The 56877-nt window shown below is 62.3% G+C and carries 51 protein-coding genes (2 of these 51 running past the window's edge); 21 read left to right on the top strand and 30 right to left on the bottom strand.

Annotated elements, in window-relative coordinates; all coding sequences use genetic code 11:
• From H5P28_RS12880 to H5P28_RS12840, 9 genes are all read right to left on the bottom strand, one after another.
• Window positions 1–175: the beginning of a thioredoxin-like domain-containing protein gene (locus H5P28_RS12880; protein WP_185676118.1), read on the bottom strand. 527 nt of this gene lie to the left of the window's left edge; 175 of the gene's 702 nt are visible here — the first part of the coding sequence; the start codon lies at window positions 173–175; its stop codon lies off the left edge, out of view.
• A gap of 19 nt (window positions 176–194) precedes the next feature.
• Window positions 195–1610 carry a glucuronate isomerase gene (uxaC, locus tag H5P28_RS12875; protein WP_185676117.1) on the bottom strand — a complete coding sequence of 472 codons (1416 nt, stop codon included), beginning with the start codon at window positions 1608–1610 and terminating at the stop codon, window positions 195–197.
• Between the two features lie 197 nt (window positions 1611–1807).
• Window positions 1808–2587, bottom strand: coding sequence for an SDR family oxidoreductase (locus tag H5P28_RS12870; RefSeq protein WP_185676116.1), 780 nt, complete (start codon window positions 2585–2587; stop codon window positions 1808–1810).
• Window positions 2588–2637: 50 nt separating this feature from the next.
• A complete protein-coding gene (locus tag H5P28_RS12865; RefSeq protein ID WP_185676115.1) occupies window positions 2638–3033 on the bottom strand; it encodes a GxxExxY protein in 396 nt (131 codons plus the stop codon).
• Between the two features lie 51 nt (window positions 3034–3084).
• A complete protein-coding gene (locus tag H5P28_RS12860) occupies window positions 3085–4182 on the bottom strand; it encodes a sugar kinase (RefSeq protein ID WP_185676114.1) in 1098 nt (365 codons plus the stop codon).
• A gap of 79 nt (window positions 4183–4261) precedes the next feature.
• Window positions 4262–4735 carry a hypothetical protein gene (locus tag H5P28_RS12855; RefSeq protein ID WP_185676113.1) on the bottom strand — a complete coding sequence of 158 codons (474 nt, stop codon included), beginning with the start codon at window positions 4733–4735 and terminating at the stop codon, window positions 4262–4264.
• Between the two features lie 134 nt (window positions 4736–4869).
• A complete protein-coding gene (locus H5P28_RS12850; protein ID WP_185676112.1) occupies window positions 4870–5970 on the bottom strand; it encodes an Ldh family oxidoreductase in 1101 nt (366 codons plus the stop codon).
• A 138-nt stretch (window positions 5971–6108) separates the two neighbouring features.
• Window positions 6109–7086 carry a phosphoglycerate dehydrogenase gene (locus tag H5P28_RS12845; RefSeq protein ID WP_185676111.1) on the bottom strand — a complete coding sequence of 326 codons (978 nt, stop codon included), beginning with the start codon at window positions 7084–7086 and terminating at the stop codon, window positions 6109–6111.
• Between the two features lie 161 nt (window positions 7087–7247).
• On the bottom strand, window positions 7248–8291 hold the full coding sequence (locus H5P28_RS12840) for a LacI family DNA-binding transcriptional regulator (RefSeq protein WP_185676110.1): 1044 nt from the start codon (window positions 8289–8291) through the stop codon (window positions 7248–7250).
• 238 nt (window positions 8292–8529) lie between these two features.
• On the opposite strand from H5P28_RS12840, the gene H5P28_RS12835 reads away from it, so the two are divergent.
• The 3 genes from H5P28_RS12835 to H5P28_RS12825 all read left to right on the top strand — a co-directional run bounded on the left by H5P28_RS12835 (window position 8530) and on the right by H5P28_RS12825 (window position 12866).
• A complete protein-coding gene (locus tag H5P28_RS12835; protein WP_185676109.1) occupies window positions 8530–9792 on the top strand; it encodes a tagaturonate epimerase family protein in 1263 nt (420 codons plus the stop codon).
• A 168-nt stretch (window positions 9793–9960) separates the two neighbouring features.
• Entirely contained in the window at window positions 9961–12111 is a 2151-nt protein-coding gene (locus tag H5P28_RS12830) for a right-handed parallel beta-helix repeat-containing protein (RefSeq protein WP_185676108.1), read from the top strand.
• 131 nt (window positions 12112–12242) lie between these two features.
• Window positions 12243–12866: a DUF445 domain-containing protein gene (locus tag H5P28_RS12825; RefSeq protein ID WP_185676107.1), complete on the top strand. Its 624-nt coding sequence runs from the start codon at window positions 12243–12245 to the stop codon at window positions 12864–12866.
• 41 nt (window positions 12867–12907) lie between these two features.
• Here the strand turns inward: H5P28_RS12825 and H5P28_RS12820 are convergent, their stop codons facing one another.
• Window positions 12908–13696, bottom strand: coding sequence for a JAB domain-containing protein (locus H5P28_RS12820; RefSeq protein WP_185676106.1), 789 nt, complete (start codon window positions 13694–13696; stop codon window positions 12908–12910).
• Here H5P28_RS12820 and H5P28_RS12815 point away from each other — a divergent pair.
• Window positions 13695–14588, top strand: a complete 894-nt coding sequence (locus H5P28_RS12815) for a hypothetical protein (RefSeq protein WP_185676105.1) — start codon at window positions 13695–13697, stop codon at window positions 14586–14588. The genes H5P28_RS12820 and H5P28_RS12815 overlap by 2 nt on opposite strands.
• Window positions 14589–14787: 199 nt before the next feature.
• Here H5P28_RS12815 and H5P28_RS12810 read toward each other — a convergent pair whose 3' ends face one another.
• From H5P28_RS12810 to H5P28_RS12770, 9 genes are all read right to left on the bottom strand, one after another.
• Window positions 14788–15717: an RluA family pseudouridine synthase gene (locus H5P28_RS12810; RefSeq protein ID WP_185676104.1), complete on the bottom strand. Its 930-nt coding sequence runs from the start codon at window positions 15715–15717 to the stop codon at window positions 14788–14790.
• Window positions 15710–16750, bottom strand: coding sequence for an adenosine deaminase family protein (locus tag H5P28_RS12805; RefSeq protein ID WP_185676103.1), 1041 nt, complete (start codon window positions 16748–16750; stop codon window positions 15710–15712). Before H5P28_RS12805 ends, H5P28_RS12810 begins: the two co-directional genes overlap by 8 nt.
• A gap of 108 nt (window positions 16751–16858) precedes the next feature.
• The gene (locus tag H5P28_RS12800; RefSeq protein WP_185676102.1) at window positions 16859–17971 is read right to left on the bottom strand and encodes an aminopeptidase; all 1113 of its coding nucleotides are present in this window, start codon (window positions 17969–17971) and stop codon (window positions 16859–16861) included.
• Between the two features lie 302 nt (window positions 17972–18273).
• Entirely contained in the window at window positions 18274–19494 is a 1221-nt protein-coding gene (locus H5P28_RS12795; protein ID WP_185676101.1) for a nucleoside monophosphate kinase, read from the bottom strand.
• 146 nt (window positions 19495–19640) lie between these two features.
• Window positions 19641–20966, bottom strand: a complete 1326-nt coding sequence (gene lpxK / locus H5P28_RS12790; protein WP_185676100.1) for a tetraacyldisaccharide 4'-kinase — start codon at window positions 20964–20966, stop codon at window positions 19641–19643.
• Window positions 20967–21093: 127 nt separating this feature from the next.
• The gene (locus H5P28_RS12785; protein WP_185676099.1) at window positions 21094–21777 is read right to left on the bottom strand and encodes an alpha/beta hydrolase; all 684 of its coding nucleotides are present in this window, start codon (window positions 21775–21777) and stop codon (window positions 21094–21096) included.
• A complete protein-coding gene (locus H5P28_RS12780) occupies window positions 21774–22685 on the bottom strand; it encodes a YiiX/YebB-like N1pC/P60 family cysteine hydrolase (RefSeq protein ID WP_185676098.1) in 912 nt (303 codons plus the stop codon). The genes H5P28_RS12785 and H5P28_RS12780 overlap by 4 nt, the downstream gene beginning before the upstream one ends.
• 194 nt (window positions 22686–22879) lie before the next feature.
• A complete protein-coding gene (locus H5P28_RS12775) occupies window positions 22880–25186 on the bottom strand; it encodes an AMP-binding protein (RefSeq protein ID WP_185676097.1) in 2307 nt (768 codons plus the stop codon).
• Between the two features lie 168 nt (window positions 25187–25354).
• On the bottom strand, window positions 25355–27040 hold the full coding sequence (locus H5P28_RS12770) for a tetratricopeptide repeat protein (RefSeq protein WP_185676096.1): 1686 nt from the start codon (window positions 27038–27040) through the stop codon (window positions 25355–25357).
• A 311-nt stretch (window positions 27041–27351) separates the two neighbouring features.
• Between H5P28_RS12770 and H5P28_RS12765 the strand changes: the two genes are divergently transcribed.
• The 6 genes from H5P28_RS12765 (at window position 27352) to H5P28_RS12740 (ending at window position 31197) form a co-directional block, all read left to right on the top strand.
• Complete coding sequence (locus tag H5P28_RS12765; protein WP_185676095.1) at window positions 27352–28383, top strand: sugar phosphate isomerase/epimerase family protein; 1032 nt, start codon at window positions 27352–27354, stop codon at window positions 28381–28383.
• Between the two features lie 14 nt (window positions 28384–28397).
• On the top strand, window positions 28398–28673 hold the full coding sequence (locus tag H5P28_RS12760; RefSeq protein ID WP_185676094.1) for a hypothetical protein: 276 nt from the start codon (window positions 28398–28400) through the stop codon (window positions 28671–28673).
• A gap of 78 nt (window positions 28674–28751) precedes the next feature.
• Window positions 28752–29834, top strand: a complete 1083-nt coding sequence (locus tag H5P28_RS12755) for a Gfo/Idh/MocA family protein (RefSeq protein ID WP_185676093.1) — start codon at window positions 28752–28754, stop codon at window positions 29832–29834.
• Between the two features lie 342 nt (window positions 29835–30176).
• Window positions 30177–30512 carry an ElaB/YgaM/YqjD family protein gene (locus H5P28_RS12750; protein ID WP_185676092.1) on the top strand — a complete coding sequence of 112 codons (336 nt, stop codon included), beginning with the start codon at window positions 30177–30179 and terminating at the stop codon, window positions 30510–30512.
• A 41-nt stretch (window positions 30513–30553) separates the two neighbouring features.
• Window positions 30554–30931 (top strand): phage holin family protein, encoded by a 378-nt coding sequence (locus H5P28_RS12745; RefSeq protein ID WP_185676091.1) that lies wholly within the window; start codon window positions 30554–30556, stop codon window positions 30929–30931.
• Between the two features lie 2 nt (window positions 30932–30933).
• Window positions 30934–31197 (top strand): hypothetical protein, encoded by a 264-nt coding sequence (locus H5P28_RS12740; protein ID WP_185676090.1) that lies wholly within the window; start codon window positions 30934–30936, stop codon window positions 31195–31197.
• A gap of 272 nt (window positions 31198–31469) precedes the next feature.
• Here H5P28_RS12740 and xseA read toward each other — a convergent pair whose 3' ends face one another.
• Complete coding sequence (gene xseA / locus H5P28_RS12735) at window positions 31470–32819, bottom strand: exodeoxyribonuclease VII large subunit (protein ID WP_185676089.1); 1350 nt, start codon at window positions 32817–32819, stop codon at window positions 31470–31472.
• Window positions 32791–33483 carry a TVP38/TMEM64 family protein gene (locus H5P28_RS12730; RefSeq protein WP_185676088.1) on the bottom strand — a complete coding sequence of 231 codons (693 nt, stop codon included), beginning with the start codon at window positions 33481–33483 and terminating at the stop codon, window positions 32791–32793. The genes xseA and H5P28_RS12730 overlap by 29 nt, the downstream gene beginning before the upstream one ends.
• A 149-nt stretch (window positions 33484–33632) precedes the next feature.
• On the opposite strand from H5P28_RS12730, the gene H5P28_RS12725 reads away from it, so the two are divergent.
• Window positions 33633–34580 carry a glycosyltransferase family 2 protein gene (locus H5P28_RS12725; RefSeq protein ID WP_185676087.1) on the top strand — a complete coding sequence of 316 codons (948 nt, stop codon included), beginning with the start codon at window positions 33633–33635 and terminating at the stop codon, window positions 34578–34580.
• Window positions 34581–34599: 19 nt separating this feature from the next.
• Here H5P28_RS12725 and H5P28_RS12720 read toward each other — a convergent pair whose 3' ends face one another.
• The 6 genes from H5P28_RS12720 to H5P28_RS12695 form a co-directional block, all read right to left on the bottom strand.
• Window positions 34600–35748: a glycosyltransferase gene (locus tag H5P28_RS12720; protein WP_185676086.1), complete on the bottom strand. Its 1149-nt coding sequence runs from the start codon at window positions 35746–35748 to the stop codon at window positions 34600–34602.
• Window positions 35749–35934: 186 nt separating this feature from the next.
• Window positions 35935–37629, bottom strand: coding sequence for a hypothetical protein (locus H5P28_RS12715; RefSeq protein WP_185676085.1), 1695 nt, complete (start codon window positions 37627–37629; stop codon window positions 35935–35937).
• Window positions 37626–39425: a glycosyltransferase family 39 protein gene (locus tag H5P28_RS12710; protein WP_185676084.1), complete on the bottom strand. Its 1800-nt coding sequence runs from the start codon at window positions 39423–39425 to the stop codon at window positions 37626–37628. Before H5P28_RS12710 ends, H5P28_RS12715 begins: the two co-directional genes overlap by 4 nt.
• Before the next feature lie 58 nt (window positions 39426–39483).
• Complete coding sequence (locus tag H5P28_RS12705; RefSeq protein WP_185676083.1) at window positions 39484–39828, bottom strand: type IV pilin protein; 345 nt, start codon at window positions 39826–39828, stop codon at window positions 39484–39486.
• 157 nt (window positions 39829–39985) lie between these two features.
• The gene (locus H5P28_RS12700; protein WP_185676082.1) at window positions 39986–40987 is read right to left on the bottom strand and encodes a PIN/TRAM domain-containing protein; all 1002 of its coding nucleotides are present in this window, start codon (window positions 40985–40987) and stop codon (window positions 39986–39988) included.
• Window positions 40988–41199: 212 nt separating this feature from the next.
• Window positions 41200–42993, bottom strand: coding sequence for a formylglycine-generating enzyme family protein (locus tag H5P28_RS12695; protein WP_185676081.1), 1794 nt, complete (start codon window positions 42991–42993; stop codon window positions 41200–41202).
• Window positions 42994–43132: 139 nt separating this feature from the next.
• On the opposite strand from H5P28_RS12695, the gene H5P28_RS12690 reads away from it, so the two are divergent.
• From H5P28_RS12690 to H5P28_RS12665, 6 genes are all read left to right on the top strand, one after another.
• A complete protein-coding gene (locus tag H5P28_RS12690; protein WP_185676080.1) occupies window positions 43133–43984 on the top strand; it encodes a prephenate dehydrogenase in 852 nt (283 codons plus the stop codon).
• Between the two features lie 8 nt (window positions 43985–43992).
• Complete coding sequence (aroA, locus tag H5P28_RS12685) at window positions 43993–45336, top strand: 3-phosphoshikimate 1-carboxyvinyltransferase (protein ID WP_185676079.1); 1344 nt, start codon at window positions 43993–43995, stop codon at window positions 45334–45336.
• Window positions 45333–46013: a (d)CMP kinase gene (gene cmk / locus H5P28_RS12680; protein ID WP_185676078.1), complete on the top strand. Its 681-nt coding sequence runs from the start codon at window positions 45333–45335 to the stop codon at window positions 46011–46013. The genes aroA and cmk overlap by 4 nt, the downstream gene beginning before the upstream one ends.
• The gene (locus H5P28_RS12675) at window positions 46010–46657 is read left to right on the top strand and encodes a lysophospholipid acyltransferase family protein (protein WP_185676077.1); all 648 of its coding nucleotides are present in this window, start codon (window positions 46010–46012) and stop codon (window positions 46655–46657) included. Before cmk ends, H5P28_RS12675 begins: the two co-directional genes overlap by 4 nt.
• A gap of 221 nt (window positions 46658–46878) precedes the next feature.
• Entirely contained in the window at window positions 46879–47187 is a 309-nt protein-coding gene (locus H5P28_RS12670) for an STAS domain-containing protein (RefSeq protein ID WP_185676076.1), read from the top strand.
• A gap of 267 nt (window positions 47188–47454) precedes the next feature.
• Window positions 47455–49155, top strand: a complete 1701-nt coding sequence (locus tag H5P28_RS12665; protein ID WP_185676075.1) for a SulP family inorganic anion transporter — start codon at window positions 47455–47457, stop codon at window positions 49153–49155.
• A 63-nt stretch (window positions 49156–49218) separates the two neighbouring features.
• On the opposite strand, the gene prmC is transcribed toward H5P28_RS12665, so the two are convergent.
• Entirely contained in the window at window positions 49219–50070 is an 852-nt protein-coding gene (gene prmC / locus H5P28_RS12660) for a peptide chain release factor N(5)-glutamine methyltransferase (RefSeq protein ID WP_185676074.1), read from the bottom strand.
• A 101-nt stretch (window positions 50071–50171) separates the two neighbouring features.
• On the opposite strand from prmC, the gene H5P28_RS12655 reads away from it, so the two are divergent.
• A complete protein-coding gene (locus tag H5P28_RS12655; protein WP_185676073.1) occupies window positions 50172–50444 on the top strand; it encodes a hypothetical protein in 273 nt (90 codons plus the stop codon).
• Window positions 50445–50605: 161 nt separating this feature from the next.
• On the opposite strand, the gene H5P28_RS12650 is transcribed toward H5P28_RS12655, so the two are convergent.
• Together H5P28_RS12650 and H5P28_RS12645 are read right to left on the bottom strand one after the other, a co-directional pair.
• On the bottom strand, window positions 50606–52420 hold the full coding sequence (locus H5P28_RS12650; RefSeq protein ID WP_185676072.1) for a SulP family inorganic anion transporter: 1815 nt from the start codon (window positions 52418–52420) through the stop codon (window positions 50606–50608).
• A 122-nt stretch (window positions 52421–52542) separates the two neighbouring features.
• On the bottom strand, window positions 52543–53412 hold the full coding sequence (locus H5P28_RS12645; RefSeq protein WP_185676071.1) for a carbohydrate kinase family protein: 870 nt from the start codon (window positions 53410–53412) through the stop codon (window positions 52543–52545).
• Window positions 53413–53591: 179 nt separating this feature from the next.
• Between H5P28_RS12645 and H5P28_RS12640 the strand changes: the two genes are divergently transcribed.
• The 3 genes from H5P28_RS12640 to H5P28_RS12630 all read left to right on the top strand — a co-directional run.
• Window positions 53592–54344: a putative 4-mercaptohistidine N1-methyltransferase gene (locus H5P28_RS12640; protein ID WP_185676070.1), complete on the top strand. Its 753-nt coding sequence runs from the start codon at window positions 53592–53594 to the stop codon at window positions 54342–54344.
• Between the two features lie 359 nt (window positions 54345–54703).
• On the top strand, window positions 54704–55303 hold the full coding sequence (locus H5P28_RS12635; RefSeq protein ID WP_185676069.1) for a LemA family protein: 600 nt from the start codon (window positions 54704–54706) through the stop codon (window positions 55301–55303).
• Window positions 55304–55399: 96 nt separating this feature from the next.
• Window positions 55400–56877 carry the 5' portion of a M48 family metallopeptidase gene (locus H5P28_RS12630; RefSeq protein WP_185676068.1) on the top strand. The gene runs 454 nt beyond the window's last position, so the window shows 1478 of its 1932 coding nt (coding positions 1–1478); the start codon lies at window positions 55400–55402; its stop codon lies beyond the right edge, outside the window.

Raw genomic sequence — 56877 nt, 5'->3', positions numbered from 1 at the left:
GTGAAGCCATCGGAAAGGAGTACGTACCCCCATCCGCCTTGCGGAAGGTCACCGTGTCCTCACCGACCGAGACGGCCTCGGCCTCCATCGTGCGCCCCTGACTATCAGTCCAGGTGCGAGCGTGAGCAGGGAACGCTGCCAGTGACAGCAGGAGAAAATAAATAAGACGGCGCATGACGCCGTTATTCGTAGCCTCAGCCGATCCCAAGTTCCAGCCCAAAATACTCCCGGGCATTGGAGAAGCAGATGCGCTTGATCATCCCGCCGACCAGGTCGAGGTCGTCGGGCAGTTCGCCGCGCTCCATTTCGCCGCCGACGAGGTTGCACATCACGCGGCGGAAGTACTCATGACGCGGATAGCTCAGGAAGCTGCGGGAATCCGTCAGCATACCCACAAAGCGCGAGAACAGCCCGAGGTTGCCCAGCGCGTTCATCTGCATCTCCATCGCCTCCTTCTGGTCGAGGAACCACCAGCCGCTGCCGAACTGGATCTTGCCCGGCACGGTGCCGTCCTGGAAATTTCCGATCATGGTGGCGAAGAGGTAATTGTCGGCCGGGTTGAGGTTATAGAGCACGACCTTGGGCAGGGAGCCGTCCGCGGCCAGGCGATCCAGGTAGCGCGAGAGCGCCACGCCCTGCGGATAGTCCCCGATAGAGTCGAAGCCCGTATCCGGCCCGAGACGGCGCACGGCGGAGCCGTTATTGTTGCGCATGGCTCCGAGGTGGAGCTGTTTCGTCCAGCCTTTTTCGGCGTCGAGGTGGCCGAAGTAAAACATCAACGCGGTGGCCAGCCGTTGCTCCTCTTCCGGAGTCACAGCCTGTTTGGCGCGGGCCTTGGCAAAGATGGCGGCAGCCTCCGCCTCGGAACAGAAAGCCGACGGCAGCGCGGTCAGCCCGTGGTCGGACAGTCGGCCCCCCATGCTGTGGAAGAAGTCGTGCCGTTGCTTCAGGGCCGCGAGCAGCCCGGCGTAATCACCCGTGTCGATGCTGGAGACTTCGGCCAGACGATCGCACCACACGCCGTAGGCGTCGAGATCTCCAAGCTGCATGGCCTTGTCCGGGCGGAAAGTCGGATAGATCCGCGTCGCAATGCCGGAGGCGGCGATTGCCTTGTGATGATCGAGCGTGTCAATCGGGTCGTCGGTCGTGCAGACCACGGCCACCTTGAACTTGTCCAGAATGCCCTTCGCGCTCATGTCCGGCTCTTTCAGGCGCGCATTGGCAGCTTCCCAAATGGCCGGAGCGGTCTTCTCGTTGATCGTCTCCGTGATTCCGAAATAGCGCACCAGTTCCAGGTGACTCCAGTGGTAAAGGGGGTTGCGCAGAGTGTTGGGTACGGTCTTGCACCAGGCCAGGAATTTTTCATACGGGTCCGCCGCGCCGGTGCACAGCGACTCATCCACGCCGTTGGCACGCATGGCCCGCCACTTGTAGTGGTCGCCCTCCAGCCAGATTTCAAACAAGTTGGCAAAGCGCCGGTCCGCCGCCACGTCCTGCGGAGGCAGGTGGCAATGGTAGTCGAAGATAGGCTCGTCCTTGGCGTACTCGTGGTACAGGCGGCGGGCGGCCTCGGTTTGCAGCAGGAAATCGTCGTGGATGAAGGGCTTCATGGGCGTGGGCGGGTTAGGTGATGGATGAAATAAAAATGGGACACGAAGGGCACGAAGGAGACACGAAGATCACAAAGCATATGTATCGATCTTTAAATACATGAAGAACTTACACGTGTTTGATTTGTGGGTAAAAATAAAGTGACCAACTTCGTGGTCTTCGTGTCTCCTTCGTGCCCTTCGTGACCTTTTAAAAACTAAATGGTCATGGCGGCATAACCGCCATCGACGAGGATCTCCGCGCCGGTAATAAAGCTCCCGGCGTCGCTGGCGAGCAGGAGCGTCGCGCCGACCAGTTCACGGGCCTCGCCGAAGCGCTTCATCGGGGTGTGCCCCATAATCTGCTGGACACGTTCGGGGGTGAGCACCTTGCGGTTCTGCTCCGCCGGGAAGAAACCGGGCACGAGCGTGTTGACGCGGATGTTCTGCGTGGCCCACTCGCGGGCGAGATTTTTTGAGAGGTTGTGGACGGCGGCCTTGGTCGCCGAGTAGGTGAAGACGCGCGAGAGCGGGATCACCCCGGACATGGAGCCGACATTGATGATCGACCCGCCCTGCCCGCGCTCGACGAAGTACTTGCCAAAGACCTGGCAGCACGCGAAGAGCGACTTGAAGTTAATGTCGAGGATGCGGTCCAGCTCCTCTTCGGAAATTTCGAAGAACGGGGTCGGGCTGTTGACACCCGCGCCGTTGACGAGGATGTCCACTTGGCCGGACTTTTTCAGCACGCGCTCAAGCAGCTCCTTGCGCTGCTCCGCGTCGCCGACTTCACAAGACTCGAAGTAGCTTTTGCCGTGGAAACGGTGGAGCTTCTCCAGGCGGGCGGCGGCTTTTTCCTCGCTGCGACCGACGAGGACCACCTCGGCCCCGGCTCCGGCCAGCCCTTCGGCCATCGCGCCGCACAGCTCGCCCGTGCCGCCGATGACGACCGCGGTTTTTCCTTCGAGGGAGAAAAGTTCGTTCAGGTAATTAGACATTTTTTAATGGGTCACGAAGGGCACCAAGGAGACACAAAGAGCACAAAGCGCTACAGAACGATCCTCTTCAGTCCTTCTTTTAGAGTTCTGGCTCTGAAATTAATCAACAGACCGAGCCGGGCCTGCTGAAATTTTAAATAGGTCAAGACTTGGGCGGTGTGGACAGGGAGAAGTTCATCAACGGCCTTGAGCTCGACGACGAGCGCACCCTCGACTAACAAGTCGATGCGGTAAGCATTTTCGATCAGGCAGTCTTTGTAGGAAATGGAAACAGAAAGCTGACACTGATGGGAAATGCCTCGAAGCGTCAGTTCGTGGGAAAGGCATTTTTCGTAAGCACTTTCCAGTAAGCCAGGGCCAACACTTTTGTGCACTTCGATAGCCGCTCCAATAACCCGATTCGCCAATGCCTCGACGTCAGAAGTTATTGAAGCGTCCACCTTCATCTTTGTGCTCTTCGTGTCTTCCTCGTGTCCTTCGTGACCAGCCTCATTCCCTTAGCGCACGACGCGGGCGGAGCCGCCCTTCATGATCTTTTCGACTTCCTTACAGGAGGCCATGGTGGTGTCGCCGGGTGTGGTCATGGCAAGAGCGCCGTGAGCCGCGCCATAATCGACGGCGAGCTGGGGGTCGTTGGCGGAAAGGAAGCCGTAGATCAGGCCGCTGGCGAAGCTGTCGCCGCCGCCGACGCGGTCGAGGATTTCCAGGCGCGGGTACTCGCGCGACTCGTAGAAGCCCCCATCATGCCAGCAGATGGCGCTCCAGTCGTTGACCGTGGCGGTGTGGACTTCGCGCAGGGTCGTGCCGGTGGCCTGGAAGTTCGGGAACTCCTTCACGGCGGTGGCGATCATCTTCTTGAAGCTCTCGACCTGGATGTTGCCGATCTGCTCGCTCACGCCCTCGACCTCGAAGCCTAGGCACGCGGTGAAGTCTTCTTCGTTGCCGATCATGACGTCCACGTACTTGGCGATCTCGCGGTTGACTTCCTGGCACTTGGCGTGGCCGCCGATGGACTTCCACAGCGAGGGGCGGTAGTTGAGGTCGTAGGAGACGATGGTGCCGTTCTTCTTGGCGATCTTGACCGCCTCAATGACCACGTCCGGTGTGGTGTCGGAAAGGGCCGCGTAGATGCCGCCGGTGTGGAACCAGCGCACGCCGCATTCGCCAAAAATGTACTCCCAGTCAATGTCGCCGACCTTGATCTGGCTGGCGGCGGTGTGGCCGCGGTCGGGCACGCCAACGGCGCCGCGGATGCCGAAGCCGCGCTCGGTGAAGTTGAGGCCGTTGCGGACGGTGCGGCCCACGCCGTCGTAGTCCTTCCACTGGATGAAGCGCGTATCGACGCCGCCCTGGAGGATGAAGTCCTCGATCAGCCGCCCGACGGGGTTCTCCGCGAAAGCGGTCACCACGGCGGCGCGCAGGCCGAAGCAGCGGCGCAGGCCACGGGCCACGTTGTACTCGCCGCCACCTTCCCAGGCAGCGAACTGGCGCGTGGTGTGCACGCGGCCCTCGCCCGGGTCGAGGCGGAGCATCACCTCGCCAAGGGAGAGGATGTCGTATTGGCAGGATTCCTGGGATTTGATTTCAATGGCCATGACTGATGTCTTTGGGTCTTTGGTAGTTTTGTAAGGGTTAAATTAATCGAGAGCCCTGAAGCAAATTTTAGAAAAAGGCTCAGGGGCGATCCTTGCCCCGACGCACCCACACGTAGTAGTTGGGCTTGAGCTCGTCGGCGCTGCGGATGTTGATCTGGTTGGCGTTGTAGAAATTAATGGTCAGGGTGACCGTATTGGGCGCTTCGCCCATGACCACGGTCAGCGTGCGGCCTTCGGACTTCACGTAGCTGGCCGGGATCGGCAACTGGCTGTCCTTGTGCGCGATGACGATCTGGTTCGGCGCGAAGTGGTAGGCGGTAAAAAGCAGCTTTTCCAGGGCCTTGGGCCAGATGGTCGAGCGAAAGTCCACCCGCTGGTCGGGCGTCATCGCCTCCCATTCGGGCGACTTCTCAAACTGCTCCCAGCTGGCGTCGGCGTCGATGACCCAGGTGCCAATAATGGCCTGGGCCGGGTCAATGCCCGACTGGGCCCGGAGCAGACCGGGAATGAGCAGCAAGGCTGCGAGGAAGAAGCTGGTGATCGAAATTTTCATTGGGACGCGCTTTCCAGAGTGTTGTTAATCCGAGGGTGGATGTGACGTGTTTTCACGAGCACCCTTAGCGGATTGGCACAGCCCCGGCAAGGCGCATCGTTCCCGCCCGGACGAGCCGGGCGGGAACGACGGTTTTACACATTTTCAGCCTGATCGAAATCGCCGAGTTTCCAGCCGGTATGGCCGCATTCATGGGCGATGTCGTTGAAAACGTCGAGTTCGGCCCTGGAGAAGAGCAGGCCACCGGCAGCGTCGGAACGCTTGGCCGCCTGGGCCTCGATCTGTCCGGGCAGGATGCAGGACTCGTTGCCGTGGCCGAGCACGTCGGCGAGGACGGCCTTGACATTCTCGGCCTGGTTCCGCCCGAGGGCGTAGTCCCCGCCGGCAATCGCCTCCGGGTGGATGACCTGGAAGTAGAAGGCGGGCGTGTGCTTCTCCTCGGGGTTCTTCTGCCAGCGCGAGCGCAGGGTCGGCAGCGAACCGCCGATAAAGGCGCCCATGATCTCGTTGATGAGGGAAAGCCCGTAGCCCTTGTGCGCCCCGAAGGTCGTCAGCGCGACGACTTCGGCGGGGTCTGTGGTCGGGTTACCGTCCTTGTCCACTGCCGCGTTCGGAGGGAGCTGCTTGCCCTCGCGGGCGAGTTGCTGGACGCGGCCCATCGCCACGACCGAGGTGGCCCAGTCAACCACGATGGGAAAACCCACCGCGTCCACCGTGGGGAAACCCCAGGAGTGCGGGTTGGTCCCGAGCGTGGGGAACTTCCCCATAAATGGCACGACTTCGGCCAGCGCCGCCGTGCAATTAGTGTAGGCGATGTAGCCACGCGAGGCGGCCTCCATCACGTAGCCGCCGCCCCACAGGTAGTGGAAGGCGTTGTCCACCGAGACCTGCCCGATGCCGTACTTGTCGGCCAGCGCGATGGCCTCATCCATGGCGGCGTAGGCGGTCGCCTGACCGAGCTTGCGGTTGGCGTTCCAGATTTCGCTGGCGGCGAAACGGGAGGGCTTTTTCTCGATCTCGGCCCCGGGCTTACAGCCACCGGCAGCGGAGCCGAAAAGGTGGTCCAGGTGGAGCGCCTTGATCGCGTTGTGGGTGCGGATACCGTGGCGGCTGGCATGCGCGGAGAAACGCGCGGCGGCGGCAGCCTCGTCCGCGGTGAACCCGCGGTGGCGGTAGGCGGCGACGACCAGTTCGTTATGGGTCGCCTCGGGAACGATATAGAAAGTTTCGCTCATGGTTAATCGGAATGTTTAAAGTGGGTCACGAAGAAGGCACGAAGGGCACAAGGACAGGACAATCGGGAGCAACGTTTGAAAGAATAAAACTTCGTGCTCTTCGCGCCTTCTTCGTGTCCTTCGTGATCGTATTTTTATCTAACTCAAAGCGGGAATCGGCACGTCATTGACCTGCGCGAGCGGTTTCTTGCCCTCCAGGCACAGCAGGAGATTCTGCGTGGCCATCATGGCCTGGCGCTGGACGGACTCGTGCGTGCGCGAGCCGATGTGCGGCGTGAGCACGCAGTTCGGGGCGGTCAGCAGCGGATGGTCCGGGCGGGGCGGCTCCTCGTCGAGCACGTCCGCGCCGTAGCCGCCGACCTTGCCGGATTTGAGCGCGGCCACCATGTCGGCCGTGTTGACCAGCTCGCCCCGGGCACAGTTGAGGATGACGACGCCATCCTTCATCTTCGCAATCGAAGCGGCGCTGATGAGGTTGCGGGTTTCCTCGGTCAGGTTGGTGTGCAGGGAAATGATGTCGGCCTTTTCAAAAACACCGTCAAAGCTCTCGGCCCGTTCGATCCCGTACTCCTTGGCAAACTCCTCGGGCCAGTACAGGTCGTTACCGATGATCTTCAAACCGAAGGCCTTGGCGCGGATGGCGACCTCCTTGCCGATGCGGCCCAGACCGACGATACCGATGGTCTTGCCCATGATCTCGTGGCCGGTCAGGCGCTTCCAGTTCCCGGCGCGCACATAGTTGGCCTCATCGACCAGGCTGCGGAACAGCGCCAGCATCAGCGCGAAGCTGTGCTCGGCCACGGTGGTGTGGTTGACCCCGGGTGTGAAACAGAGTGGCAAGCCCATTTCGGTGGCGGCGGCCACGTCGATCTTGTCCACGCCAATGCCGTACTTGGCGATGATCTTGAGCTTCGGGGTGGCCTTTTCCAGCACCTTGCGGGTGATGGCGTCGTCCCCGCACAGGAAAGCGTCAAAGTCGCCCACCAGCTCAAGCATCTGCTGCTCGGAGAGCGGGCCGCGCTCACAGTGGACCTCGTGGCCGGAGCCGTTAAGCAGTTCGTGGTGCGGGCCGGGGGTATCCTGATAGGAAGTGGTCGTAAGGAGTATTTTAGCCATGAATATCGGAATTTACGCTCAAAATCACACACGTGTAGGGTGGAGTCAAGTATGAACCGCCTGAAATCCGCCATCGCGGCTAAGTAACAAAACAGTTACATTTTGACAGCATTCAATAAAGACGCTGGCCGCCCCAAGACCACCCCCCCCAAAAAAACCTGCTACGCCTGAGCGGTGGACTCGCGCTCGACCAGAGTCGGGCGCACGCTGCGGGGCTTGAGCGCGGCGGCGGCCTCGCCGCCCTCGACCAAAGCATCGAGCATCTCGACCGCAGCCTCCATCATGGACTCGACCCGCTGGTCGATCGTCGTCAGCGGCGGGCAGGCGTAAGCGGCCATGTCGTTGTTGTCGTAGCTTACGATGGACAGGTTTTTGGGAAAATCCCACCCCTTGCGGCGCAGCCGGTGCATAAGGCCGATGGCCACCCGGTCATTGAGGACGACCGCCGCCGTGGCGGATGGAGCGGAGGCAGCAAACACCCCAGCCAGCCGCTCCCCGAAGGCATAATCGTGCTGCTGCCAGCCCTCCACGTAAAAGTGGCTAAAATCACGCTCCCAGTCGAGCCCGAGGCGGCTGCAGGTGCGCTTGAGCCCCTGGAACTTGACCGAGCCGTTGGCGTCGGTGGGGTCGATCCCGAGGTTGACAAAACGCCGGTGCCCGAGCCCATAGAGGTGCTCCAGCGCGAGCTTCATCGAGTAGGCGCGGTCTAGGGTGACGCGGCGCTCGACGCGGGCCTTTTCCGGGTCGATCCAGACCACGGGCGTCCCCTGCTCGCGGGCATGCCGCAGGGACGGGTCCTCCTCGCTCAGCCGGGAGCCGATCAAGACGATCCCATCCACCCGCATCGACAGGAAATGCCCCACAATGCGCTCCTCCAGCCCCGGATTACCGTCGGTCAGCTCGATCAGCGTGTGCCGCCCCTGCTCGCGCAGGAGGTTTTGCAGGATCGTGCTCTTGCGTACCAGAATCGGGCTCTCGATCTCCTGAAAGCAAATGCCGATGGTCCCGGTCTTGCCCCCGCGCAGGCCGCGAGCGAGGGCGTTGGGCTGGTAGCCCAGTTCCTCCATCGCCTGCTGCACACGCTCCACCGTGGCCGGGAGGACACCGGGATGGCCGTTGAGCACGCGGGAAACCGTCCAGCGCGAAAGTCCCAGATGACGCGCCAGGGCGGCGGCAGTGGCGGGCTTGGAGGGACGGGTTGACATAATCGGGCGCTTGGGAAAGTCTTCGGAGGTTTTTTCTTAATTTCAACGCTGGCGCAAGCCGGATACTTTGGACGAACAGGGCGGTTTTCGGATTCAACGAGCCGGGAACTGCCATTTTCAACCAAAAACACCACCACGAATGCCAACCCACGAATTTCGAATTAACTGTCGCAGGCAGCGGCAAGCGAACTTACACGTGTAGGATTCTCGCCACACTGTCAAGACCAAGCACTTTCCCATGCCTCAAGCGAATACACCCGTCATCCTCGGATTGAAAAAATCTTTCGGCTTCGGTGACCGGCTCGGCCTGGCCGGACCGGGGCACATTGCTGCACTGGAAAAGTCCACTTTCTACGGCATGCTCGCCCAACAGTCCATGCGCGAGCTGACCCGCAGCCGCCGCCGTGCCGACCAGGTAGTGGAGGCCGCCCGCACCGCCGTCGAGGCCGCCCACTTCACCCGCCCCTGGGGCGCGGACGCCGATCACCTCAAGACCGTCGAAGATGTCGCCCACACAGCCAAGGCAGGTTTCACCTTTTTCACGCTCGACCCGAGCGCCAGCGTGGCCAACGCCGCCGACACCATGAGCGAGGACGAATTGCGCGCGGAAACCGGCAAGCTCGCCGCCGAGGGCCTCCTGCCCGGTGACTGGCCACGCCGCTACCTCGACGGAAAGTGGGAAGTGGACAACGGCCCTCCCCTCACCTTCGACGAGGAATCCCTCCTGCGCGCCGCCGTCAAATACACCCGCGCCACCGCCACCTGCGCCCGTCTCTATCAGGCCGTGGCCGAGCACTGCACCTCGCGACCCTTCGAGGTCGAGATCGCGGTGGACGAAACCAGTGCTCCCACCAGCCACCGCGAACACCTCTTCCTCGCCCTCGAACTCAAACGCCGGGGGGTGAGCTTCATCAGCCTGGCCCCGCGCTTCGTGGGCAAGTTCGAAAAGGGCATCGACTATGTGGGCGACATTGCGGCCTTTAACGACGAGCTGAAGCGCCATGTAGCCATCGCCCGCACCCTCGGGCCGTACAAGATCTCCGTCCACAGCGGCTCGGATAAGTTCTCGCTCTACCCCTCCATCGGACGCATCTGCGGCGATCTCCTGCATGTGAAAACGGCCGGTACCAGCTACCTGGAAGCCCTCCGCGTGGTCTGGCGCACGGATCCGGAGCTCTTCCGCGAAATCGCCCACTACGCCGCCGAGCACTTCGAGGAGGAAAAGACGTCCTTTCTCATCTCCACCACCGACGAGGAAGTCGCCGCCCTGGCCCGCGACTGGCCCGTTGATCCCGAGAGCGCCTACTTCGAGGAGCGCGTGGGCCGGCAACTCCTGCATGTCACCTTCGGCTCCGTGCTCGTGCTCGGACGCCGCCCCTCCGGCCTCCCCTTTAACGAAGCCATCCGCGAGTCCCTTCACACCCACGCCGGGGAGTATCGCCAGACGCTCGAAGCCTGCTTCACCCGCCACCTCTCCCTGCTCGAATCCGAAAGCGCCTAAGGCGTGCCTTATCCGGGGCTGCGAGCCCCGCGCCCGCAGTGCGTGCCGCGCTGGACATTTCTAATGCTGCCGCATCACACAACGATGTCGGAAGCTTAAAACTCGGGATACTCGCGCGGCAGGGAAAAAGCTTGTTAAGGGCCGGGCAATTTCGTCCGCTTATAGGTGATGCGCCCCGCGCTTAAGCTCAATCTGTTCGCCCTTCTCTCTTTGCTGCCGGTAGCGAACGCAGCCGAACCGGTCGCCGTTTCCCTTTCGGACATCCAACCGGCGAGCGGCGCGGCTGTGAATGAGTCCGTCGAACAAATCTACTTGCGGGTGGACCCGACCTTTGTCCTCCCCGAGGGGGAAGACCCGACCGACGCCCCGTTCAAAACCATCCAGAGCGCCGTCAACGCCGCCATCCAGTACCTGGAGCGCGACATCCCCGTGCTCATCAGCCTGCGTGACTTTCTTTACCGCGAATCGGTCACCATCCCCGGTAATTCCCTCGGCGCACTGCTGGTTATCCAGGGTGACTCCCGCGACGGCACCCTTATCAGCGGCAGCGAGGTCCTCACTGAAGGCTGGGAACTGGCCGACGCGGAAAAAAACATCTGGCGGCACGCCTGGGACCGCGACTGGGGGGACTTTATGCTGGACCAGAGCTGGTCAGCCAGCCAGGGGAAAAAAGCCCCGCAGCGCCTCATCTCCCAAAGCCGGGCCACCAGTGTCGCCCTGAGCTGGGAGCCACCCACTGATCAGAGCGCCCCCATCGTCGCCTACCGCGTTTACCGGCAGCGGATAGGCACCACAGAGCAGGATTACCGGCTCGTGGCCGACGAGCTTGAGGAGACCGCGTGGGAGGACTTTTCCGTAGAACCAGCCACCGCCTTTGAGAACAACCAGTATGCCTACTACGTCACCGCGATTGACAAATGGGGCAACGAGAGTCGCCCCTCGGGCATCGTCAACAGTCGAGCCCGCGACCCCGAAGGCCCCGGCTACGAGCCCTACGTCGTGCGGCGGCGGGAGCTGCTTTTCCTCGACAGCCGCCCGCTCAAAATGGTCGAGACCCCGGAAGCACTCACGGCAGGCAAGGAATCGGGCACCTTTTACGTCAACGACGGCTACCTGCGCGACCGCAAGGACGGTTATGTCCTGGCCTGCCTGCCCGCAGGGAAAACCCCGGCCAACAGCCAGATCGAGGCTGCCACGAACTTCAACCCCGGCCGCAAGGACGCCAGCGCCTGCCTGTATATCGTGGACAAGCCGAACCTCGTCCTGCGCAACCTCAGCCTCGCCTATTCCGTCCAGGACGGGCTACGACTGGACTCTTGCCGCAACGTGTTGATCGAGGACGTGCGGGCCTTCCGCAACGGCGGGAACGGTATCGATATCAATATCCAGCGCCAACTCCAGCCGGTGAGCGAGGCCGTCACCCTGCGCCGCGTGCAGGCTACAGAGAACGGCGCTTGCGGGATCAACGGCTCGCGTTTCAAAAACCTTCTGGTCGAGGACAGCCTGACCGCCATGAACAACTGGCGCGGCGACTGGGGCGACTTCCACGGCTGGGACCGCGCGGGGCTGCGCCTGCGCAACGTCCATCGTGGCACCGTCCGCCACCACACCAGCGGCTTCAACGCCTGCGCCGGAATCTGGCTCGACTACAACAACCGCGGCCTCCTCCTTGATGAGATGAAGTCACTGAGCAATATTCACTCGCCGGGCCTCATCATCCAGGCCAGCCAGGGGCCGGTCGCGATCCGCTCAAGCCAATTCTCAGCCAATAGCGTCGGCCTGCTGTTGGACAACGCCAGCGACGGGCTGCTGGAGGATTCCCTGCTGGTGGACAACTTCTCGGCCCAGCTCAAAATCGCCGTTCGCGACGCCCAGCCGGTCGTGGACTGGACCGACCAGAGCGAGCACAGCGTTCGCACCGGTAACTGGACCTGGCGGAACAATATTTTCGCCGCCGCCGCCAACGACCCCGAGCGTCCCGCCCCCGCCCTTGTCGAAGCCCCCTACACCGAGTGGCCGTTTTTCTACAAAACCCTCCACTCCAGCCGCAACCTGTGGTGGACGTCCCACCCCGCCCGCACCGTGCTGCTCGACGGGCTTCAGGCGGACTTTGCCGGGTGGCAATTCGCCAGTGCACAGGACCTGGACTCGCTCTTGGCTGACCCGAAACTGGAACGCGACGCGGACACCCACCTGCTGACGCCCGCCGCCGACTCCCCCATCCACGACCGCGCCAACTGGCCCGTGACCGAACTCCCCGACGACCACCGCGAACAGTTCGAGGCCACCCGGCCCCGACCCGCACCCGAAGGCGTGTAGGGTCTGTTCGAGGCTTTCTTTCCGGGACTGCATGTCCAGAAAAGTCGCTCCCCCTGACTACCGGTCCAGTCGGACCGCAAGCCGGACTTGTCAGGGAACCGCGCATGTGCGAAACTGGTCCCTTATTGCCCATGCCCAGCCTTGACGCCATCTTTCCGCTCGCGTGGATACCCTTTGTGACCGCCTTCATCGGCTGGCTGACCAACTGGGTCGCCATCCAGATGCTCTTTCGCCCCCGGCGAAAAGTAAGGGTGTTTTTCCTCAAATGGCAGGGGCTCATCCCCCGCCGCCAGGCCGATGTGGCCGACACTGTGGCTGAGGTCATCGAGCGCGAAGTCCTCAGTCAGCACACCATCCGCACCGAACTGGAACGCCTTGACGTGACCGGGCGGCTGGACGCCTTCGTCCGGCGCGTGGTGCGCGACAAAGCGGGCCGCAAGCTCCAGGCCATTCCGCTCATCGGCAGCTTCATCAACGACCGCACCATCGGCATGATCGAACAGGCGGCGGTGGACGCCGTCCACGAAGAGGCCGACAAGATGCGCTCCACCCTGGCCGAAGACCTCGAAAAGCACCTGCAAATCCGCGACATCGTACGCCAGCGCATCGCCGAGTTTGACCTGGACAAGCTCGAATCCGTGGTCAAGCAGGTCGCCTCCAGGGAGTTCCGGCTCATCGAGTGGCTGGGCGGCATCCTCGGGTTCATCATCGGACTGGTGCAGGTCGCCATCCTGCTGCTCATCGGCCAGGCCTGAGCCGGTCGGCAGACAGCAGGGCCGCACAGCCTGGTCTGGACTCACAGTTTGAGCAGCTTCTGGTCGAGAAAGCTCAGGGCGTCGTCCGGGGTGACGATGATATGGTCGAGCAGCTTGAGCCCCACGGCGTCGGCGGCTTCGACCAGTTTGCGGGTCAGGTGCAGGTCTTCGGAGGAGGCTTTGAGCTGGCCGCTGGGGTGGTTGTGAGCGACCACGATGAAAACCGCGTGCCGGGCCAGCGCCGCTTGCATGACCTTGCGCGGGTAGACCGTGGTCCGGTCGGCCACGCCCTCCTCCAGCCGCTGCACTCCGTCGGGCAGGAGCTGGTAGCGCTTGTCCAGGTAGGCGACCTCGAAGACCTCGTGCCGCAGGCCGCCGAGCCGCGCGCGCCAGAAGTCGATCAACTCGTCCACCCCGTCAAGCAGGGAACGGCTTTCGGTCCGCTGGCGCAGGTAGAGCGTAGCCGACTCCCGGATGATCCGCAACGCCACAGGGGCGACCTCGCCAATACCCTCCACCTCGCGCAGTTCCTCCGGAGGGGCGTCCAGAATTCCCCGCAGCGAACCAAAACGCCGGAGCAGCGCCTTGGCCGGGGCTTTCACATCGCGCCGGGGGATACACAGCGTCAGCAGCACCTCAACGATCTCATGGTCGGCGAACCCGTCGAAACCGGACTTGAGAAACCGCTGGCGAAGCCTGGCCCGATGTCCCTCTCCCGGCGTTGGTGTATTCATGTGAAAAGCAGACAATCCCACCCCGCCCCGCAGGTCAACTGAAACGACGCGCCCGGGCTTGCCTTTTGCCCCCGACAGGTCTAGATTTTCATCCATGATGGGCGGCAAGCTTTACGCCACCGCGTGGTTGACGCTTATGCTCTGCTGGACAACGGCAGCGCCCGCTGCCGATATTACCCCCGGCGATACTTACGCGGACATGGTTTCCGCCCTCGGCGAGCCGCAGGGGTATTTCGAACTGGCGGACAAAACGCTCTATCTTTACCCGGCAGGTAAAGTCACCGTGGTCAACCAAGTCGTGACTGCGGTCGAACTCAAGACCCAGTCCGAACTCGACCGCGAAGCCGCCCTCAAGGCCGAATCCGCCCGCCAGTGGGAAGCCCACAAACAGATGAAGCAGGCCCGACAACAGGAAAAGGGGGAAAAACTCAAGAACGACAAGCTGAGCGACCCGGCCTTTCTCAGCCTGTCCTCCGGCGAGCAACTCGCCTTCTGGAAGCGTTTCCAGCGCGATTTCCCTGAAATCGGTGTGACGGAAATTGTCACCCCGCTGGCCGAACGCTTCGCCCGCGAGCAGGAGGAACTGGCCCGCGCCGAAAGCCAGCTCAAAGCCCAGCAACAGAAGATCAACTCCCTCGAACAGCGCGTGCAGGATGCCGAAAAGAGCGCCCAGGAGGCTGAACTGGCCGCCGCCCGTCAATCCGCCTACTCCAACTACTCCGCCTTTTACGGGACCGAGTACCCAGCCTACTATTACCCCTATCCCCAGAGCCGCGTCGTCATCGTCAACAGCGACGGCAACACCACGGTCATCCCCGCCAACCCCCGCCCCTACTACCGCCGCAGTGGCGTCCAGGTCAACGGCAGCATCGGCAGCGTGAACTTCCGCTACTCCTCCGGCGGCTCCCCCTACTACCAGGGCGGCTACCCCGGTAACTCGACCATCATCGTGCGCACGCCGCAGACTCCGCCTCCGCAGAACCCGTAAGCCGGGTGTGCTGTATTTTTTTCACCGCTGAGGCGCAGAGGATTACTCGTGAATAACTCCTATGCGGTTTAGTGATTTTTGTGGTTTTTCGTGGCTATAAATAAAAAAGATCGTGCGCGGCCACGCATCCTCTGCGCTCTCCGCTTCCTCCTGTTAAAAATCCTCTCCGTGCCTCTGTGCCTCCGTGTGAGTAAAATCTTTAACGAGATTGCCGCAGTCGCTCCACCTGCGCCTCGAATGCGTCCGGCAGCGGGGCCTCAAAGAGCATGTCCTCCCCCGTGATCGGGTGGGAAAAGCCGAGCAGCTGCGCATGGAGGAAAAAGTGCGGCGGGGCCTTCTCGCCGGGGCGGGGCCGGTAGCCGTAGGTGGTGTCCCCGAGGATCGGGTGCCCAAGGTGGCTCAGGTGGACGCGAATCTGGTGCGTGCGTCCGGTGTGCAGAAAGCACCTCACCAGCGTGTGCGCGTGCCCGAAGTGCTCCACCACCTGCCAGTCGGTGTGGGCGTGGCGTCCGCCCTCGATCACGGCCATGCGGGTGCGGTTGACCGGGTGGCGGTCGATGGGTTCCTTCACCGTGCCGGATTCGAGCCGGGGATTACCGGTCACGATGGCCAGGTACTCCTTGCGAATTTCGCGGCCCGCGAAGCCCGCCACGAGCTTGAAAAACGCCTCGTCCGTCCGGGCGAAGACAATCGCCCCGCTCGTCTCCTTATCCAGCCGGTGGACGATCCCCGGTCGCAAATCCCCCGAGGCTCGGCTGAGCTTGCCCGCGCAGGCGTGCATCATGCCGTGGCAGAGGGTCGGCACCTCAATGCCGGGACCGCCGTGGGTGATGACGCCGCAGGGCTTCAGGGCGACGGCGATATGCTCGTCCTGGTAAAGCAGTTCGATCCCGAGATCCACCGGCTCGACGCTGCTCGGCGGCGGCTCCGGCAGCACGAGACTGAGGATGTCCCCGGCCTCCAGCGGATGCTTTTTTTTGATCGCTTCGCCGTTCAAAAGCACCTCGCCCCGGTCAAAGGACTTCTGGAGTCGCGAGCGGCTGAAGTTCGGGAAATTCTCGGCCAACACGCGGTCGGCTCGTTCGCGCTCGACGCCCTCGGGCACCATGAATGGGATAGGCTCAGGCATCGGCGGGACAGTCTCTCTGCTCGGCGGAACCTTCGAGCAGCGAAGCAGCGGTACGGTCGAATTCCTCCAGCAGGGCCTGCCGGTGCTCCTCGCACAGCAGCGCCGCCTCGAAGCCGTTGCGGGCGATGCGGACCAATTCGGCCCGGCTGAAACCACGGTGCACGTGGAGCAGTTCGTACTCGTCGGCCAGCTTGTTGCCGAAAACCAACGGATCGTCCGTGCTCACGGTACAGCGCACCCCGGCGTCGAAAAGTTCGCGTATCGGGTGGTTGTCGCGGGTGATGCCGGGCATGAGTTTGACATTGCTGATCGGGCACACGTCGAGCGTGAGGTCACGCTCGCGGATAAGCGCCAGCACCGCCGGGTCTTCGACCGCGCGTACGCCATGCTCGATGCGCTGGGCACCGAGTTCCTCGATCACGTACCGGACAAACTCCGCCCCGCAGAACTCGCCCGCATGCGCCTTGGTAAACTTCCCCGTCTCGCGGGCCTCACGCCAGAGGCGCGGGGCGATTTCATCGACAGGCAGGGTCTCGGTGCCGTGCAGGTCGATCCCGGCCAAGCCGTCCCAGGTGAGCGCCTCCTCGATCACGGGAAGCATTTTTTCGTTCATGCCGCCGTGGTGGATGCCCATGAAAATCCGCACCTCCATCCCCTCCGGGACGGCGGCCAACAGGCCGTCGAGGATGCCCTTGCCGTCCACCCCGAGGAACTCGATCACGCCGCTGGCGAAACTCGTTTCCACGTAGTGCACATTCTGCTCCTGAAGCTCACGAAAAACCACCTTTGCCGCCTCATGGTATCGCTCGGGCGAAACGTACCAGGCCAGCGCGTGCCCGAGCAACTGCTCGTCGAAGTGCGCGAAGTCGCGGAACTTGAAGTGCCCCTCCCATGACGGTGGCGTGGCCGCGTACTTGATCCCATCCAGCTCCTGCAGGAGCCGCCACGGCAGCGCCCCCTCCATGTGCAGATGCGTTTCGGTCTTGGGCAGCGCGTTGATAAACGCGCGCAGGCTGTGGGCGGAATCGGTCATCACTTTTTAATGGGTCACGAAGATCACAAAGGAGACACAAAGAGCACGAAGCTTTATAAAGCTCTTGGTGAGCTTCGTGTCTCCTTCGTGTGCTTTGTGACCTTTTCCCTACTTCCCCATCAAGTACTCGGGGTTGAGCTTGTGGAGGGTTTTGGGGAGAAAGATGCCGTCCTTGCGGATGACCTTGCCGTCGAAGATGATTTCGCCGCCGCCCCAGTCCTTGCGCTGGATGTTGACCAGGTCCCAGTGGACCTGCGAGCGGTTGCCGTTGTCGGCGTTCTCGTAGGCCTGGCCAGGGGTGAAGTGGAAGGAGCCGGCGATCTTCTCGTCAAAGAGGATGTCGCGCATGGGCTCGGTGACGTAGGGGTTGAAGCCGATGGCGAACTCGCCGATGTAGCGAGCCCCTTCGTCGGAATCAAGGATCTGGTTGAGCTTTTTCGTGTTGGACGAGGTGGCCTCGACGATCTTGCCCTGCTTGAAGACGAGCCGCACGTTGTCAAAGGATACGCCCTGATAAACGGTCGGCGCGTTGTAGCTGATGACGCCCTCTACGCTGTCGCGGACCGGGGCGGTGAAGACTTCGCCGTCGGGGATGTTGTACTGACCGCCGCAGGGGATGGCAGCAATCCCCTTGATCGAAAAACTCAGGTCCGTGCCGGGTCCCTTGAGCTGCACCCGGTCGGTCTTTTCCATGAGCTTTTTCAGGGCAGCCATGCCGGGCTTCATGCGGGCGTAGTCGAGCGTGCACACGCGGAAGTAAAAATCCTCGAACGCCTCGGTGCTCATCATGGCCTGCTGGGCCATGGCGGGCGTGGGCCAGCGCAGCACGACCCACTTGGTGTGGTTCACGCGGTGGTCGAGTACGGGCTTCATGGCGTGCATGTACGCGGTCATCTGCTTCGAGGGCACGTCGCTGGACTCGAAAATATTATGTGAGCCGCGCACGGCGATGTAAGCGGCCATATTCTTCATCCGCGCCAGTTCGATCTCGGCCAGCCCGGCGAACTGCTCCGGCGTCCCCTTCATGACCAGTTCGCGCTGGATACGGGCGTTGTGCTCCAGCACATGCGGGACGGCTCCGCGCTTGCGGGCGGCGCGGATGAGCGCCACGACCATCCCGGCCGGGATGTCAAAGGCGTCGATGAGGACGTGTTCGCCGCGCTTGAGCGAGCAGGAAAAGCCGGTCAGCACGGTGGCGAGTTCTTCGTATCGGGAATCCATCGGAGATAAGTTTAAGAGTTTGAAAGTTTGAAAGTTTGAGGGTTTGAAAGTTCGGCGGATGTTTTACCGTCCAGCTATCCGAGCCCAAAGGCTTTAGGCCACGTGGACAAATCTATTCCTCCGCCCGCCCAAGGCAAGGCCGGAGCGCAACAGTACACCCGACCATGCGGACGCCCCCATAGCGGGACTACTCCCCGCCCCAACTCTCAAACCTTCAAACTCTCAAATGACCCAGGGGTAGCGCCCTTTCTGGGCGCGTAGGGGGGCCCCGCCCCCCTCATTGCCAGCGGGTGCAACCCGCCCTAGCCGCGGCGGATTTCGCTGCCGGGGAAGCGGATGTGGACGCGCACAACGCGCTTGGGGCGGGTCGTGATCTTAAAGGTCTTCGGGTCAACGGCGTCGGGCATCTCCTCACGCTGAATGTCCACCGTGGCGTAAAAACCGCGCTCGGAGAAGATGTCGATCAGCATGGCCGAGGCCAGCGGATGGTCGAAAACGTCGGCCTCGCTGTTGACGATGGCACGGCCAGAAATCGCATGCCGGATGATGATCGGCATAAACTTTTCGCGCACCAGCTCAACCACGCGGCCGAAAAGCTCGGGCTCGTGCTGCTCGTAGCTGTCGAGGCGGCTGACCAGTTCCTGCCGGGCGTGAACAACGATGGATGTCGCCAGCGGAATGGTGGAAATCCGGTCAAAGGTGGCTTCTTCCAGCTCCAGCGAACTCTGGTACTTGAGCTCGTTGACGATGCGCTGGCGCACTTCCTCGATGGTGCCCTGCGAGTTGATGTAGTGGTAGAAAAAGACATCCCGCAGCGACTGGAGCGCCTCGTAGGTCTGCTCCTTGAAGGTGCGGTAGCGGTTGCGGGCGGCATCCTCGTCGAGGTCGGTCTTGCGGACTTCGACCTTCCGGCCCACGCCGGATATTTCGACCTCGCGATTGTGCTCGATAGCCTTGCGACCGCGCAGCAGTTGGCGCTTGATGCTCTCATCCTCGTCGATGAAGAGCACCAGAATGTGGAAATGCGGCTTGGGGAAACGGCTCGCCAGCAGGGTGTTGATGTGGCTGGAGCGCAACTCGTTAAGCTTGTTGTAAAGCATCTTCAGGCACTCGACCTGGACCTTGGTGCGGGGGAAGCCGTCCACCACCGCGCCACTCTTGTAGCGGGGCTCCAGCAGGGCGCGGAAGACAAGATCGGTCACTTCGCGGTCGCCCACGAGCAGCCCGGCGTCGATGCGCTTGCGGGCATCGGGACTCTTGAGCAGGTCACTGACCACAATGGGCGACTCGGTGAAGTCGCGGTACTGCATGGCCGTGCGGGTGTGGGTGCCCTTACCGGCACCGGGCGCGCCGTTGAGCCAGAAAATTTCCTTCGGGAAGCACAGGTTGTCGGCCCCGAGTTCTTTTTCCAGGTCGTTCCAGACACTGTTGAAAATGATCTGGGCGTCTTTAATTTCGAGGTCGCGTACCGGAGCGGTGCTCTCGGCGGCGGGGGCAGTAGTTTCTGGCGTGTCAGCAGTCATATCCGTATAAAGAAACAGGCGGCCTTATAAAGTGCCTCCACTGCCCATGCGAGAGCAAAATAACATCGGCTAATGCTCGTGCATATAATCTCTCAGGGGATCGCCCCGTAACGGCGGTTTCTCGCAACGGTTCCGATGGCCTCCCCTCAACCTGCGCGGGCCTGAATCTCGTCATCAGGAGACGTCTCCCCGGCGGGGGCATTCGCGCCGCCGTCACCAGATTCCTCGCCCGGTCCCCGGCCATTGCGCGAGGAGAAAAACGGCGAGCGGGTGGCCTTGAGGTCGGTTTTAGGAAAACAAATGCGGGCCACGGCGGCGTCGAAGTCCTCGCCACCCTTGAGAATCCCCACCTCCAGGCGCAGGTAGAAGAAAGGAACCTCGTGCGGGATGTGGTCGCGGTCGAGGCGCACGGCGTCCTTTTCCGTGGTCACGACCAGCTCGGCCCCGGCCTCGCGGGCGTGACGGAAAAACTGGTCCAGCTCGAACGGCGTGAAACGGTGGTGATCGAGAAAGCGCTGGTTGTGGACGATGCTGGCCCCGAGCTGGCGGATGAACGCCTCGAAACTCTCCGGCACGGCGATACCACTGAAAGTGGCCACGCGCACGCCCTTGAGCGAGTCGAGCGAGCGGGTCTCCTGCCCGAAAACCTGCTTGAGGTACTGCGGCTGGTGGCTGCACTCGATCAGGTCCACGTCCGGCTTGTGCTGGCGGATCAGCTGCTCCAGTTCGGGGTCGGGCTCGCCATCGGATTTGGTTAAAAAGACGTAGCTGGCCCGGCGGATGTGCGAGACCGGTTCACGCAGGATACCGCGCGGGAGCATGCACTGGTTGCCAAAGGGGTTGCTCTTGTCCACCAGCAGCAGGTTGAGCTGGCCGCGCAGCGGCATGTACTGGAAGCCGTCGTCGAGGATGAGGGTGTCGCAGCCGAACTTGCGGATCGCGTACTCCCCGGCCTTGACGCGATTCTTGTCCACCAGCACGACGACGCCGGGCAGGTTGCAGGCGAGCATAAAGGGCTCGTCCCCGGCCTCCCAGGAGCCCAGCAGCACGTCCTTGCCGTCGCTGACGACCTTCGGCGGGGGCGGCTCGCGGTGCGTCAGCCATCGCCAGAACTTCTGGTACTTGCGCTCGGGCTTGCTGCGGTAGCCACGCGAGAGGATGGCGACCTTGCGCCCGCGCTCCTGCAGCGAGCGGGCGAACTTCTCCACCACGGGGGTCTTGCCAGTGCCGCCGACGGTGAGGTTGCCCACCACCACGACGAGGCAGCCCAGCGGCTGATCGCGGAAAATCCGGTTGCGGTAAAGCCAGCCGCGCGTCTGCACGATCCCGCCAAACAGCCACGAGAGTGCCCGCAGAAACCCGCCATAAAGGGTTTCCGCCAGTCCGTGGCGACGGTCATAGATGACATCGATCGTGAATTGCTCGATGTCGTTCAAACGCCGCTGGATACGATTGCGAAGGCTCTCCCGCATGTATCCTGTCCATCCAAGGGCATTCCCCTACAGAAAGCAAGCGCGGGTTATCCCTATGTCCGAACAGATGGCGCGCACACGGCGTATCACGCCAGGACGTGAAGGCCGGGGACGGAACCGGAAACGTTCAGAATTTTCCTTCGCGCAAAAAGTTCAGCGTGTGCCGGATGGTATCGCGGTGGCCGAGGATCAGGTAGTGGTCGGCGGGCACGGTCACGAAGTCCGCCATCCCGTCCTGCTGCGCGCTGGCTATGGCGACCTTGCCGTCGTGCGGCCCCTTGAACATCCACGAGAACCACGGATCGAACGAGCGCGTCCCGGCGATCACGCCCACACCGGGTGGAAGCGGCCCCAGCTGTTTCGGGTAAGACTCGTCGCCCTGCCCGAGTTGCCCGCCCGCCGGGCCGAACATCCAGCGGTAAAATTTCCAGTTGAGCAGGAACTGGGCGACCTCGCTGCCGTTGTTGGGCGGGGCCACCTGGACGGCACGAGAGAAATTCTCCGGCGGAGCCGCCCGCAGGAGTTCGCGCAGGATGATCCCGCCCATCGAGAAGGTGACAAAATGCAACGGGCGTGCCGGGGCGGTGTTGACCTTGGCCAGCGCCGGGCCAACGTGTTCGGACACCAGTTCGCGGATCGGGTGGCGGGTCGAGGGGTAATGGATCGCCTCCACCGCGTAACCGGCCGCGTACAGCGCCCGTCCCATTCGCCCCGGCACATGCGGGTTCGGGCCGATGCCGCCCAACAAAACGACCAACGGCGCGCCTTCGCGCGGCAGGCTGACGTGACGTATCTGCTTCGGGCCGATCATATGGAAATCCTTTCCAGAGCCAAACGCTTCCCGTCCGCCCCGGCAAGGCTGAGCACGCCACCCGGCAATGGTTTACCCGATGTGTCTGACCCACCAGACTCGCGAGGAGTACCGAGCATGTGCCGGGCAGGCGCGGTTGTTTCCCCGGGTCCGAACCCGGCAGGTTCTCCACTCCTCGCCACCCCGACTAAACCTGCAGCCGGAGCAAGCGCCTCCGCTGCCCACTCCCCTCCCTGGCGAATCCGCCAGCACGGTTCACTACGCCCAGCGGGCGACGGATCTTTTATCCCTTCGGCCACGGTGACAAAGCGCGGGTCCCCGGCCTGGCTGGCCGGGCTGACCGTGCGCCGCCGCAGGGGAATCCACCCGGCGAACCACCAGCGCCAGAAGCCCAGCGCGGCCTTCGGCTGGCGGGCCAGCAGCGCGGAGAACCGCTCCACCCGCCCGACGCCGAAACCGACCGCCTCACGGTAAACCGCGTCCACGAACTTCGAGCAGAACTGGCGGCGCGAGTCGAAGTTGAATCCGAAGTCGTACCACACTCCCAAGTGCCGGTACGCCGCCTTGACCATCCGCCGCTCCTGCTCCGGGCTGAGTCCTTCGCGCAGCCGTCGGATCTCGAAGCGTCCCCGCTCGGAGCGGTCGACAAACTTCTCCAGCGGGGTCAACCGGACACGAGGCACCGCACTCTCGGCCACCCACCAGCGCCCGTCCTCGCAGTGGTGGAGCACGCCGACGTGCGAAGTCCAGCTCCCCGTCGCCTCGGCCACACGACCGAAGAGGAAGCCCCCGATCCGGGTAAAAATCACGTCGCCGGTACGCAGGTCGAGCAACTCTTCCAGACCGCCCCTTGAGGGGTAAACCGTGTCGGTATTGTAAAAATGGGTTTTGTTAAAAAATGATTTCATAGCAATTTATATTACTTAAAGTTCAAAGAGGCAATGAATACGAATCATCGCTCATTTTGAGAATTAAGAGATTTAACAGAAAGGCCGGAAAGTAAGGAAGCAGATGCCTCCGGTCTTTCTTAGCGCTCTTTCCGCTCTTCCTGTTAAATTTCTGCCTTGAATGACCGAGGCCGAAGCGCGGCTACTGTCGCGGCTCAAACTTTCGTGTTGGCGAGGTCCTTGAGGGCCTTGATGTCGAGCTTGCCCGAGCCGAGGGTGGGAATCTCCTCCACCCGGCGCACTTCGCGGGGGATCCAGAGATTGGCCAGGCCGGCTTCGGCCAGACTGCGGGCCAGGGCTTCGCGGTCGATGTCGATGGCGGCCAGCAGCACGAGCGCCTCACCCTTGGCCGGGTCTTGGCGGGCAGAGACCGCGATGAGCGGGATCTCGCTGTCGTCAACCCCGAGGGCGCGGGCCACAGCAGTCTCGACCGTGCCGTGGGGCACCATTTCGCCGCCGATCTTGGAGAAGCGCGAGATGCGCCCCTCGATGTAAAGGAACCCGTCCTGGTCCACGCGCCCGAGGTCGCCGGTGGTCAGCCACCCCTCGCGCAGGACGCTGGCGGTTTTCTCCGGCTCGTCGAGGTAGCCCTCGAAGACGTTCGGCCCCTTGAACTCCACGATCCCGGTCTGATTCAAAGGCTGAAGCTCGTCCGTCTCCAGGCTGCGGATACGCACCGCCATCCCGGGGAAGAGTCGCCCGATAGAGCCCGAACGCGTGCCGATCACGCAGTCGTCGGGGTTGTCGGAGAGGATGTCCGGCTCGTTCACACCGACCACGGGCGTGGTCTCGGTCAAGCCGTAGCCCTCCAGGTAAAAGCACTTCGGGAAGCGCTCTTCCCAAGCCTGATGAAAGCCCTTCGGGGTCTTCTCGGCCCCGGCGATGGCGAGCTTGAGCGAGGCCAGGTCGGCGGCGTCCACCCGCTTCAGGTAAGGGCGGAAGAAAGTCGGCGTCCCCAGCAGGATGCCGCACTTCTCCTCGCGGATGGCGCGGGCCGCCAGCTTGAAGTCCAGCGGCGTGGGCGTGTAAACCGTGCGCAAGCCGTACAGCAGCGGCACCCAGACCGTGACCGTGAACCCGAAGCTGTGGAAGATGGGCAGGTTGGCCAGCATGGTCTCGTTGATCGGCAGGGCGCGGCAGAGCGAGATTTGCACGCAGTTGGCAATCAGGTTACGGTGCGAGAGGACGACACCCTTGGGCGCACCGTCGCTCCCGCTGGTAAAGAGGATGGCCGCCTCGGCCCGCCCGCCTTTGCGCGGGACGCCGAAGAGAGTGGCCAGCAAGCCCGCGGGGAGGAGCTTCGCGGCGGCCAGGCGCAGGGCGATCCCGAGCTTGGACATGCCCTGAAGCGCGTCCTTCACGTCGATCTGCTTCTCCGTCCACGGGAAGCCGGGGCATTTCTCGTCGATCTTTTCCTTGATCGGGCCGACGGTCATGATGGTCTTGATCCCGGCCCGCTCAATGCAGGCTGTGACCGCTTCGCGCCCGAGCGTGAAGTTCAGGTTGACGGGCGTCTTGCCCGCCAGGACCACGGCGAGGTTGCCCACGACCCCAGCCGCGCCGGGAGGCAGCACCAGCCCGATGCGCTCCTCGTGGCACTCGCGGCGCAGGCGCTTGGCCAGCCCGAGCGCGAGCGCGAGCACGACCCCGCCCTTGAAGCCGCGACGCCCCTGCGCCCGGTCCACGATAAGTTCCTTGTCGAGGTTGGCCTTGAGGCCCAGCAGCGAGCGCCACGCCAGGTGCTCCTGAAGTTCGGGCTTCTGTTCGTAGGCGTCAACGCCGAGGTCAAGGACGGTCTGTCGGGCTTGGTCTGCTGTCATTGTGCGCGGATCGGTGGGTAAACCCATCGTGATATGGACGGGATAGGGGATTTTACGGGGGAGTTTCCAGAAAAATCGCCCGCCTGCAAAGCTGAAAATCGACCCCCACAGTCCCCCGAGGTTGACCGGCACCACCGGTGCTCCTCCCCGGCGGGCGATCAGCTCGAAACCGGACTTAAACGCGTTCACGCGCCCGTCGCGGCTCAGGCGTCCTTCCGGAAAGATGCCCACCACTTCGCCCCGGCGCAGGCACTCCGAGGCCGTGCGGATGGCTTCCTTCGAGCGTTCCGGCGAGACCGGAATGACCTTCGCCCACCGCAAGAAGGCCCCCAGCAGCGGCTTGCGCTGGAGATAATCGGCGCTGAGGAAGCGGATGGGCCGGGGCGAGACCGCCGCCAACACCAGCGCATCCACGTAGCTGACATGATTACAGACCAGCAACGCCCCGCCCTCGACGGGGAGATTTTCCAGTCCGCGCGCCCGCACCCGGTACACCCGCCGGATACTCCAGAGCAGCCCCAGCCGCAAGACGTTGCCACCCCAGGCATAGGCCATGAGTGGCAGCCAGACAATGACGAACACCACCAGCGTTCCCACCAGCAACCCTTCGACCGGGCTGTTAATCCAAGATAAGCTTTCCATGCCTATCTCTTTGCCCGAGGCATGCCAACCGCGCCCGATAGGGCTCAATCTAATTCATTAAAACCTGTAAACCAACAGGATAAAAACCATACCTCCCATTGCCTCCCTTAAAAAAACACCTACGATCCGTACATATATAGAATACCCATGTGCAAAAAATGACGCCATTCAAGACGCCGATCCACCCGCCCGTACAAGTGCCAGTTCCTCCGGTAACAGGTCTTCGGCATGAACGCCGGAAAGCATGAGCGCGGCGTCGGAGAATCGTCCGTTGGCCCGGAGGATAGCGGCGAAAACCACCCGCCACTTGGCCGGGGCCTCGGCCCAGTTGATCTGGAGCGGTTGGAGCGTGTCGAGCGCCTGCTTAAAATCCCCTGTCCGGTAATAAGCCAGCGCGAGCGTCACGTAATGAGCCAGAAACGGCTGGGTGCTCTCGCGCAGGACCCGCTGGGCGGCCCGTAAGGCCTCCGGCACCCGCTGGTTGCGCAGGAGATTAATGTAGGCCCAGTCATTGAGCACGGAGAAATTATCCGGATAGCTGACCAGCATCCGGTCGAGCACGCGCAGCATGCCAGCGGTGTCGTGTCCCAGTTGGTAGAGCACGAGCAGTTGCGCATAGGCCTGGCGCTTCTGCGCCGGATAATCGGCCAGACGCCAGAGCGCCTTGATCGCCTCGGCGTTGAAATTGAGCTGCCGGGCGTATTTGACCAGATACCAGAGCTTGTCCACCTCGCGCGAGGCCTCCAACACTGCGCGGTCCCAGGTAATTTCCGCCTCGGCGAGTTTTCCGGTCTCGAAATAAACCCGCGAAAGAAAAAGGAATTTCAAAAACTCGTCCAGCGGCGCGTGCGGGCGCTGAATGATCTCGCCGATCTCCTCCCAGCGCCCGAGCTGGGCCAGCGCATCGAGCCTGACCAGAAACAAGTCCTTGCGGGCGAAGGCCATATCGGAGGGGATCAGCGCAAGCGTCTGCTCATAACGGCCCTGGAGGTTGAGCCAGCGGCCCAGTTCCACGAGGTCGAGCGGGCTACTCAAGTCGAAAAAGCGCTCGGCCTGCTCCAGATTCGCTTCGGCGTTGGCCCCGGGGAGCTGGTACCCCAGGCGCAGTGCGAGCAGGCGATCCTCGCGTGTGACCTGAGGATGCTCCTTGAGCAGGCGAATGATTTCCAGCCGCTCGGCATCCGTGTTGGTCGTGTACTCGGCCAGATTGCGCAAGGCCCGAAGGCCGAGCGTATCCCGCTGCCGGGCCAGCCGCCAGAGGTAGTCCATCCCCTCCTTGCGCAGGGCCTCATCCGGCGAGAGCTGAGTCAGCCGGACAAAGAAAAAATGCACGCGCTCGTCGGTCGGCTTCAGGGCAAGCGCTTTGCGCGCCTCGACCAGCGCACCGTTCACGTCCTGATCGTGCAGAAGCACCTGTCCGTTGTAAAAAAGCCAGGCCGAGTCCTCCAGCCCGCGCGCCTTCATCACCTCCAGTTGCTCGCGGGCCGTCTCAAAGTCTCCGGCCTTGAGGGCGGCGGAGACCCAGTTGCCCAAGTCATTGTTATCGCCGGAGAGTTCAAAGGCCTCAGCCCAGAATTCCTCGGCCTTGACCGGGTCGATGTCGTTATAAATCATCGCCACCGTGCGCACCACATCGGGGTTGAGCGGGTCCGCCACATAGGCCCGATGGGCCGCCTCCAGCGCAGCCTCGTAGTCCTTTTCACCGAGGAAGACACGCGCCTGTGCGACATCCTGCCGGGCATTGTGCTCCCGATAGGCACGCATCAGCGGCCGGGCAGCGAGCGCGGCCACCACCACCCCCAAGGCCAGCACGGCGAGGGTCCAGGTGAAACGCTTCTTGGATTCGGGCGTCATGTCAGGAGTGAGAGAGTTGACTCATGGCTAAGCTTCCAGCAATGGCAACCGTCAACTCTCCCTACCTTGGCTATCGTCACAGCGCGTTCCGGGTTAAATCTCTGCCTCCTCATCCGAGAAATTCGATATTCTCCGAGTAATTCGATACACTTGGCCCGCAAAATCGTTTGCCATCCCCCCGGCCTTTGTTGCACAAAAGCAGTCTCGATTGTCCCCCTTGGAGCGTGACTTCACATTACGGCTGACGTGAGATCATTTGAAGACACGACCCGGGCCATAGATTTCCAACAGTACAACCAGGAGCTTAGCGCATGTCCCGACCCGTCACCCTCTTCACCGGCCAATGGGCCGACCTTCCACTGACCAAGCTCGCCAAGGCCGCCGGCGAGATGGGCTACAACGGCCTGGAACTGGCCTGCTGGGGCGACCACTTTGATGTCCTCAAGGCCTCCAAGGACAAAAAGTACTGCGCCCAGAAGCGCGCCATGCTCAAGCGCAACAAGCTCGACTGCTTCGCCATCTCCAACCACCTGGCCGGGCAGCTCGTGTGCGACCCCAATGACGACGCCCGCACCGACGGCTTCGCCCCCGCCAAGTGCGCCGGCAACTCCGAGAAAAAGCGCGAGTGGGCCGTCAGCACGATGAAAGCCACCGCCCGCGCCGCCCGCAACATGGGCGTGTCCGTGGTCAACGGCTTCGTCGGCTCCTCCATCTGGCACCTGCTCTACTCCTTTCCCCCGGTCACGCCGCGCATGATCGACGAGGGCTTCAAGTACTTCGCCGAGATGTGGAACCCGATTCTGGACGAGTTCGACAAGTGCAAGGTCAAATTCGCCCTGGAGGTACACCCGACCGAAATCGCCTTCGATATCGCCAGCGCCGAACGCGCCCTGGACGCCCTCGGTAACCGCGAGACCTTCGGCTTTAACTACGACCCCTCCCACCTCGGCTATCAGGGTGTGGACTACGTGAAGTTCATCCGCCGCTTCAAGGACCGCATCTACCATGTCCACATGAAGGACGCCTGGTGGGGCCACGGCGACGGCACCGTCGGTGTTTTCGGCGGGCACACCGAGTTCGGCGACCCGCGCCGCTACTGGGACTTCCGCTCCCTCGGCCACGGGGACATCAACTTCGAGGAAATCATCGTCGCCCTCAACGACATCGGCTACGAAGGCCCGCTCTCGGTCGAGTGGGAAGACATCCGCATGGACCGCTTCCACGGCGCGAAGGAATCCTGCGAATTCGTCAAACGCATCGACTTCAAGCCCTCCGGCCTGGCCTTCGACGCCGCCTTCGACAGCAAAAACCGCACCCCTGCCAAGAAAGCCGTCAAGAAGTGAACACGGTCAAAATCATGTTGCAATCGCTGGCCGCCTGGGCCGGGCTTTGGCTCGTGCTCTACGCCTGCGCGGTCTTCGCGGCCAACCGGCAGCATCCCACTGTTGTGGAGTACCTGAACGCCCCTATCTACGAAAAGGCAGCAAACTTTCCCCTCAGCCAACTCCAAGCCTACCGGGAAACCAGAAAAGACTACGCCTTGATCGCGCTGGGAGCGGCTTTTATCATTTCGCAAACCTCCGTCATCCTCACCCACACTGAAAAGATGAGCCGGTCCCGGCGACCGGACTAGGGACTTTTTATCCGGTGCGGCACCGCTTCTGCCGGCGCGCCCCTCCCCCATCCAGCAACTCCAACCCATTTAATTACTATGCCTACACAAATCGGAATCATCGGAGCCGGTGGCATGCTCCAGTACCACGCCGCGGGTTTTCGCGCGGCGGGCGCTGAGATCGTCGCCATCGCGGACCTGAACGAAGCCGCCGCCAAGGCCGCTGCTGACAAGTGGGGCATCCCCGCCGCCTACGGTTCGCCCGAAGCGATGCTCGCAGCCTGCCCCGGTATTGAGGGTGTGGCCGTCATCGTCCCCAACAAATTCCACGCCCCGCTGGCCATCCAGATGCTGGAGGCGGGCAAGCACGTTTTTTGCGAAAAGCCCCCCGCGCTCAACGCCGGTGAGGTCGGGCAGATGATCGCCGCCGCTGACAAGGCGGGCAAGCGGCTCATGTTCAACTTCAACAACCGCGCCCGGCCCGAGTCCTTCGCGCTGCGCGGGTACATCGGCGACGGCACCGTGGGCCGCATCAACTCCGCCCAGGCCAAGTGGGTGCGCCGTACCGGCATCCCCGGCTTTGGCGGTTGGTTCACCCAACGCGCCCTCTCCGGCGGCGGCCCGCTCATCGACCTGCTGCACATGATCGACCTGGCGCTGTACTTCATGGACTTCCCCGAGCCTGCCGTCGTGCTCGCCCGCACCTTTGACGACTTCATCAACGACAAGGGCTTCAAAGGCCCCTGGGGCATCCCCGACCGCGAAGGCGTGGTCAACGATGTCGAAGCCGCCGCCCACGGGATGGTCACGTTCAAGACCGGCCAGGTACTCACCCTCCAGGTCTCGTGGGCCGAGATGGTCAAGCGCGAAGAGGTCTCGGTCACCTTCCAGGGGACCCAGGCCGGAGGCAAGATCGAACGCCTCTTCGGCTCGGACGGGATCGACGCGACCGCCATCGACACCTGCGAACTCTACGTGCAGGAACACGGTAACGCCGTCAACCGCTCCATCGTCACCTCCGCATGCGAGGACATGGGCCGTATCCGCTCGGCGCAGAACTTCGTGCTCGCCATCGAGGGGAAGGAAGAGCCGATCAACACCCCGGACCAGGCGCTCAAGCTGATGAAAATCATCGATGCCGTTTACGCTTCCGCCGCCAGCGGCAAGGCCGTCGAACTGTGAGGCAGCCCGCCCGCTTTTTCTAAAAAACTCCCGGCCCGCAAGCCGGGAGTTTTTTTCTGCATGTCCGCAAAAACCCCTCCAACGGGCTGTATGGCCAGGCGATCTTCGCTTTATTCCGGCGATTGGGCACTCGCCTTGACAGTCTCCCTAACCGTGCCTATACTAGTTATCAATGTCTGCGAACGCTGCCTACGACCGCCCGCTATCTCATCTCCGCACATGTTCCCGCGGGAACTGACTGTTTTATAAAAGCCGCCAACTCCAATCGGCAGCGATGCTGCATCAACATACTGATTTTTCCAAACGACCTCTCACCAACCTAAATTAGAAACGGATATAACCATGCCCACGAAAACAGCTACCAAGGACTCCGAACGTACCCTGGCCGATGACCGCGACAAGCTCGTGTCGGACCTCAAGACCTTGATCGAAGACGCGAAGCTGCTCACCACGGACGCCGCCGAAACCTCGCAGGAAGTTTTTAGCGAAAAGGCCGCACAGGTCCAGGCTCAGCTCAAGGACGGTCTCGAAAAGCTTAAAGAGCATGGCCAGGTCGCCAAGGAGAAGGGACAGGAAACCCTCGACACCGTGGAAAAGCTCATCAAGGACAACCCGTGGAAATCGCTCGGCATCGCCCTGCTGGCAGGGATCGTCATTGACCGGCTGGCGCGCGACTGACCGCGCCCGTCGCCGTCACCGCCCCCCTGCTTTTTCCCGCTATGAAGTCGCTACAATCAGTCGGTGCCCTGGCCGAAACGCTCCTGCACATGCTCGAAACCCGCTTTGAGCTTTTCGCGCTGGAGTTCCGACTGGAGCGGGCCCGCTTCGCCACCGTCCTCATGCTGGTGGTGATCGGCAGCGGCAGCCTACTGCTGGCCGGGGTGGCGTTCACGGCGGGCCTGATCTGGGCCGTGCCGCCGGACTACCGGCTACTCGCGCTGGGGCTTTGCATGCTCGCCTATCTGGCCGCCGCCGGAGCCTGCGCATTTTTCCTCACCCGGATTTTTCAAAAAACCGAGCTCCCCTTCCACGAGACCCGGCAAGAACTTAAACAAGACGTGCAATGTTTGGTATCCGCCGCCAGGAGCAAAGAATAAGTGTGCTGAAAGAACGTCTCCGCGCCGAAAGGCAGGCGGCCGGATACCATCTGCGCATTTTAGCCCCTCAGGCCCGCCGTGCCGCCACCGTCGGCACGGTTGCCTGGGGAGCCCGCAAGGCGCTCCCCCTCCTGCGTCCCCTCGCCTTCGGCCTGCTCAGCCGCACGATCGGAGGACTCACCAGCAAGCGCATGCTCAAGGTCGTGGGTATCGCCGCTGTCGGCTTCGGCGCGTGGAAGCTCCTCGGCAGCAGCGACGAGGAGTAGGCCGGAAGGTTCAAGTCTCATCCGGTGACTCACCTCTTTGGCTCTGTGCGAGTTTTTGTTTAACCACAGAGTACACAGAGAGCACAGAGGGTTTATTTAAGAAATAAGCCCGGAGTTGTTTTTCTGGCTCCAATCTTTCTGGGAACAGGTTCTAAAATACCACGACGCGCAGGGCGCACGGAGATTTAATCCTCTTAAATTCTCTGTGCTCTCTGTGTCCTCTGTGGTTTAAAAACAGAAACCGCCAGAGCACAAGGAAGACGGTGAACCCGCTACATATCCTCGACGCGGACGAGGATTTCCCCGTCCTTGAAATCGAGAGCGAGCCGCTGGCCGGGCAGAAGCCCCGCCTTGGCCGAAACAAGTTCGCCACGTTCGTCCCGGGCCACGGCGAAGCCCCGGTCGAGCGCTTTCTGCAGGCTGGCGTTTTCCAGCCGCGTACAGAGCTGTTTCAAATGCTCGCGCTTTTGGCGTAGCACCGCGGGCGTCTGTCGCCCCATCCGCTCACGGGCGGACTTGAGCTGCACGGCCGAAAGCTTCAGCACCGCCTGCGGGGTGTGCGCGGCCAGTCCGTGTATTGATTTCACCAATACACTTCGGCGATCCGAGAGTAGATGCCGCAGGTTCGCCCGCAGGCGATTTCCGAGGTCATCCAGCCGCAGGCTGGCCTGTTCCAACCGGGGGCGCGGGTGGTGGCTTTCCAGCCCGGCGCGGGCGGACTGCATCCGGTAGCCGAGGCGTTCCAGCGTCCGCGCTGCGAGCTCACTCAAGCCGTCCCGCGCCAGGTCGAGCCGGTCCAGGATTTCAAGATAACCGCTGCTGATAAGCTCGGCGGCGGCGGAAGGCGTCTCGGCGCGCTTGTCGGCGGCAAAGTCGCTCAGGGTAAAATCGATCTCGTGCCCGACGGCGGAGATGACCGGCAACGAACAGGCCGCAACGGCGCGAGCCACGCTCTCTTCGTTAAAGCACCAGAGGTCTTCGAGGCTGCCGCCCCCGCGCCCGACCACGAGCAAGTCCAGCCCGTCAAGCCGTTGCGCGGCCTCGATTCCGGCCACGATCTGCGCCGCCGCGCCCGCGCCCTGCACCTGGGCGGGGATGACAACCACCCGCCCCCGCCACTGACGGCGGGCCAGGATGCTCAAAAAGTCGCGGATAGCCGCACCCGTGGGCGAAGTGACAAAGCCGACCGCACGCGGCAGCGGCGGCAGGGGCCGCTTGCGCTCCGCCTCGAAGAGCCCCTCGGCGGCGAGCTTGGCCTTGAGCCGCTCGAACTCCTGTTGGAGCCGCCCGGCCCCATCGTCCATCACCACCCGACAGATAAGCTGGTGCGTGCCGCGCGGCTCGTAAACGCTGACCTGCCCGTACACGATGGCCTGCAGGCCGTCGCGCAGGTCCACCTGCTGGCGCATGGCATCCCCCCGAAACAGCACGCACGAGACTTGGCTCTGCGCGTCCTTCAGGGTAAAGTAAACATGCCCGCTGTGCTGGCGGCGCAGATTGGAAATCTCGCCCCGCACCCAGCAGGGCGGCAGGTTGGTTTCCAGCAGTTCCTTAACCCGCCGGGTAAAGTCTCCCACCGAAAGGATAGCATCGTCATGGGGCGTCTGTGTCAGCGGCGGCATCGGTGAGTTCTTTCTTTTTACGGTGACTGTGGATCAACCGTCCGACAATACCGAAAACGATCAGCAGGCTGACCCCGAGCACAATCACGCCCCATTCGCCTTCAAAAAGGGCCCCGCCGGTCAGGACAAATCCCGCCACCGTCACCAGTTGCGGAGGCAGGGAGACCCAGAAAAACGTCCAGAACGGAATCCCCGACAGCCCGAGGACATAATTCTGCAAAAACGCGGGCACGCCCGGCGTCAACCGGAACAACAGCACGACTTTGACATAATCTCCGCGCTGCACCACCGGGACACGCATCCCGCGCCTTTCCAGCCAGCGCCGGACCGGTTCGCGCAGCCAGGCGGCGATGCCGTAGCCCAGCGCGTTGTTGAGCGCCACCCCGGCGACGCCGATCAGCATCCCGACCGGGCCCCCGTAAGCAAGCCCGGCCAGGATCAGCAGCGGGCTGATGGGAAAGCCCGCCAACGGCAGGACCGCGATGGCCACCGTCACCACAGCCGCCGGGGTATCCCGCAGCCAGCCCAAGACCTCGTCCTTGGCCCGGAGCAGGTCGGCCATGCCCACATTCGGCCCCCAGAGCACCGCTACCACCACGGCCGCCACCAGGGCGAGCAGCACCAGAGCGACTTTCAAGCGGTGACGCAGGACGAGTTTGAGCATGGAGGGTAAGCTTGCCGCCCTGCCGGAACGCCGACAACGCAATTGTTCCCCGTCCCCTCCTGTCAATACCCGGTAAAGCTTACTCCATCACTCAGGCCGGTCTTGCAATCATCCATGATGCGCCCAAAACTCGTCGCCCTGACCGCATCATGGAAGCCGCCCAGCCCACGCCCAGCCTTTCCTTCATCATCCCCGTGCTCAACGAGGGAGAGACGCTGAACACGCTTTTTGTCAAAATCACCGCTACCGTGCAGGAACACGGACTGGGTAGCTTCGAGATCATTTTTGTGGACGACGGCAGCACGGACAACTCCTGGCAGGCCATCTGCGAACTGGCCACCGCCCATCCCGATGTGCGAGGCCTGCGCTTCCGGCGTAATTTCGGCAAGGCCGCCGCCCTGGCCGCCGGTTTTTCCGAGGCGCGCGGGCGCATCGTATTCACGCTCGACGCGGACTTGCAAGACGACCCGGAGGAGATTCCACACTTTCTGGAAAAACTGGATGAGGGCTACGACCTCGTCAGCGGGTGGAAGAAAGACCGTCAGGACCCGCTGGAAAAACGCCTGCCCTCGAAGCTCTTCAACGCTGTGGCCTGCCGGGCCGGTGGCGTCCAACTGCACGACATGAACTGTGGTTTCAAGGCCTACCGGCGCGAAGTCCTCCCCCACCTGAACCTCTACGGCGAACTGCACCGCTACGTGCCGGTGCTGGCGCACGCGGAGGGTTTCCGCGTGGCGGAGATCCCCGTCCGACATCATCCGCGTGAGCACGGTGTCTCCAAGTACGGCTGGAAACGCTATATCAAAGGCATGCTCGACCTGCTCACGGTTCTGGCTACCACGCGGTTCCTCGACCGGCCCGGACACCTCTTCGGCGGGCTCGGACTTATCTCGGCGGCGGGCGGCTTTCTCATCCTATTCTATATCTCCTGCATGAAGCTGATCGCGGGAATGCCCATCGCGGGCCGCCCACTTTTCTTTCTGGGTATCCTGCTCATGCTTCTGGGGTCCCAATTGATCTCGATGGGGGTGATCGGCGAGCTTGTCATCCGCTTCCAAAGCCACGATCACCGCGGCAAGGTCATTGAACGGGCCTAGCCCACGGGGCGCAACCGCTCTAGCGAGTGGCACGGGCCTCGGCGATGAGCGCCTCCAGCTTGTCGGCAAGCGCTTCCCAACTCGCATCCGGGGGCAGCGCCGCTAGTTCTACCCTCATCGCAGGGAGCAGATTGTCACCGAACACCCGTCTCAGGGCGGCAGCGAGAGCCACCTCATCGCCAGGAGGGACGAGTAAGCCTTCGCGCCCGTCGGTCATCGCCTCGGAAAAAGCAGGCAAATCGCTGGCAACAACGGGTGTCCCCATCCCAAACGCAAGCTGGAGCACCCCACTGCCCGTGGCCGAACGGTAGGGAAGCACGCTCACGTCGGCGGCTTTAAAATAAGGCTCAATCTCTTCGATTCCCACATAGCGGTCCACGAACTCCACCCGGTCGCCAAGACCAAGCTCATCGGCCAGTTGACGGTACACGGGGTCGTCTTTCCAGATTTCCCCAACCACGAGCAGCCGCAGCGGGACATTGTCCGACTTCAAACGTCCCATCGCCCGCAGGAGCACATCCACCCCCTTGTAGCCGCGCACGTAACCGAAAAACAGGGCAACGCGGTCACGCCGATCCAGGCCGAGATGTTCGCGCGCGGCCTCACGGGTCCACTCTCCGCTGTTGTAAAAGGCGTAGCTCGGATGCCCATGCACCGCCACCGGATGGGGATGCGACAGCACCGCTCTCAGGCGGGCAGCCTCGGCCTCGCTCTGCACCACAAAGGCATCCGCCCGGTTAAAAATAAACCGCGCTCCCAGCCGTGTCAGCAGCCCGGTTTCGTGATCCTGCACGTTGTGGCAGAGCAGCACCCTGACCGCTCCCCCTCGCGACGCCCACAGAAACAGCGCATAAAAGGGAACCCAGAAAACCACCCACCACGGCAACACTACCGCATCGTAGTCTCTGGCCCGACGCCCGGCCCGCAGCCAGCTAAAGGGGTTATAAGTGTCCAGGCAGTATTCGATTCCCTTGCGCGCCATGTTCACGCGGCCAGGTTCCAATTGCGAACGGCCCGGGTAAAGCCATTTCCAGAACTGACGCCGATAGCCGAAGAAATCGACTGCCGTGCGTTTCCTCAACGTGTCGTAGAGCAGCGTCGAATACGCGGCAATCCCGCCGCGAAACGGATGCGACGGGCCAATAATCAGGATACGCGGACGCGGCATGCGACGAAAGCAGGTAGATCAGGTGTTGCGGATGGAGAGGCGTCCGGCACGGAGCGAAGGGACAGCACAAGTGAAATGAATTGAAACCTGATCATGAATCCCCCCGCTTGACGGATCAAGACAATGCACACCCCCGCATACCGATACCGATAGATTGCTCCCAAACCACCCGGATAATTCGCCCCGTTACTCCTCAACGGGAGGTCTCTCAAGCTCGAGCGGGAGTTCTGAGCCCGAAGGCATCTCCCCCTGCGCGGGAGCAGTCGGCGAAAAGCCCCGCAGGTCTTTAATCACAGCCATGGGAATCCCCAAGCGCCCGATCACCTGCACCGTCTCCCCCGGCATGCGCTGGTCATAATTCAGGCGCGTCAGGCTGATAAAAAAGTCTGGGTTATCGCGGGGGCTGACCAGTTGGAAGCGCTCGGGCAGATAGAGGATTGCCATGAGCGGAGGAGCCGATGTCGCCACACGGCAGTTCCCCGCCGGTACGTGCTGAATCAGCCACTGGCTGGCTTCACGCAGGGAAGTCCCCCAATACTCGCCCTCGTAGCGACCTGCCTTGGACTGCACGCCACCGCTGACTTGGTTAAAGAAAACGTACTCGTAAGGGTGCAGCCGATACACCACCGGTAACTGCATCAGCATAAGCACCGCCAGCACAACTCCAGCCACAATCCGCCAGCCGCAGCGCAGCACATCGACCAGCCGCGTCCAGGCGAAAGCCCCCAGGCAGGCCAGTGGCGGCAGGATAAAGAGCAGATGACGCATCCCGTCGTAGAGAACGGAGTCCCGCACGATGACGAACAGCAACGGGAAAACCACCGTCGTCGCCACGACAACCCAGGGAAAACCACGCCCGGTAAAAAGCGCCCCGGCGAGCTGGCGGAACTTCACGGCGGCCAGGACCAGGCCTGCCGCCAGCACTGCAATCAGGAAGTCGGGGAGCGTGATCGCCAGCCATGTCAGCGGATAATACCAGGGCAAGTCCGGCGCCGGTATAAACTCGCCCCGGAAAAGCACCAATCCCGACCACGGATACTGAGAGACCGCGCCGAGCGATTGGAAAGGCTTGACCAGCGGGTTACTGTGGATCGCAGGCCACCACGGCACCAGAACGATAAACGCCACCACCGCCACCAGCAGCCCGTGAACTGCCACGCGCAGCACACTCCTGATCCATGCCCGCCAGCCAACGCGACCGACCAGCAGTTCGCGCAACAGGACAAAGCCCGCGTAGCCGGCCACATAACCGAAAAAGACCAGCCCGCCAATCCGCAGGGCCAGTGTCAGGCCAATGGCCACGCCCAGCGCCAGGCTCGCCCCCAGGCGAGGAGTTGGCAGCCAGCGCCCCCAGCGCAGCAGGAAATACAGCGACCAGACCATCCCCGCGGCAAAGGGAATGTCCTTCGGGTTGAAAAACATATGCCCGTAAAAGCGCGGAATCATGAGCAGGAAGAACGCGCACCAAAAGGCCAGACGCGCTCCGCCCAGCAAACGCCCGATCGCCCAGGCCCCTGCCACCGCGCCCACGCCCAGCGCCAGGCTCAACCCGTGGCCCAGTGCCAGCAGGCCAAAGGGCAGCACCTCATTGGCCGCGGCCAGCGTCAGGTCGAACAAGCCGGGATAGAGGTCCTTGCTCGGCAGAACGGCCTGCGCATCGCCGCCACTCAGGAGTACCTTGTAGTAGAGAAGTTTTTCCTGCCCGCCTTTCCAGCGGAAAAACTCGTCCCAGCTCATGCCGTAGTCGGGCAGCGAATACAGCCCCCAAAACGCCACCAGCAAAAACAACAGCACCGAGGCCCAGCCGTAAGTCCGGTCAGAGCACCCGGAGACCGAAGCGACATGCGTCGCCTCGGCATCTGAGGCATCGCCAACTGTCATGGCAGGTTGCGCCCCCACAGCTTGATAAACTCGGTCAGGTCCTTGTACTCGGTGTTGTCGGGCTCGACATTTTTCACATCCAAGACGCGGACAAAGGCGACTTTGCGAAACTCCGAATAGGGCTCTTCCCACACCTGTTCGGTGACAAAATCGTCATCCAGCGAACCGGCCGAACTGGGCTTGAACTCCTTTATCATCGGGTCATAGACCAGACGCCGGTAATAGTAGATCGGCGGGGAATTCGGCTGCTGGAGGAAAAACTTGATGGCCTTCTTGCGGGCATTGGCCATATCGGTCCCGAGAACATCCACCCCGTAAAGCGAGAAGAACAGGGAGTTATCCGCTACCACGAGCATGCGCTCCCCCTCATGCTGACGCATGAATTTGTCCGCCAGCCGGAAATCATGGGACGCCTGATACCCCCTGCCGTAAAGGCGTTGCGAAGTAGCCGGAAAAACATAGCCCAGAAAATATACCACCAGCACTACCGTTGCGATGCGGTGCAGCGTACGCCCTTTCAAGTAACCAAAAACCAGATACGCTCCGGCCACCGCCAACGGAATATGCAAAGGCAGGCTCAAGCGCTGGATGATTGGATTGTCGAACTCCCAGCCGTATCCCAGCAACAGGATAAAGAGCAGCAGGAAGCCCGGGACAAAAAACACCCCGGCCTGCGTCAACGCCGGTAATTCCGGAAACTCACGCCAGCGCCGCAATCCCGACACCGCAAACAGCAGCAGCGCCACCGCCCCGAGTGCCACCAGCAGCCAAGAGTTGGGCGTGCGATACCCGAAATCGAAAAAGAAACCGACCGCGCGCCCGAAATTATCGTAAATGTACTGCAAGCCAAAAGGCTCCATCCCCTTTTCCATCTCCCACATATGCCCGGCCAGACGGAAAACCCGGTGTTGCCACAGCGCCGGGACCAGCAGCAGCGGGCACAGGATCAGCGTCCACGGCACCAGGAGCCGCCGCATCTGCCACCAGGACCAGAATATGATCAGCCCCACCGGCACGATGAACAGCACCGACTCATACCGGCACTGCGCCAGCAGGATGGCACTGAGGACCAATGCCCCCAGACGCCAGTGATCCGGCGCCTTCAGGTAGAGCCCCCCCAGCAGGCAGGTCAGAAGGATAAAGAACAGGTTCAGCGGCTGAAGCCCTCCCCCGCCACAAATATAACCGAGCAAGGGGGTTGAGCAGAAAAGTGCAACCGCCCCGACAGCCGCCCCAACCCCGCCGATTCGCTCGGCCAGAAGGTAGAGCAAAAACAGCATAAAAGGCGTCAACACCACATTCAGGTACACGCCGTTCAAGGGCCTGAAGCCAGTCAGGTCGTGAACCGTGGCCACCAGAAACGGCTGAAGAATGGGCCGCTTGTCCACAAAACCACGCAACCGGGTCGGGACCGCATTAATGGACATGATCCGCGTGGCCGCGTCCACCTCCCGGGTCTCGTGCATCCCCATCGCCGTGGCTGCGAGGACGTGCTCATCCATGATCGTTTTGAACTCCCAGGGCTCGCTGCGGAAAAGCACCACCGTGCCAAGCACCGCCACCAGCACGCCAAGCCGCCCCGCCCGTGAGCCCAGGTAGGCCCGAACCTGCGGCCAGCAGGTCCGGTACCCCCGGTAAACCAGCCAGAGAAACGCTGCGAATGTCACCGCGATAACCCAGTACCCGGCATGGCTGAACCACGAGACGACTGCCGCGTCCGCGAAGGAGAAATACCCCAACTGGAAAGCGGCCATCCCAACCAGAACGAACAGCAGTAGCTTCTTACGCTCTTCCATAAATAAAAAAGCCGCTCATATCTGACTATGAGCGGCCGAAATTTACGCGGTCAAGCGGTTAGTACGTAAAGGGAACAAGCGAACCGTTGTTCATCTCTACCGTCAGGACGCCACCACTTTCGCGAACCACGAGAGCCGTGTAGTCTTCGCCCGCCACGGTCTTGATCGTGGCGAAATAGGTCGCGACCAAATCACCGTACTCAACGGTTTCGACACCGTTTTCAAGGATGTAGCGCTGGCCGGCACCGGCCACTTGGCGAAGGTTGTTCGTAATGGTCTTCATACGCGACTCTTCACGCACCTTGTTGAAGGCGGGAATGGCCATAGCGGCGAGCAGGCCGATGATGACCACGACGATCATAATTTCGACGAGGGTGAAACCCTTCTTGCTGTTCTTCTTCATGTTATTCTCCTGTTTTGATTAATTATTATATACGAATGGGCAGGCCCCATCTTCCCTGAAAATAGCTATTGATAACCCCCTATTACAAGCTCAAAAGCCCCCCCATGCGCATTAGCATGATTTTTACTAATAGGCCCTCACCTGCGGTAGCTCCACTTCAGTGAATCAAGCGGGCAAAGATGAGCTTTCCGCCCGCCGACGGCATCACACTGATGACCTCGACATGGACGTTCTGGCCAATCATCTCCACCGCGTCGTTGACGACCACCATCGACCCGTCGCTGAGATAGCCGACCGCCTGGTCACGTTCCTTCCCGGCCTTGACCAGTTCGATTTCGAATTTTTCCCCCACGCTGGTCTCGGTGTTCAGGGCACGGCCCAGTTCGTTGATGTTCAGCCAGCTCACCCCCTGGAACTCGGCCAGTCGCGCCAGGTTGTAATCCGTGGTCAGCAACTTCGCCTTGAGGCTACGGGTGACAAAAATGAGCTTATCCTCAACGTTCTGCCGGGAGCCCACTTCGCTTTCGTGGATGGAAACGGGGATCTGGGTGAGCTTGCGCAGTTCGTTAAGCACCTGGAGCCCCTTCCGGCCCTTGGACTGGCGGTGCGGGTCTTTGGAATCGGCGATGCGCTGCAACTCGTCCATGATGAACCGCGGGACGACAAGCTCCGCCATGAGGAAACCGCTTTTGCAGATGCCAACCACACGCCCGTCAATCAACGCGCTGGTGTCGAGCACCACGACGGCCATATCCACCTTCTGCGGCACAAAGCGGACATAAGGGATGACCAGGTTAAACTCGTCCCGCCCGCGCAGGGCGATCACCGCGCCCAGGTACATACTGACGATATAGAGGCTCATGCGCACCAGAAGGATGATTTCCGGGTCGCCCCTTTCGAACAACGGCGAGATCGAGATCAACATCGCGATCAGCGCCCCCATAGCCAAGCCGAAGGTCAGCGCCGTCAGCCCGCGCAGGGAAAAACCTTTCAGGTAAATATCCGTCAAGATCGTGAAAGCCCCCAGCAAGGCTCCGAAGCCCACGTACTGAATGAGCTTTTCCGACCCTTCATAACCGGCGGCGTAACGAATCAGCCAGGCCCCGACAATGCACAGGATAAAGAAAAATACCCGTATAATGAAAATCGTCTTTTTCATATCAGGAGACCCGCAGGGAGAAATGCAGAAAACAAGCCCGTATCTTTACCCCACAGGACAGGCCGGTAAACCCGTCGTCCGTCCCGTGTTCAGATACCAGCAATTATTTAGGCTCTTTTTCGATGAGAAGCCAGACGATAAACGGGGCGACAATAAACAGGATCATGACTCCGTAGAGGATCCACTGCGCCCGTTCAGCGCGCTTTTTTTCATCAGGGCTGAGTTCCGGCTGAGACGGTGGCGTCTGCATCGGCATTTTGAGAAGAGGTGTTGAGGTTCACCGCGAGCCGGAAACCGCCCATGCGGTCCCGTCGGCGGGGGTTGTCCAGGTTGACAGGCACGTCGGCCAGCACGTCCACGGAATCCTCCGCGGTGCCTCCGGCCACATAGGCCTTTTCCTGGGAGAGAATATCGGTCGAGGCCAGCCACTCCTCGACATTGCCCAGCAGGTCGTAGAAGCCCTGGGCATTGGGTTGCTTTGTGCCGACCTCGTGGGTTTCGTCGCCGGAGTTGCCGGCGTTCCATGAAATCTCGTCCAGGTTCACATACCGCAGGGTGCCGACGGAGGCGTCAAATTCCTCACGCATCGGCAGACGCGCCGGAAGCCCCAGAATCCAGCCCGTCTTCTGGCAAAATTCGGACGCTTCGCTCCAACTGACCGAATCGACCGGCAGGGTCGGCCCGTTATGGCGGCTGGGATTGTTCAGCATGACGCTGTGGTACAGGGCCTGAGTAACCTCGAACTTCGTCATGTGCCAACCGTCGGAGCCGGGCACGGGGACGAGTTGGCCGTATATGCGGTCCTGCAACAGCGCGATGTCGTCCTTGACGAACTTGAGAAAACGCAGCTTGAGCACGTCCGTGTCGGACAGAAGCTCGCTGCGCGGATAAGTCTGCCGGAAGGCTTCCATCTTCTCCGACAGGCCCGGAATGATCTCCCCGGCCTGCCAGACCTTGCGCTCACGCAGGTTCTGCTCCAGCTCGGCCAGTTCACCCAGGATTTCCGCTCCGACTTCACGGCTGACGGAGGCGGTCGCCAGATCGCTCAGTTCCTCCATGCGCTTATTAGAGGCGAAACGGCTCTGCGGATGCTCCTCGTTGAGGCGCCGCTGGAGCCGTGAGGCCGCATTCAGCTTCTCGGCGGCGACACTGTAGTCCTGCTTTTCAAGCGCTTCGCTCCCCTCCGCGTCGAGCCGCCGGATTTCCTCGTACAAGTCACTGGATTCGAGCGAAGCCAGGTCCACCTGCAGACGGCTCAGGCGGGTAACGTCGGCGTAGTGCAGGCCACGGAACTCCAGATTCAGCTCCTTTTGCAAGCGGATGGCTTCGGCGAGCTGCTTTTTTGCCTCGGGCCAGTCCCCTTTCTTCGCGGCAGCCTCGGAGGCGCGTTCGGCCTCGTTGGAGGCTTTCCAGATTGGCTCGGCCCGCAGTTCGTTCACCTTGCGGTCGAGCTGGGCCAGACGGCCCACGTCGCGCCGGTTGCTCAACGGGAAGTCCTCATTGATCTTGCGCTGGATTTCAGCCGCCTTGCGGTAGTTGCGCAGGGCCATCTCGGCATCCTCCTGAGACTCGTAATTACCCCCCTGGCGCTCGGCGACCAGGCTTTCGCGGTACTGCTGGGAGGCCAGCGTGTCCTGATAAAGCGTTTGCAGGCTCTTGAGCCGCTGGTTGGCCTCGCTGTTGTAGCCGCCAATCGCCCGGCTGTACTCCTGCTGCCTGGCGATGGACTGCTCCAGCACGGCGATATCCTCCTGCGTCGGCTCCCGCAGCGCGGAAATCTCGATAAACTGCTGTTCCAGGGTCTTGCTGGCGTCAAGCAGCTTGAGGGCCTCCTCGGTGTTGACGCGGGTGTATTTGATCTCGGAGGGATCAATATTCTTCGGGCCGAGCAAGGAAAGGGCATAGGCCGCCCCTAGGCCGACCACGATGGCCAGGGTGATGGCCATCACACGGAAAAGGATACGGTGACGGTACCAGAAACTTCGGTCTTTGCGGTGACGAGACATGGCAGGGTAAAAAAGCGCAGTAAAAGGCGCCCGCCGGGGAAATGCCAGTCAAAAGGCAAGCGCTCCGGGAGGCCTTCCAAAGGAAAAGAACACATTTTGGCTCGCCTGTTCCATGCCCGGTGCATGAAACATAAGGGTGATGTTTGGTAAACTCACAGTTCTCGGCACGGGCCTTCTGGGCGCCTCGCTCATGCAGGCAGCCAAAGCGCGCGGGCTGTGCCGGCAGGCACTGGCCTGGTCCCGCCGGCCCGAGACCCGTCTCAAGTGTGAGCAGCAAAGCTGGTGCGACGGCGTTTACCCCACCGCGGCAGAGGCGGTGGCGGAGGCCGACCTGGTCGTGCTGGCCGTGCCGGTCATCAACATCGTGCCGCTGATCGAAGAGATCGCCCCCTCCCTCAAGCCCGGTGCGCTCGTTACTGACGTGGGCAGCACCAAGAGCCTGATCTGCCGCCACGGCAGCGCCGCCACCCCGGCGCAGGCGACCTTTGTCGGCTCGCACCCGATGGCCGGTTCGGAAAAGACCGGCCTGGACTTCGCCCGGGAAGACCTCTTTGAAAAGCGGGCCTGCTTCGTCACCCCGCTGGAGAATACCCCGCCGCAGGCCACGGAGCAGATTATCCGCTTCTGGCGCGAACTGGGCATGGAAGTCGCCACCGCCAGCCCCGAGGCCCACGACGAGATCGTGGCCCACATTAGCCATTTGCCGCACGTCCTCGCCTCGGTCCTGTGCGACACTCTCGCGGCCAAAGACCCGTCCTGGCGCAACTACGCCGGAGGCGGCCTGCGCGATACGACCCGCATCGCCGCCGGAGACCCAGACCTGTGGAAAGCCATTATCCTCGAAAACCGCGAAGAAATCCTCCGGGCCATGCAGGGCTTCGAGGAGCACTGGCAGCGGATGCGGGCCGCCATCGCCAACAACGACCCCTTTGAAATCGTCAACCTGCTCGACAAGGGCAAACAGTACCGCGACGCGGTGCGCAACGATTGATCACTGACATGGAGCAATTGACTATCTCCCCCTTCACCCGCCCGGCCTCGGGCACCGTCAGCCTCCCCGGCTCCAAGAGCATCACCAACCGGGCGCTCATCCTGGCCGCCCTCTCGCGCGAATCCCTCACGCTGGAGGGGGCGCTCTTCAGCGAGGACACCGAGATCATGATTTCGGCCCTCAAGGCGCTGGGCTTCACCCTCTCTCCCGACCCGGCGGGCAACTCCATCTTTATCGTGGGCCGTGGCGGCTACATCCTGGGCCGCGACATCGAGATCAATGTCGGCAACGCCGGGACCGCCGCGCGTTTCCTGACCGCCATGCTCGCGCTCAAGCCCCGCGCCAGCTTCCGGCTCGATGGCTCCGAGGCCATGCGCAAGCGCCCCATGAAGGGCCTGCTCGACGTACTCACCCACAACGGTGCCATCGTGCCCGAGTTCAGCGGCGAGCCTGGCTTTTTCCCCTTTGAAATCAAGACCCGGGGCCTCTTCGGCGGCACCCTGAGCGTGGACGCCTCGGCCTCCAGCCAGATATTGTCAGCCCTGCTCATGGTAGCCCCGCTGGCCGGTGGCCCCACCACGGTCGAACTCACGGGGGAAACCGTCTCGCGGCCCTTCATCGACATGACCCTGACCATGATGGCGCAGTTCGGCACCGAGCCCAAATCGGTCGAGCACGGCCGCTACCATTTCGCCGGAGAACACAGCTACTACTGCGCGCGCCCGGCCTATGTGATCGAGCCCGACGCCACCGCCGCCAGCTACTTCATGGCCCTGCCGTGGGTCACCGGCGGCAGCCTCCGGCTCCAGCGGATGGGTAACATTTGCCTGCAGGGAGACATCGGCTTCACCGAAGTCATGGCCGCGCTGGGCATGGACAGCCAAACCGAGGACGAAGACCTCGTGGTTTCCCCCAAAAGCGCCCCCGCCGGGGACATTCCCGCCAGCTTCGACTTCAACGCCATTTCGGACACCTTCCTGACCCTCGCCGCGATTTCCCCGCTGCTGGAAAAGCCGATCACCATCACCGGCATCGCCCACACCCGCAAGCAGGAGACCGACCGCGTGCACGCCATGGCGACCGAGCTGCGCAAGCTCGGTCAGCGAGTCGCGGAGACGGAAGACTCGCTCACCATCACCCCCGACCTGGCCGCGCTGAAAGCCGCCACCGCCACGGCCCCCGTCGCCATCGACACCTACCACGACCACCGTGTGGCCATGAGCTTCGGCATCCTCGGCTGCCGCAACCTGCACGGCGACGGACGCCCCTGGATCACCATCAACGATCCCGGCTGCTGCGCCAAAACCTTTCCCCGCTTTTTCGAGGTTCTCAACGACCTTCGCCCGTCATGACCCAGACACCTGTAATCGCCGTGGACGGCGGTGCCGCCAGCGGCAAGTCGTCCACCTCGCGCCGACTGGCCGCCCGTTTCAACCTGATGCACGTCGATACCGGCTCGCATTACCGCGCCGTGACCTTCGCGCTGGTGCAGGCCGGGGTCAGCCCCGGCGACGCCGCCGCCATCCAGAGCCACCTGAAGGGGCTCAAACTGGGTGAGCAAATTGACGGGCAGAGCGCCCGTATCTGCATCGACGGGCAGGTCCCGCGCGAGGAAGATATCCGCTCGGAGGCGGTCAACGCCGCCGTCTCGCCCTTCGCCGCCGTGCCCGAGGTCCGGCAGTTCCTTTACCAGTACCAGCGTTCGCAGGCCGCCGTGGCCGCCCGAGCGGGCTTCAACGGGCTCATCATGGAGGGCCGCGACATCGGCTCGGTCATTTTCCCGGACGCACCCCTGCGCTTCTTTCTGGAGGCGGACGAAGCCACCCGCGCCGCCCGCCGCGCCAGGGAGGGCCAGACCGACTCCATCGCCGAACGCGACCGGATCGACTCCTCCCGCAAGACTGCCCCGCTGCGCTGCCCCGAGGGCGCGCAGCGCGTGGACACCTCCCACCTCACCCTTGACGAAGTCGTGGACCTGCTGGCCGAAGCCATCGAGCAAACCACCGGCCTCTCCCCCGTCGTGGCATGAAAAACCCCGGCACAAATCCCGTTTACCGTGCGGGCTGGGCGCTCTCGCACTTCATTTTCGACTACTTCACCCGCTGGGAGATTTACGGCAAGGAGAACATCCCCAAGGACGGGCCGTTCCTGCTGGCGGGCAACCACGCCAGCTTTTTTGACCCTCCGGCTTTCGGCTCGGCCTGCCCGCGCGAGCTGCACTACTTCGCCCGCAGCACGCTCTTTGTGGGGAAGTTCGGCAACCTCATCCGCCAGTGCCACGCCATCCCGGTGGACCGCGACGGCGGCAACGACCTCCAGGCCTTTCGCGAAGTCTTTAAAGTCCTGCGTAATGGCGGCGGGCTGCTTGTCTTCCCAGAGGGCACGCGCTCGGACGACGGCAACCTGCGCGAAGCCCGCCCCGGCGTGGGCATGATCGCGGTCCGCGCGAAGGTGCCCATCATCCCGGCCCGCATCCACGGGAGCTTCCGGGTCTTCAGTCGCCATCAGAAGCTGCCCGACCTGAAAAACCGGATCAGCGTCGTTTACGGCCCGGCCCTCGACGTGGCTGACCTTGACCCCGGCGACACCGCCCCCCGGCGCTTCCAGCGGATCAGCCAAGGCGTCCTCGACGCCATCGGCGCTCTCAATCCTCCGCCCCGCAGCGAAGTCTAGCCGGGGCATGCCCTGGCCCCTGAATGCTCCGCATCCGGCTGTTTTTGCCTGGGGCAAAAACATAGGCCAGAGATGGATGGTTTAATGCCAGAATAGCAGTTTTCCAACGTCCGGCACCCAGCCCTTAACAATTAACCATTTAGCCGTTTAACCATTCAGCCATTCCCATCGGCTACATCCCGCGCTTGACTTGAGCGGCTCGCTCGCAAATCTAGGGGCGTATGCCTTCCGACGTCGTTCAATTCTCCGATGGTGAAAAACTGCTGGTCTGCGCCTTCATGGGCCCGCTCAACGCCGAACGCTGCCAGCAAATCCAGGAGGACCTGATCGGAAAGATCGAGGCCACCGAAAGCGTCGTCCATTTCGACATGAAGGAAGTCACCTTCGCCTCATCCTCCTTTTTGCGCATCGTACTGACGGTCAACAAGCGCGTCGGCAAGGAGCGGTTGAAAATCACCAACGTCGATCCGCAGGTCAAAAAGGTCTTCAAGATGTCCGGCCTCTGGGACGCGCTCGGCATGGGCAGCTAAGCCGGGTCCGGCGGACCAGCCTCAGCGGTGAAGTTAGCCGTGGTCAGGCCGGGCAGAGGCGCAGGCTCTTATCGTCCGTGCGACACGTAACGGCCCCAAAAACGCGAAAAAAACCGGGTAAAGGCTTTACATGGTGCAGCCGCTTCCCCAGCCTCCCCGTTCCCCTCGTTTTTGCTTTAGCTTCCTTGTTTGACGGCCCACAAGCCGCTGGCCCTGTCCAGCGCAAGCCGCGCCTTACCCCGATGGCGCATTCAAATCAGGAAGACCATGCTCAATTTTTTCCGTAAACGCTCCGCCAACCTCAAGGACGATCTGCTCTCGGGCCTGACTGTCGCTCTCGCCCTCGTCCCCGAGGCCATCGCCTTCGCCTTCGTGGCTGGGGTCTCGCCCATCATCGGGCTGTACTCGGCCTTTTTCATGGGCCTGCTCACCGCTGTCTTTGGCGGGCGACCGGGCATGATCTCCGGGGCCACCGGGGCCATCGCCGTCGTGATCGTCTCCCTCGTCGCCCTGCACGGCGTCGAATACCTCTTTCCCGCCGTCATCCTCTGCGGAGTCATCCAGATACTGGCCGGGATCGGCAAGCTCGGGCAATTTATCCGTATGGTGCCGCACTCGGTCATGCTGGGCTTTGTCAACGGGCTGGCCATCGTGATTTTCATGGCCCAATTCGGGAGCTTCAACACCGTCAACGACGCCGGGGCGCTGATCCCGCTTGCTGGTGCGCCGCTGATCCTGATGTTCGCGCTGGTCGGACTGACCATGCTCATCATCTGGCTGTTGCCCAAGCTGACCCGCGCCGTCCCGGCCTCGCTGGCCGCGATCCTCGTTGTCACCGGCCTGTCCATCGCCATCAACCAGGCCGCTCCGGCAAGCTGGTCCGCACAGAACCAGCCCCACGCACTGCTGACGGTGGGCGACATGCTCCGGACCAACACCACCGCCCGCGCCACTACCGAGGCCCGCCAGGAGCTCGGCCCCGAGGCCCCGGATGCGGCCATCGCCGCGCAGGTCGCCGCCACCGTCGAGGCCGAGAGCGGGATCTCCGCCGGGCTGCCGAAGCTGTTCTTTCTCGACGGGCAGTACGACATCCTCCCGCCGTTCAACCTGGCGACTCTCTGGATTATCCTGCCCTTTGCCCTGACCATGGCCGGAGTCGGGCTGATCGAGTCGCTCATGACGCTGAGCCTGATCGACGAAATCACCGAGACCCGCGGACGGGGCAACCGCGAATGCGTCGGACAGGGCCTGGCCAATATCGTGTGCGGGATGTTCGGCGGCATGGGCGGGTGCGCCATGATCGGCCAGTCGCTCATCAACGTAAACTCCGGTGGGCGCGGGCGAGCCAGCGGCATCACTGCCGCCGTCTGCCTGCTGTCCTTCGTGTTGGTGCTGGCCCCGTGGATCGAAATGATCCCGATGGCGGCGCTGGTTGGGGTGATGTTCATGGTCGTAATCGGGACCTTCGAGTGGGCCAGCCTGCGCATGTTCCGCAAGGTCCCTTTCAGCGACATCCTCGTCATGGTCGTGGTGGCGGGCTACACCGTGGTCATGCACGACCTGGCCTCGGCGGTCATCCTGGGGGTAATTATCTCGGCGCTGGTTTTCGCCTGGCGGCACGCCACCCACCTGGGCGCGGAAGTTTACCCGGACAAAAAAGGCGCACGCGTGTACCAGCTACACGGCCCACTGTTTTTCGCCTCGGTTGCCTCGTTCAAGGAGCTGTTCAATCCCCGTGAAGACCCGGAAGAGGTCGTCATCGACTTCTACTTCACCCGCGTTTACGACCAGTCCGGCCTCGAAGCGATCAATACCGTGGCCGAAAAATACCGCAGCCTCGGCAAACGCCTGCACCTGACCCACCTCTCCCCCGAGTGCCGCAAGCTGCTCGACAAGGCCGGCGACCTGGTCGAGGTCAACCTCTCCGAAGACCCCCAGTACCACGTCGCCACTGACCGCCTCGGCTAGCGGTTGCACCAGGACCTGTTGAAAAACTCGTTTTCGGGGCTGGGCCGGGTGGCAACCGGCCCCTTAACATCCCATCCGGGCGAGGAAGAACCGCTCCCGCTTGCTCAAGTCTGGCAGGCTCTCGACCTCGGCGAACCCAGCCGCACGGGCCAACTCCTCCAATGCCGCGTGCTGGGCGATCCCTGTCTCCAACGCCAGCCAGCCACCGGCATCCAGATGGGCTGGAGCGGTGGCGATGATTTTGCGGTAATCGTCCAAGCCGTCGGGACCGGCGGTGAGGGCGCTTTGCGGCTCCCAGTCACGGACTTCGGGCTCGGCCTGCTCCCACTCCTGCTCAGTCAGGTAGGGCGGGTTTGAGACGATGAGAGAAAAGCGCTCCCCGCCCAGCGCCCCGAACCAGTCCGACTCGACAAATCGCACCCGCTCGGCCACCCCGGCGGCACGGGCGTTTTCCGTGGCCAGCTCCAAAGCGGCGGACGAGGCGTCCACCGCCGTGACCTGCGCTTGCGGAAAAACCGTCGCCAGCGACAGGGCGATGGCGCCGGTGCCGGTCCCCAGGTCGCAGATCGAGACCGGGGGCACCGCTGCGAAACGACTGGCCAGTAGCTCAATCAGCTCCTCAGTCTCCGGGCGGGGAATGAGGGCACGCGGGTCAGCCCGGAGCACGAGCCCGTGGAAATGTGCCTCCCCGAGGATGTACTGCAAGGGCTCGCGCTTGCCTCGCCGGGCGACCATCGGACGCATCGCGGCCAGTTCGTCGTCGCTGAGGAGGCGTTCGAATTGCAGGTAAAGGTCCAGGCGTCGGCAGCCGAGGGCATGAGCCAGGATCAGCTCGGCGTCCAACCTCGCCTGGGGCACGCCTTTTTGCTGGAAAAATGCGGTGGTTTTCTGGAGAATATCGAGCAGCGATTGCATGTAAGGCTCTCTAACTTGAAAGGATTTGCCCCTCCTGACGACATAGAACCTGCATCATTTGCTTCTTTCCGGGCATAAACGTCCGCCCTTCCTGTCCAGACATGCTCAAGTTTTTCCTCAAGCACGGCCTGAGTTGCCGGGATGCCACGCGGCTCATTTCCGAGTCGCGGGAACGCCACCTGAGCTTTTGGGAAAAGCTGAAGCTGCGCCTGCTGTGCCGCTGCTGCTGCTACACCGACCGCTACCGGCAACAGATCGAGGCCGTCTGCTCGCAAGTCGAGAACCACCCCGAGTGCTGCGAGGAAGCCCTCTCCGAACTCGGCCTGTGCGAGGAATCCCGCGCCCGCATGAAAGCCCGCCTGCGCGAAGAATAAGGCCGTTTTTTAATCGCTTTGTGGGTTTATGCGAGAGGGTGTTTTTTTGAAAAAAACACCCTCTCGCCCGCTCCCCAAAAAACTTTTGAAACGGAACTTCGTTCCTTCGCAGGAACCAGAACTGCCAGCACCGGAGATAAATAAGGAGAGAAGCCGAGCGGCTACTTTTTCTTGCCGGGATTGACGTAGATTTTGATGTCGGCCTGCTGGCCGCCCATGATTTCCATGGCCCGCTTGAGGGCGTTGGCGGTGGACTTGGTCGGGTTGTGCGGGGTGTCGGGGAAGACGCCGTGGCCGCGCCCGAGTTCATCGAGCAGGCCGGAGTTTTTAAAGACACGGATGACGTCCTTCTTGCATTCGGAGAAAAGCAGATGCCGGTCGTGCTCATGCATGAACTTGAGCAACTCCTCAATCGCCATGACGGCGGTCGCGTCAAGGTGACGGGCGTTGCGCATCTTCACGATGACGATTTTCAGGTTGGCGTCCTCGCAGACGCGGCGCATCTGGTCGCGGAAGATTTCCGCCGCGCCAAAGAACAGATCCCCCTCGACGTGGATGATGGAAATCTCCGGGTCGCGCCGCCCGCCCTCTTCTTCCAGTTCGGTCAACTGCCCCTCGTCGGTAAAGCCGTACTCGACCAGTTCGGGCGAAGCCGCCTTGCGCAGAAACAGGATAATGCTCAGGCCCACGCCGAAATAGATCGCCGTGTCCAGCGGAACAAGCAGACCCGCCACCAGCGTGGAGAAAAACACAATGGCGTCGCCCCGGGTGGCACTGGAGACAAGCTTGATCGCCCGGCGGTTAATCAGTGACAGGCCGATAGTGATAACCAGCACCGCTAACACCGACTGTGGCACATGCTTGATGAACGGCCCCAGAGCAAAGGCCCCGCCGGCCACAATGAGGCCGTTGAAGAGGCTGGCCAGCGGGGTTGAGCCGCCGCTGGCCCAACTCAACTGCGAGCGCGTAAGCGAGCCGGAGGCGGGCATTCCGCTGAAAAAACCGCCGGTCATGTTGGCCATGCCGATGCTGAACATCTCTTGATTCGCATCCAGCCGCTCCCCGGAACGGGCGGCCAGCGACTTGCCGATGGAGGTGCCTTCCAGCACACACAGCAGAGCAATGGCCAACGCCATGTTACCGACCTGGCTGATGGCGTCGAAGTTCAGTGCTGGCGGCGTGAATTTCCACTGAGAGGCGTCGATGGAGCGCAGCCATTGGAAGTGAAGTTCCACCCCGCGCATTTCCGCCACATACGTCGCCCCCACCGCCAGCGCGGACATGACCAGCAGCACGATGGCCACGTTTGGAAGCTTGGGCAGGCGACGGCTCAGCGCGTAATACAGGATCAGGGTCAGCACGCTGAGCACGAGTGATTCCGGGCGGCACTCGGGCAGGTGCTTGATTGTCAGGTACAGCTTGTCGAAAAACGTGATCGCCTCCTCGCCCGGCGCAAAACTGACGCCGAAGACATTTTTCAGCTGCCCGACAATAATCAGCAGCGCTGCCGCCGTGATGTAGCCCACCACGACGGTTCTGGAAATATACTGGATGAGGTTCGCGACCTTGAGGTACGCCCCCACGATCAGCAAAAGCCCGATCAGCAAAAGCAGGATCGGCATGTACTGGGCGCGCAGTTCCGGGGCCATGATCTCCATCGCGGCAAAGGCGCTGGCCAGGGTAACGGAGGTGGCGTTCGTCGGCCCCAGCGTAATGAAACGCGAACCGGCAAAAAACGTGGCCGCAATCGCCGCCACCGCCGAACCGTAAATCCCGTACTGGATGGGCAGCCCGGCGATCATCGCATAGGCCATCCCCTGCGGGAAGGCCAGCAGAGCAACATTGAGCCCGGCCCGGAAGTCTCCCTTGAAAGCCGATCCGCTGTAGCCGCGCAGGTGTTTACGCAGGGGAAAGAAATCAAGCTGGTTTTGCGAAACCAGCCAGCGGGAAAGGGTCTTTACACGTAGCTTTCTCAATCTAATTCCAATAGCAGCGAATACCCTCAGTAAGGCGTGCCCACCCGCAGGGTTCAACCCCGAATTGGCCTCAGCCACGCTTATTTACACATAAAGGAGGCTCGCCCGTTCCGCTGGTGAAATCACCCCAGCACTTCGGCCGGATCGTACTCCGGCGTGGCCCCGTCGCAACTGGCCACATACGCCCCCAGACGGCAGGCCCGCTCCAGTGTTTCCTGCGGAGCATCGCCGCGAACCAGCCCGGCGGTAAACGCCGCCGTGAAAGAGTCGCCTGCTCCAACGGTGTCACGCACCTGCACTAGCGGAGCCTCGGCCCGGAGTAATCGCCGCCCGTCGAAATAAGCCGCCCCCTCTCCCCCCAGGGTCACGCAGACCTTGCGCACATGCGTGCGCTCGACCACGGCGCGGATCGCCCCTTCCAGGTCACCTGAGTCAAACGGTCGCCCGGACAGAACGGCCAATTCGGTTTCGTTGACCTTGAGCACGTCGGCCTTTTGCGCCAGCTCAAGCACCGTCTCCAAGTCGTCGTGAGGGGGACGGAGATTCACATCGAAGATCCGCAGCGCGTGTGTTTCGCTCAAGATGCTGTCGAGCTGCTCGGCGTTGCGTTCACTACGGGCGGCGAGGGAACCGAAAAGGATCGCATTGGCCGTGGTCAACTCGTTGCGGGCCGCTTCCCCCAGTTCGATCCGGTCCCACGCGCACGGTTCGGGAAAGACATAACTGGCGCAGCCGGAGTCATCGAGCACGACCTTGGCCACGCCCGTGCGCAGCCCTTTTTTCACCGTAAAGGCGAAGGTATCGAGCCCCTGAGCCTGCGCGCGCAGAAGGGCTTCCTCGCCCAGAAAATCGTCCCCCACGGCGCTGATCATCACCGGACGACAACCCAGCCTGCGCAAGTGGCAGGCGGCGTTGAAAGGCGCACCGCCGAGAAAGAGCCCCTTCGGGAGGCAGTCCCAGAGCACTTCGCCGAAGCAAACGATCTTCTCCATATCCTCCCAACGTAAATGAACCGGTTTCACGTGGGCGAGCGAAAAGGGGCCTTTTAGTACGTTTGGGAGTTTGAGAGTTTGAATGTTTGAGAGTTTGAGAGTTAATATGTCCTCATCCACCTCCCCAGCAGTTACCAACTTTCAAACCCTCAAACATTCAAACTCTCAAACTTGCCCGCATGAACCCCTACGAAGCTGACAAGCAACTTAACCTGTATTTACTTTTCCACTACGGCACGGCGAAGGAGACGCTCCCCTACAGCTTCGGCCCGCGCGAGGCGCTGAACTTCCCGGCCCGCTGCGTAAGCGAACTGGTGGACACGGCTCGCCTCGGCCCGGACAGACGAGCCCTTGAGGTCGGCTGCTCGGTCGGGCGCACCAGCTTTGAACTAGCCCGGCACTGCGGGGAGGTGATCGGGATGGACTCTTCGGAAAACTTCATCGGCGCCGCCAACGAATTGGCGCAAAAGGGCTTGCTCGACTACACCCGCACGCACGAGGGGCATATCCACCTGCGCAGCGTCGCCGCCGTCCCCGAAGACATCGACCGCTCGCGGGTCAGCTTCCGCACCGGCGACGCACTCGCCCTGCCCGACTCGCTCGGGAGCTTCGACCTTGTCATCGCCTGCAACCTGATCTGCCGCTTGCCCCGCCCGCTAGATTTCCTCAAGCGCCTCCCCTCGCTGGTCAACCCCGGCGGCCAACTCGTCCTGACCACGCCCTTCACCTGGCTGGAAGAATACACCCCACCGGAAAACTGGCTCGGCGGCACGGCCAAAGCCGAGGATTCCTTCAACGGCCTGCGCGGCGCACTCGAACCGGCCTTCGCACTCGAAATGGAGAAGGACATGCCCTTCCTCATCAAAGAAACCGCCCGCAAATACCAGTGGACCGTCGCCCAAGCCTCCCGCTGGGTGCGGACCTCCCACTAAAACGGCTTAAATATAGTCGTAGCCGTCACAAAAAGGCCGAATGGCTAAATGGTTAAAATGGCTAATTGTTGTTTTCTACGTTCCGTATCCAACAATTAACAATTGGCCATTTAACCATTCAATCATTGTGGCTACCGTATTTTAAAAGCGTTCTATGCAATAAGACACACAAGGTCCCCGGCTAAACCAACAATCGCCCCCCTAGCATAAACAAAGGAACCCAGCCTCCGCGGGGCAGGAGCCTTTCTGGCTCCGATGGGGCAGAGCCCCATCACGGTGCGAAGCACCGAGGGTGCAGGGCATGCCCTGCCGAAAAAATCTCGCTTCAGGATTAGTGGTCCTTTTTACTGCGAGGCATTATGACAGGTTTTATTGCTTTGGGCGTCGTTGTCCTGATCCTCGTCGTGCTGGTCCTTGTCGTGGTCGGCACTTACAATAAACTGGTCCAGCTCCGCAACCGCTTCAAAAACGCGTTCTCCCAGATCGACGTGCAGCTCAAGCGCCGCTACGACCTGATTCCCAATCTGGTCGAAACGGCCAAGGGCTACCTCAAACACGAGCGCGAGACGCTGGAGGCCGTGATCGCCGCCCGCTCCACCGCGGTCAACGCCCAACAGAAAGCCGCCGCCCACCCCGACAGCCCCGCCGCCATCCGCGAACTGGGCGCAGCCGAAGGACAGCTCGCCGGTGTGCTTGGCCGCCTCTTCGCGCTCTCCGAAGCCTACCCCGATCTCAAGGCCAACCAGAACATGATGCAACTGACCGAGGAGCTGACCTCGACCGAGAACAAGGTCGCCTTCGCCCGCCAGGCCTTTAACGACTCGGTCATGCACTACAACAACGCCCGCGAAGTTTTCCCTGCCGTGCTCTTCGCCGGAGCGCTTGGCTTCCAGCCCGCCGAACCTTTCGAAATCGACGCCCCCGAGCAAAAAGAAGCTCCCAAGGTTTCCTTCCAGTAAAACAACCGGCTCGCTAATCCCGCGCCACTGGTGACGACCGGCAAGTGCCGGGATCATTGGCTACCGCAGCGGGAGCGTTTTTTCAAAAAAATGTCGATGGACTTCTTTGAACGTCAGGACCAGGCGCGCGGCAGGACCACGCTCTTGGTGGTGTACTTTGTCCTCACCGTGCTGTGCATCATCGCGGCCCTGTACGTCGTCTCGGTGCTGATTTTCACTAAATCCCTCAGCCGCCCCGCCTCTGAGTTTCAGTGGTGGCAGCCGACGATTTTTTTCTGGGTCAGCGTCGTCACGGTGTCCGTCATCGGCATCGCCAGCCTGATAAAGATCCAGGCCCTCAGCGGCGGGGGCGGCGTGGTCGCCGAAAGCCTCGGGGGCCGCAAAATCGAACCCTTTACGCAGGATCCCAGCCATCGCCGCCTGCTCAACGTGGTGGAGGAAATGGCCATCGCCTCGGGCACGCCGGTGCCGGAGGTTTACGTGCTGCCGGAGCAGAGCATCAACGCCTTTGCCGCCGGATTCAGCCCCCACGACGCGGCCGTGGCCGTCACCCAGGGCTGCCTCGACAATCTCAGCCGCGACGAGCTCCAGGGCGTCATCGCGCACGAGTTCAGCCACATCCTCAATGGCGACATGCGGCTGAACATCCGGCTCATGGGCGTCATCTTTGGCATCCTCGTGCTCGCCGTCATCGGGGGCGGCATCCTGCGCAGCCTGCGCTTCGTGAGCCTTTCCGGCAACAGACGTAACAGCAAGGACGGCGGAGGAGGCGGCGGGTTCATCATCGCCATCCTCGCTCTGGCCGTCTCGCTCTATCTCATCGGGTCCATCGGCGTGTTTTTCGGTCGTCTCATCCAGAGTGCAGTTTCCCGGCAACGGGAGTTTTTAGCCGACGCCGCGGCGGTGCAGTTCACCCGTAACCCCGGCGGCCTCTCCGGCGCGCTCAAGCGCATCGGCGGGATCGGGCTCGGCTCCCGGCTGGAAAGCCCCCACGCCCAGGAGGCCGCGCACCTGTTTTTCGCCAGCGGCATCCGCAGCTACCTCGGCGGGATCTTCGCCACCCACCCGCCGCTGGACGAGCGCATCCGCGCCATCGAGCCGGACTGGGACGGTCGGCTCTTCAACAGCCCCTACGCCTGGCCCGACTCCGCGCTGACACCTCCCAAGCTGCCCCCGCACATCAAGCCCTCTCCCATCACCCCCAAAGCCACCGCCAGCCCGCTGGAAATGGTCTTCGCCGTGGGCACGCTGAGCGCCTCCGCGCTGGAGCAGGCAACCGCCACCCGGCGTTCGCTGGAGGAGGAATTCGGCCTCGCGCTACGCGGACCGCTGGAGGCGCGTTCGCTCATTTACGCGCTCGTACTTGACGCCGACGAGACCCGCCGCAGCCAGCAGCTCGGCTACCTCCAGACCGAGGCCGGGGACGAAGTCGCCCAGACCGTCCGCGAGCTTTACCCGCGCATCGTCCGCCGCGACCGCGCCGACTACCTGCCCATGATCGAGCTGGCCCTGCCCGCGCTCAGCCAGATGGAAAAAAGCTTCAGCGAACGCTTCCTCCATCGCCTCAACCGGCT

It is taken from the genome of Ruficoccus amylovorans (genome assembly GCF_014230085.1).
In the GTDB taxonomy this organism is placed as follows: domain Bacteria; phylum Verrucomicrobiota; class Verrucomicrobiia; order Opitutales; family Cerasicoccaceae; genus Ruficoccus; species Ruficoccus amylovorans.
This window is presented reverse-complemented; position numbering and strand designations above follow the sequence as displayed.

Bases quoted from the DNA above. Each gene is read 5' to 3' on its own strand.
- H5P28_RS12745 (WP_185676091.1), top strand. From the start codon at position 30,554: ATGAAGTCGCTACAATCAGTCGGTGCCCTGGCCGAAACGCTCCTGCAC.
- H5P28_RS12765 (WP_185676095.1), top strand. From the start codon at position 27,352: ATGTCCCGACCCGTCACCCTCTTCACCGGCCAATGGGCCGACCTTCCA.
- H5P28_RS12655 (WP_185676073.1), top strand. From the start codon at position 50,172: ATGCTCAAGTTTTTCCTCAAGCACGGCCTGAGTTGCCGGGATGCCACG.
- H5P28_RS12810 (WP_185676104.1), bottom strand. From the start codon at position 15,717: ATGCCTGAGCCTATCCCATTCATGGTGCCCGAGGGCGTCGAGCGCGAA.
- H5P28_RS12690 (WP_185676080.1), top strand. From the start codon at position 43,133: ATGTTTGGTAAACTCACAGTTCTCGGCACGGGCCTTCTGGGCGCCTCG.
- aroA (WP_185676079.1), top strand. From the start codon at position 43,993: ATGGAGCAATTGACTATCTCCCCCTTCACCCGCCCGGCCTCGGGCACC.
- H5P28_RS12710 (WP_185676084.1), bottom strand. From the start codon at position 39,425: ATGGAAGAGCGTAAGAAGCTACTGCTGTTCGTTCTGGTTGGGATGGCC.
- H5P28_RS12720 (WP_185676086.1), bottom strand. From the start codon at position 35,748: ATGCCGCGTCCGCGTATCCTGATTATTGGCCCGTCGCATCCGTTTCGC.
- H5P28_RS12800 (WP_185676102.1), bottom strand. From the start codon at position 17,971: ATGGATTCCCGATACGAAGAACTCGCCACCGTGCTGACCGGCTTTTCC.
- H5P28_RS12865 (WP_185676115.1), bottom strand. From the start codon at position 3,033: ATGAAGGTGGACGCTTCAATAACTTCTGACGTCGAGGCATTGGCGAAT.
- cmk (WP_185676078.1), top strand. From the start codon at position 45,333: ATGACCCAGACACCTGTAATCGCCGTGGACGGCGGTGCCGCCAGCGGC.
- H5P28_RS12695 (WP_185676081.1), bottom strand. From the start codon at position 42,993: ATGTCTCGTCACCGCAAAGACCGAAGTTTCTGGTACCGTCACCGTATC.
- H5P28_RS12665 (WP_185676075.1), top strand. From the start codon at position 47,455: ATGCTCAATTTTTTCCGTAAACGCTCCGCCAACCTCAAGGACGATCTG.
- uxaC (WP_185676117.1), bottom strand. From the start codon at position 1,610: ATGAAGCCCTTCATCCACGACGATTTCCTGCTGCAAACCGAGGCCGCC.
- lpxK (WP_185676100.1), bottom strand. From the start codon at position 20,966: ATGCGGGAGAGCCTTCGCAATCGTATCCAGCGGCGTTTGAACGACATC.
- H5P28_RS12775 (WP_185676097.1), bottom strand. From the start codon at position 25,186: ATGGAAAGCTTATCTTGGATTAACAGCCCGGTCGAAGGGTTGCTGGTG.
- H5P28_RS12675 (WP_185676077.1), top strand. From the start codon at position 46,010: ATGAAAAACCCCGGCACAAATCCCGTTTACCGTGCGGGCTGGGCGCTC.
- H5P28_RS12700 (WP_185676082.1), bottom strand. From the start codon at position 40,987: ATGAAAAAGACGATTTTCATTATACGGGTATTTTTCTTTATCCTGTGC.
- H5P28_RS12670 (WP_185676076.1), top strand. From the start codon at position 46,879: ATGCCTTCCGACGTCGTTCAATTCTCCGATGGTGAAAAACTGCTGGTC.
- H5P28_RS12830 (WP_185676108.1), top strand. From the start codon at position 9,961: ATGCGCCCCGCGCTTAAGCTCAATCTGTTCGCCCTTCTCTCTTTGCTG.
- H5P28_RS12805 (WP_185676103.1), bottom strand. From the start codon at position 16,750: ATGACCGATTCCGCCCACAGCCTGCGCGCGTTTATCAACGCGCTGCCC.
- H5P28_RS12760 (WP_185676094.1), top strand. From the start codon at position 28,398: ATGTTGCAATCGCTGGCCGCCTGGGCCGGGCTTTGGCTCGTGCTCTAC.
- H5P28_RS12635 (WP_185676069.1), top strand. From the start codon at position 54,704: ATGACAGGTTTTATTGCTTTGGGCGTCGTTGTCCTGATCCTCGTCGTG.
- H5P28_RS12815 (WP_185676105.1), top strand. From the start codon at position 13,695: ATGATGGGCGGCAAGCTTTACGCCACCGCGTGGTTGACGCTTATGCTC.
- H5P28_RS12750 (WP_185676092.1), top strand. From the start codon at position 30,177: ATGCCCACGAAAACAGCTACCAAGGACTCCGAACGTACCCTGGCCGAT.
- H5P28_RS12850 (WP_185676112.1), bottom strand. From the start codon at position 5,970: ATGAGCGAAACTTTCTATATCGTTCCCGAGGCGACCCATAACGAACTG.
- H5P28_RS12820 (WP_185676106.1), bottom strand. From the start codon at position 13,696: ATGGATGAAAATCTAGACCTGTCGGGGGCAAAAGGCAAGCCCGGGCGC.
- H5P28_RS12855 (WP_185676113.1), bottom strand. From the start codon at position 4,735: ATGAAAATTTCGATCACCAGCTTCTTCCTCGCAGCCTTGCTGCTCATT.
- H5P28_RS12780 (WP_185676098.1), bottom strand. From the start codon at position 22,685: ATGAAATCATTTTTTAACAAAACCCATTTTTACAATACCGACACGGTT.
- H5P28_RS12645 (WP_185676071.1), bottom strand. From the start codon at position 53,412: ATGGAGAAGATCGTTTGCTTCGGCGAAGTGCTCTGGGACTGCCTCCCG.
- H5P28_RS12840 (WP_185676110.1), bottom strand. From the start codon at position 8,291: ATGTCAACCCGTCCCTCCAAGCCCGCCACTGCCGCCGCCCTGGCGCGT.
- H5P28_RS12705 (WP_185676083.1), bottom strand. From the start codon at position 39,828: ATGAAGAAGAACAGCAAGAAGGGTTTCACCCTCGTCGAAATTATGATC.
- H5P28_RS12860 (WP_185676114.1), bottom strand. From the start codon at position 4,182: ATGGCCATTGAAATCAAATCCCAGGAATCCTGCCAATACGACATCCTC.
- H5P28_RS12725 (WP_185676087.1), top strand. From the start codon at position 33,633: ATGGAAGCCGCCCAGCCCACGCCCAGCCTTTCCTTCATCATCCCCGTG.
- H5P28_RS12730 (WP_185676088.1), bottom strand. From the start codon at position 33,483: ATGCTCAAACTCGTCCTGCGTCACCGCTTGAAAGTCGCTCTGGTGCTG.
- H5P28_RS12845 (WP_185676111.1), bottom strand. From the start codon at position 7,086: ATGGCTAAAATACTCCTTACGACCACTTCCTATCAGGATACCCCCGGC.
- H5P28_RS12715 (WP_185676085.1), bottom strand. From the start codon at position 37,629: ATGACAGTTGGCGATGCCTCAGATGCCGAGGCGACGCATGTCGCTTCG.
- H5P28_RS12785 (WP_185676099.1), bottom strand. From the start codon at position 21,777: ATGATCGGCCCGAAGCAGATACGTCACGTCAGCCTGCCGCGCGAAGGC.
- H5P28_RS12640 (WP_185676070.1), top strand. From the start codon at position 53,592: ATGAACCCCTACGAAGCTGACAAGCAACTTAACCTGTATTTACTTTTC.
- H5P28_RS12770 (WP_185676096.1), bottom strand. From the start codon at position 27,040: ATGACGCCCGAATCCAAGAAGCGTTTCACCTGGACCCTCGCCGTGCTG.
- H5P28_RS12870 (WP_185676116.1), bottom strand. From the start codon at position 2,587: ATGTCTAATTACCTGAACGAACTTTTCTCCCTCGAAGGAAAAACCGCG.
- H5P28_RS12755 (WP_185676093.1), top strand. From the start codon at position 28,752: ATGCCTACACAAATCGGAATCATCGGAGCCGGTGGCATGCTCCAGTAC.
- prmC (WP_185676074.1), bottom strand. From the start codon at position 50,070: ATGCAATCGCTGCTCGATATTCTCCAGAAAACCACCGCATTTTTCCAG.
- xseA (WP_185676089.1), bottom strand. From the start codon at position 32,819: ATGCCGCCGCTGACACAGACGCCCCATGACGATGCTATCCTTTCGGTG.
- H5P28_RS12825 (WP_185676107.1), top strand. From the start codon at position 12,243: ATGCCCAGCCTTGACGCCATCTTTCCGCTCGCGTGGATACCCTTTGTG.
- H5P28_RS12835 (WP_185676109.1), top strand. From the start codon at position 8,530: ATGCCTCAAGCGAATACACCCGTCATCCTCGGATTGAAAAAATCTTTC.
- H5P28_RS12795 (WP_185676101.1), bottom strand. From the start codon at position 19,494: ATGACTGCTGACACGCCAGAAACTACTGCCCCCGCCGCCGAGAGCACC.